The 56,989-nt window shown below is 65.1% G+C and carries 52 protein-coding genes and 1 tRNA gene; 38 read left to right on the top strand and 15 right to left on the bottom strand.

All coding sequences use genetic code 11. The annotated features are described in order from the left end of the window. Positions 1-169: 169 nt before the first annotated feature. The 3 genes from V6M50_RS16190 to V6M50_RS16180 all read right to left on the bottom strand — a co-directional run bounded on the left by V6M50_RS16190 (position 170) and on the right by V6M50_RS16180 (position 1,651). Positions 170-589, bottom strand: coding sequence for an addiction module antidote protein (locus tag V6M50_RS16190; RefSeq protein ID WP_332819608.1), 420 nt, complete (start codon positions 587-589; stop codon positions 170-172). Between the two features lie 304 nt (positions 590-893). Further along, positions 894-1,376: a bacterioferritin gene (bfr, locus tag V6M50_RS16185; protein WP_039576579.1), complete on the bottom strand. Its 483-nt coding sequence runs from the start codon at positions 1,374-1,376 to the stop codon at positions 894-896. A 101-nt stretch (positions 1,377-1,477) separates the two neighbouring features. Beyond that, positions 1,478-1,651: a (2Fe-2S)-binding protein gene (locus V6M50_RS16180; protein WP_332819607.1), complete on the bottom strand. Its 174-nt coding sequence runs from the start codon at positions 1,649-1,651 to the stop codon at positions 1,478-1,480. 184 nt (positions 1,652-1,835) lie between these two features. On the opposite strand from V6M50_RS16180, the gene V6M50_RS16175 reads away from it, so the two are divergent. The 3 genes from V6M50_RS16175 (at position 1,836) to purQ (ending at position 3,483) form a co-directional block, all read left to right on the top strand. Continuing rightward, on the top strand, positions 1,836-2,462 hold the full coding sequence (locus V6M50_RS16175) for a class I SAM-dependent methyltransferase (protein WP_332819606.1): 627 nt from the start codon (positions 1,836-1,838) through the stop codon (positions 2,460-2,462). A gap of 104 nt (positions 2,463-2,566) precedes the next feature. Beyond that, positions 2,567-2,797, top strand: a complete 231-nt coding sequence (purS, locus tag V6M50_RS16170; RefSeq protein ID WP_332819605.1) for a phosphoribosylformylglycinamidine synthase subunit PurS — start codon at positions 2,567-2,569, stop codon at positions 2,795-2,797. 20 nt (positions 2,798-2,817) lie between these two features. Next, the gene (gene purQ, locus V6M50_RS16165) at positions 2,818-3,483 is read left to right on the top strand and encodes a phosphoribosylformylglycinamidine synthase subunit PurQ (protein WP_332819604.1); all 666 of its coding nucleotides are present in this window, start codon (positions 2,818-2,820) and stop codon (positions 3,481-3,483) included. Here purQ and V6M50_RS16160 read toward each other — a convergent pair. Further along, entirely contained in the window at positions 3,445-3,840 is a 396-nt protein-coding gene (locus tag V6M50_RS16160) for a hypothetical protein (RefSeq protein WP_332819603.1), read from the bottom strand. The two genes, purQ and V6M50_RS16160, sit on opposite strands and share 39 nt — an antisense overlap. Positions 3,841-3,845: 5 nt before the next feature. Continuing rightward, complete coding sequence (locus V6M50_RS16155; protein ID WP_332819602.1) at positions 3,846-4,640, bottom strand: queuosine precursor transporter; 795 nt, start codon at positions 4,638-4,640, stop codon at positions 3,846-3,848. A gap of 71 nt (positions 4,641-4,711) precedes the next feature. Between V6M50_RS16155 and V6M50_RS16150 the strand changes: the two genes are divergently transcribed. The 3 genes from V6M50_RS16150 (at position 4,712) to V6M50_RS16140 (ending at position 6,106) form a co-directional block, all read left to right on the top strand. Continuing rightward, positions 4,712-4,788: transfer RNA gene (locus V6M50_RS16150), tRNA-Arg, on the top strand. Between the two features lie 428 nt (positions 4,789-5,216). After that, complete coding sequence (locus V6M50_RS16145) at positions 5,217-5,717, top strand: hypothetical protein (RefSeq protein WP_332819601.1); 501 nt, start codon at positions 5,217-5,219, stop codon at positions 5,715-5,717. 32 nt (positions 5,718-5,749) lie between these two features. Continuing rightward, a complete protein-coding gene (locus V6M50_RS16140; RefSeq protein ID WP_332819600.1) occupies positions 5,750-6,106 on the top strand; it encodes a hypothetical protein in 357 nt (118 codons plus the stop codon). Between the two features lie 66 nt (positions 6,107-6,172). Here the strand turns inward: V6M50_RS16140 and V6M50_RS16135 are convergent, their stop codons facing one another. Continuing rightward, the gene (locus tag V6M50_RS16135) at positions 6,173-6,922 is read right to left on the bottom strand and encodes a LytR/AlgR family response regulator transcription factor (RefSeq protein WP_332819599.1); all 750 of its coding nucleotides are present in this window, start codon (positions 6,920-6,922) and stop codon (positions 6,173-6,175) included. Beyond that, positions 6,919-8,022 carry a sensor histidine kinase gene (locus V6M50_RS16130; RefSeq protein WP_332819598.1) on the bottom strand — a complete coding sequence of 368 codons (1,104 nt, stop codon included), beginning with the start codon at positions 8,020-8,022 and terminating at the stop codon, positions 6,919-6,921. Before V6M50_RS16130 ends, V6M50_RS16135 begins: the two co-directional genes overlap by 4 nt. 132 nt (positions 8,023-8,154) lie before the next feature. On the opposite strand from V6M50_RS16130, the gene V6M50_RS16125 reads away from it, so the two are divergent. Further along, positions 8,155-10,077 carry a TonB-dependent siderophore receptor gene (locus V6M50_RS16125; protein WP_332819597.1) on the top strand — a complete coding sequence of 641 codons (1,923 nt, stop codon included), beginning with the start codon at positions 8,155-8,157 and terminating at the stop codon, positions 10,075-10,077. Between the two features lie 379 nt (positions 10,078-10,456). Beyond that, a complete protein-coding gene (locus tag V6M50_RS16120; protein WP_332819596.1) occupies positions 10,457-11,461 on the top strand; it encodes a glycoside hydrolase family 43 protein in 1,005 nt (334 codons plus the stop codon). A gap of 16 nt (positions 11,462-11,477) precedes the next feature. On the opposite strand, the gene V6M50_RS16115 is transcribed toward V6M50_RS16120, so the two are convergent. After that, positions 11,478-12,443: a Gfo/Idh/MocA family protein gene (locus V6M50_RS16115; protein ID WP_332819595.1), complete on the bottom strand. Its 966-nt coding sequence runs from the start codon at positions 12,441-12,443 to the stop codon at positions 11,478-11,480. Positions 12,444-12,579: 136 nt separating this feature from the next. Here V6M50_RS16115 and V6M50_RS16110 point away from each other — a divergent pair, with 136 nt between their 5' ends. The 6 genes from V6M50_RS16110 to V6M50_RS16085 all read left to right on the top strand — a co-directional run bounded on the left by V6M50_RS16110 (position 12,580) and on the right by V6M50_RS16085 (position 21,428). Next, positions 12,580-13,557 carry a glycosyl hydrolase family 43 gene (locus V6M50_RS16110; protein WP_332819594.1) on the top strand — a complete coding sequence of 326 codons (978 nt, stop codon included), beginning with the start codon at positions 12,580-12,582 and terminating at the stop codon, positions 13,555-13,557. A 110-nt stretch (positions 13,558-13,667) separates the two neighbouring features. Continuing rightward, complete coding sequence (locus tag V6M50_RS16105; protein WP_443030533.1) at positions 13,668-15,398, top strand: IlvD/Edd family dehydratase; 1,731 nt, start codon at positions 13,668-13,670, stop codon at positions 15,396-15,398. After that, positions 15,395-16,255, top strand: a complete 861-nt coding sequence (locus V6M50_RS16100) for an SMP-30/gluconolactonase/LRE family protein (protein WP_332819592.1) — start codon at positions 15,395-15,397, stop codon at positions 16,253-16,255. The genes V6M50_RS16105 and V6M50_RS16100 overlap by 4 nt, the downstream gene beginning before the upstream one ends. 66 nt (positions 16,256-16,321) lie before the next feature. After that, positions 16,322-17,467, top strand: coding sequence for an aldose epimerase family protein (locus tag V6M50_RS16095; RefSeq protein ID WP_332819591.1), 1,146 nt, complete (start codon positions 16,322-16,324; stop codon positions 17,465-17,467). A 1-nt stretch (position 17,468) separates the two neighbouring features. Further along, positions 17,469-18,599: an endo-1,4-beta-xylanase gene (locus tag V6M50_RS16090; RefSeq protein ID WP_332819590.1), complete on the top strand. Its 1,131-nt coding sequence runs from the start codon at positions 17,469-17,471 to the stop codon at positions 18,597-18,599. Positions 18,600-18,713: 114 nt separating this feature from the next. Beyond that, positions 18,714-21,428: a TonB-dependent receptor gene (locus V6M50_RS16085; protein ID WP_332819589.1), complete on the top strand. Its 2,715-nt coding sequence runs from the start codon at positions 18,714-18,716 to the stop codon at positions 21,426-21,428. A gap of 45 nt (positions 21,429-21,473) precedes the next feature. Here the strand turns inward: V6M50_RS16085 and V6M50_RS16080 are convergent, their stop codons facing one another. Then, positions 21,474-22,205: a FadR/GntR family transcriptional regulator gene (locus tag V6M50_RS16080; protein ID WP_332819588.1), complete on the bottom strand. Its 732-nt coding sequence runs from the start codon at positions 22,203-22,205 to the stop codon at positions 21,474-21,476. 211 nt (positions 22,206-22,416) lie between these two features. On the opposite strand from V6M50_RS16080, the gene V6M50_RS16075 reads away from it, so the two are divergent. The 5 genes from V6M50_RS16075 to V6M50_RS16055 are packed head-to-tail and all read left to right on the top strand — an operon-like array spanning position 22,417 to position 28,472. Beyond that, positions 22,417-24,000, top strand: a complete 1,584-nt coding sequence (locus V6M50_RS16075; protein WP_332819587.1) for a sodium/sugar symporter — start codon at positions 22,417-22,419, stop codon at positions 23,998-24,000. Positions 24,001-24,013: 13 nt separating this feature from the next. Further along, entirely contained in the window at positions 24,014-24,886 is an 873-nt protein-coding gene (locus V6M50_RS16070; RefSeq protein ID WP_332819586.1) for a 2-dehydro-3-deoxygalactonokinase, read from the top strand. After that, complete coding sequence (locus tag V6M50_RS16065) at positions 24,886-25,539, top strand: 2-dehydro-3-deoxy-6-phosphogalactonate aldolase (RefSeq protein WP_332819585.1); 654 nt, start codon at positions 24,886-24,888, stop codon at positions 25,537-25,539. Before V6M50_RS16070 ends, V6M50_RS16065 begins: the two co-directional genes overlap by 1 nt. A gap of 10 nt (positions 25,540-25,549) precedes the next feature. After that, positions 25,550-27,829, top strand: coding sequence for an FdhF/YdeP family oxidoreductase (locus tag V6M50_RS16060; protein ID WP_332819584.1), 2,280 nt, complete (start codon positions 25,550-25,552; stop codon positions 27,827-27,829). Continuing rightward, positions 27,822-28,472, top strand: coding sequence for a DUF1345 domain-containing protein (locus V6M50_RS16055; protein WP_332819583.1), 651 nt, complete (start codon positions 27,822-27,824; stop codon positions 28,470-28,472). Before V6M50_RS16060 ends, V6M50_RS16055 begins: the two co-directional genes overlap by 8 nt. On the opposite strand, the gene mobA is transcribed toward V6M50_RS16055, so the two are convergent. The 3 genes from mobA to V6M50_RS16040 all read right to left on the bottom strand — a co-directional run bounded on the left by mobA (position 28,467) and on the right by V6M50_RS16040 (position 30,889). Then, positions 28,467-28,979 (bottom strand): molybdenum cofactor guanylyltransferase, encoded by a 513-nt coding sequence (mobA, locus tag V6M50_RS16050; RefSeq protein WP_332819582.1) that lies wholly within the window; start codon positions 28,977-28,979, stop codon positions 28,467-28,469. The two genes, V6M50_RS16055 and mobA, sit on opposite strands and share 6 nt — an antisense overlap. Next, on the bottom strand, positions 28,976-29,779 hold the full coding sequence (fdhD, locus tag V6M50_RS16045; protein WP_332819581.1) for a formate dehydrogenase accessory sulfurtransferase FdhD: 804 nt from the start codon (positions 29,777-29,779) through the stop codon (positions 28,976-28,978). The genes mobA and fdhD overlap by 4 nt, the downstream gene beginning before the upstream one ends. Positions 29,780-29,974: 195 nt before the next feature. After that, positions 29,975-30,889, bottom strand: a complete 915-nt coding sequence (locus V6M50_RS16040) for a LysR family transcriptional regulator (protein ID WP_332819580.1) — start codon at positions 30,887-30,889, stop codon at positions 29,975-29,977. 86 nt (positions 30,890-30,975) lie between these two features. Here V6M50_RS16040 and V6M50_RS16035 point away from each other — a divergent pair, with 86 nt between their 5' ends. From V6M50_RS16035 to V6M50_RS16025, 3 genes are all read left to right on the top strand, one after another. After that, positions 30,976-32,010, top strand: coding sequence for an aldo/keto reductase (locus tag V6M50_RS16035; protein WP_332819579.1), 1,035 nt, complete (start codon positions 30,976-30,978; stop codon positions 32,008-32,010). A gap of 193 nt (positions 32,011-32,203) precedes the next feature. Then, positions 32,204-33,373: an MFS transporter gene (locus V6M50_RS16030; protein WP_332819611.1), complete on the top strand. Its 1,170-nt coding sequence runs from the start codon at positions 32,204-32,206 to the stop codon at positions 33,371-33,373. A gap of 40 nt (positions 33,374-33,413) precedes the next feature. Continuing rightward, on the top strand, positions 33,414-34,076 hold the full coding sequence (locus tag V6M50_RS16025; RefSeq protein WP_332819578.1) for an MOSC domain-containing protein: 663 nt from the start codon (positions 33,414-33,416) through the stop codon (positions 34,074-34,076). On the opposite strand, the gene V6M50_RS16020 is transcribed toward V6M50_RS16025, so the two are convergent. Continuing rightward, positions 34,073-34,978, bottom strand: a complete 906-nt coding sequence (locus tag V6M50_RS16020; RefSeq protein WP_332819577.1) for an AraC family transcriptional regulator — start codon at positions 34,976-34,978, stop codon at positions 34,073-34,075. The two genes, V6M50_RS16025 and V6M50_RS16020, sit on opposite strands and share 4 nt — an antisense overlap. Before the next feature lie 98 nt (positions 34,979-35,076). Between V6M50_RS16020 and V6M50_RS16015 the strand changes: the two genes are divergently transcribed. Continuing rightward, complete coding sequence (locus V6M50_RS16015; protein ID WP_332819576.1) at positions 35,077-35,817, top strand: SDR family oxidoreductase; 741 nt, start codon at positions 35,077-35,079, stop codon at positions 35,815-35,817. A gap of 85 nt (positions 35,818-35,902) precedes the next feature. Here V6M50_RS16015 and glpD read toward each other — a convergent pair whose 3' ends face one another. Then, positions 35,903-37,405 carry a glycerol-3-phosphate dehydrogenase gene (gene glpD, locus V6M50_RS16010; protein ID WP_332819575.1) on the bottom strand — a complete coding sequence of 501 codons (1,503 nt, stop codon included), beginning with the start codon at positions 37,403-37,405 and terminating at the stop codon, positions 35,903-35,905. Positions 37,406-37,589: 184 nt separating this feature from the next. Here glpD and zwf point away from each other — a divergent pair, with 184 nt between their 5' ends. The 11 genes from zwf to V6M50_RS15955 all read left to right on the top strand — a co-directional run bounded on the left by zwf (position 37,590) and on the right by V6M50_RS15955 (position 52,568). After that, positions 37,590-38,993, top strand: coding sequence for a glucose-6-phosphate dehydrogenase (gene zwf / locus V6M50_RS16005; protein WP_332819610.1), 1,404 nt, complete (start codon positions 37,590-37,592; stop codon positions 38,991-38,993). A gap of 195 nt (positions 38,994-39,188) precedes the next feature. Then, positions 39,189-41,030: a phosphogluconate dehydratase gene (gene edd / locus V6M50_RS16000; RefSeq protein WP_332819574.1), complete on the top strand. Its 1,842-nt coding sequence runs from the start codon at positions 39,189-39,191 to the stop codon at positions 41,028-41,030. Between the two features lie 172 nt (positions 41,031-41,202). Next, on the top strand, positions 41,203-41,826 hold the full coding sequence (eda, locus tag V6M50_RS15995) for a bifunctional 4-hydroxy-2-oxoglutarate aldolase/2-dehydro-3-deoxy-phosphogluconate aldolase (RefSeq protein ID WP_332819573.1): 624 nt from the start codon (positions 41,203-41,205) through the stop codon (positions 41,824-41,826). 89 nt (positions 41,827-41,915) lie between these two features. Continuing rightward, a complete protein-coding gene (locus V6M50_RS15990; RefSeq protein WP_332819572.1) occupies positions 41,916-43,472 on the top strand; it encodes an HAD-IB family hydrolase in 1,557 nt (518 codons plus the stop codon). Positions 43,473-43,578: 106 nt separating this feature from the next. Then, entirely contained in the window at positions 43,579-45,924 is a 2,346-nt protein-coding gene (locus V6M50_RS15985) for a glycerol-3-phosphate 1-O-acyltransferase (protein WP_332819571.1), read from the top strand. A gap of 178 nt (positions 45,925-46,102) precedes the next feature. Further along, a complete protein-coding gene (locus V6M50_RS15980) occupies positions 46,103-47,668 on the top strand; it encodes a WS/DGAT/MGAT family O-acyltransferase (RefSeq protein WP_332819570.1) in 1,566 nt (521 codons plus the stop codon). Positions 47,669-47,692: 24 nt separating this feature from the next. Beyond that, entirely contained in the window at positions 47,693-49,141 is a 1,449-nt protein-coding gene (locus V6M50_RS15975; protein ID WP_332819569.1) for a DUF3336 domain-containing protein, read from the top strand. Positions 49,142-49,143: 2 nt separating this feature from the next. Further along, positions 49,144-49,998: an alpha/beta hydrolase gene (locus V6M50_RS15970; RefSeq protein WP_332819568.1), complete on the top strand. Its 855-nt coding sequence runs from the start codon at positions 49,144-49,146 to the stop codon at positions 49,996-49,998. Positions 49,999-50,001: 3 nt separating this feature from the next. Further along, positions 50,002-50,934, top strand: a complete 933-nt coding sequence (locus tag V6M50_RS15965) for an alpha/beta fold hydrolase (protein WP_332819567.1) — start codon at positions 50,002-50,004, stop codon at positions 50,932-50,934. A 41-nt stretch (positions 50,935-50,975) separates the two neighbouring features. Beyond that, the gene (locus V6M50_RS15960; RefSeq protein WP_332819566.1) at positions 50,976-51,977 is read left to right on the top strand and encodes an NAD(P)H-dependent glycerol-3-phosphate dehydrogenase; all 1,002 of its coding nucleotides are present in this window, start codon (positions 50,976-50,978) and stop codon (positions 51,975-51,977) included. A 255-nt stretch (positions 51,978-52,232) separates the two neighbouring features. Then, positions 52,233-52,568, top strand: coding sequence for a hypothetical protein (locus V6M50_RS15955; protein ID WP_332819565.1), 336 nt, complete (start codon positions 52,233-52,235; stop codon positions 52,566-52,568). Between the two features lie 294 nt (positions 52,569-52,862). On the opposite strand, the gene V6M50_RS15950 is transcribed toward V6M50_RS15955, so the two are convergent. Beyond that, positions 52,863-53,420 (bottom strand): TlpA family protein disulfide reductase, encoded by a 558-nt coding sequence (locus tag V6M50_RS15950; protein ID WP_332819564.1) that lies wholly within the window; start codon positions 53,418-53,420, stop codon positions 52,863-52,865. 70 nt (positions 53,421-53,490) lie between these two features. Here V6M50_RS15950 and argH point away from each other — a divergent pair, with 70 nt between their 5' ends. The 4 genes from argH to V6M50_RS15930 form a co-directional block, all read left to right on the top strand. Then, a complete protein-coding gene (argH, locus tag V6M50_RS15945) occupies positions 53,491-54,867 on the top strand; it encodes an argininosuccinate lyase (RefSeq protein ID WP_332819609.1) in 1,377 nt (458 codons plus the stop codon). After that, complete coding sequence (locus V6M50_RS15940) at positions 54,867-55,118, top strand: hypothetical protein (RefSeq protein WP_332819563.1); 252 nt, start codon at positions 54,867-54,869, stop codon at positions 55,116-55,118. Before argH ends, V6M50_RS15940 begins: the two co-directional genes overlap by 1 nt. A gap of 135 nt (positions 55,119-55,253) precedes the next feature. After that, positions 55,254-56,513 carry a diaminopimelate decarboxylase gene (gene lysA / locus V6M50_RS15935; RefSeq protein WP_332819562.1) on the top strand — a complete coding sequence of 420 codons (1,260 nt, stop codon included), beginning with the start codon at positions 55,254-55,256 and terminating at the stop codon, positions 56,511-56,513. Continuing rightward, positions 56,513-56,989: precorrin-2 dehydrogenase/sirohydrochlorin ferrochelatase family protein (locus V6M50_RS15930; protein WP_332819561.1), on the top strand; the 477-nt coding region annotated here is incomplete at its 3' end. The genes lysA and V6M50_RS15930, both read left to right, overlap by 1 nt.

Below are 56,989 nucleotides of genomic sequence, written 5' to 3'. Positions count from 1 at the left end.
CCAACTTCTCGTCACCCCGGGCTTGACCCGGGGCCTGCCTTGTCTTTTCTCGGTTGGGAAGAAGGAAGGCGGGTCCCGGGTCAAGCCCGGGATGACGAATAAGGACCGTCCGCTTCCCACCCCGAAGTCGACCAATGCCAGCCTGTGTCTGCGTGAATTACGCGGGAATCTAAACCCGTCCCGGCGCCCGCGCGCGAATGAAATTGTCGAGCGCGACGAACAGCATCTCGCGCGCGTCGCTGCCCAGCATCTCGGCGGTCAGCCAGTCGAATTGCGCGCGGTGGCCGCGCGAAGCCGCGCCGATCATCGCGGCGAGCAGCGCCTCGTCGAAACTGACGCGCGGGCAGCAGGGCGGGGCGACGGCAAAAGGCTCGGGCCAGGTGTGGCCGATCGCCTCGACCACCAGACGATAGCGCCGCGCGGCGAGGATATTGCCCCAGCGCCGCTCAAGCTCGGGCATCGGGTCGCGTTCGCCGCGGCGGCAGAGGATGCAGTAACGCAGCGCAAGAACCGCCTGCGCGGCTTCGACAGAGAGATCGCGCACGAGCGGCTGCTGCGTCAATTGGCGGATCAGCTCGCTGCTTTGCATGATTGTCGTGTCTCCCGGCCCATGCAGTCGGTTCCGTCCGCTTCCTCATTCTGGAAAAAGATGCCGGCCGCTTTAAAGCGCAGCTTTAAGTTGCAGCGGCCGGCAGGAGGGGACTGCCCCACCTTGCTATTGAGAATTATTCGCAAATACAAGCAAAAAAAGAGGCGCCCGAAAGCGCCCCTGAAAACTGCTGGAAATCTGAGGATTACGTCGCCCCCGCGAAGGCGGGGGCCGCTGTCGTGTTATGCTGCGATGCGAATCGAGGCCGACAACGGCCCCCGCCTTCGCGGGGGCGACGTGTCACTCAGTCGTCCCCGGCCGGCTTCGACTGCAGCTGGATGTAGTTTTCGATTCCCATGCGCTCGATCATCTCGAACTGCTTCTCCAGCTCGTCGACATGATGTTCCTCGCTTTCGAGGATCGACCCGAACAGGTCGCGGCTGACATAGTCGCGCACGCTTTCGCTATGCGCCATCGCATCTTTCAGCAGCGGGATCGCCTCTTCCTCGAGCGCGAGGTCGGCTTTCAGGATTTCCTCGACGGTCTCGCCCACGCGCAGGCGGCCGAGCATCTGGAAATTGGGGAGACCGCCAAGGAAGAGGATGCGGTCGGCCAGCTGGTCGGCGTGCTTCATCTCGTCGATCGACTCTTCGCGTTCGAACTTGGCAAGCCGCGCAACGCCCCAATTGTCGAGCATGCGATAGTGCAGCCAATATTGGTTGATCGCGGTCAGCTCGTTCTTGAGCGCCTCGTTGAGGAAATCGATGACTTTTTCGTCGCCCTTCATGGTGTCTATCCTGTCATTTTTTCTTGGAATGGGATGGACGGCATTATACCGCCCCGGACCCCCTCAGGCCAAGGTCAAAAATGGCGGAAAACCAAGAAAAATCAGGCGGTCGCGGCGACGTCGCTGATGATATTGCGAGCGAAAGGCAGGCACTGCCCGCACTTGGGTTTGCGACCCAGTTGCGCATAGGCGGCCTTGGCGCACCGCAATTGGCCACTCCGCGCAACGTCGCGCAGCTGGCTTTCCCTTATTGCGTTGCAGACACAGACAACCATGTGCGAATCCTTCTCAACAAGACCTATCTAGGGATAGTGCGACGGATTCGCAACAGGAAAGATGCGACTGGTTCGCAATCCGAATAGATCGCGCCGCGCGCTTCCGGCGCGCGGCGGCGCGGGTGATTCGCATATGGTATCCCGGGTCGGGTTTTCGCTATGGTCGGCTGGAAGGAGCGAAAGGATGAGCACCGACCGGGACACCGTGCGATCCTATGACAGGGCCGCGGCGGGCTATGCCGCCGAGGCCGCGGCGATGCCCGAATGGGTCGCGACCGAGATCGATGCGTTCGTGGCCGCGCTCGGCGGCCGGGGCAGGGTGCTGGAGATCGGAAGCGGCGGCGGTCGCGATGCTCTTGCGCTTGAAACGCGGGGGATCAGCATCCGGCGCACCGACATTTCGAAGGGTTTCGTCGCACTGCTTCGCGACAGCGGCTTCGAAGCCGCGCTGTTGGACCCGCTCACCGACGACCTGTCCGACCCGCAGCGTCCCGGCATGCCGTACGATGGGGTCTGGGCTTGCGCCTGCCTGATCCATGTAGCGCGTGAGGACATGGGTATTGTGCTGGGACGGCTTGCCGCCGCGACCCGGACCGGGGGCCGGCTGCACGCATCGGTCAGGGACGGCGATGGCGAGGATGTGACGATAGAGGGCAGCGCGGCCGCGCCCTGGCGCTACGTCGAGACCTATTGGCGCGAGCCCGCCTTGCGCGCCGCACTCGCCGACGCCGGGTGGATCGTCGACGAGGTCCGAAAGTGCGTCGGCAGGCCCGGCGATCGGTGGCTGAGCGTTCGGGCAAGTCGGGGATGACGCACACTCCGGACCCTGCTCCCGGAGCTTTCGCTTGCCCCCCGCGGCGTTCGCGGGCATAGGCGCGCGCATCTTTCCCGCACCCTCGACGCAAAGGCTCCCCCATGAAAGTGAATGTCTATGTGACGCTCAAGCCGGGGGTCCTCGACCCGCAGGGCAAGGCGATCCATCATGCGCTGGAAGGACTGGGTTTTGCGGGGGTCGCCGACGTGCGCGCGGGCCGCTTCATCGAACTCGACGTCGCCGACGATGTCGCCGATGCCGATCTCGACGCGATGTGCGCCAAGCTGCTCGCCAATACGGTGATCGAAAACTACCGCATCGAACGTACCTGAGCGGCAAGGGAGCAAGCGCCATGAAGACCGCCGTCATCGTCTTTCCCGGCTCCAACTGCGACCGCGACATGGCGGTCGCGCTCGAACAGGTTACCGGCCGCGCCCCGGCGATGGTGTGGCACCGCGAGACCGAGCTTCCCGAGGGCACCGACTTCATCGCGCTGCCCGGCGGCTTTTCCTATGGCGACTATCTGCGCTCGGGCGCGATGGCGGCGCGCTCGCCGATCCTGCGCAGCGTTGCCGAGGCCGCGGCGCGCGGCGTTCCGGTGCTCGGCGTCTGCAACGGCTTCCAGGTGCTGACCGAGGCGCAGCTGCTCCCCGGCGCGCTGATGCGCAACGCGGGATTGAATTTCGTCTGCCGCACCGTGCCGCTCAAGGTCGAGAACAGCCAATCGCTGTTCACCGCCGCCTATGACGCCGGCGAGACGATCAACGTCCCCGTCGCGCATCACGACGGCAATTATTTCGCCGACGCGGCGACGCTCGACCGGATCGAGGGCGAGGGGCGCGTCGCGTTCCGTTACGCCGATGAAGTCAACGGGTCGGCGCGCGCCATTGCGGGCGTGCTCAACGATGCGGGCAATGTGCTCGGCATGATGCCGCACCCCGAACGCGCGATCGACCGCGCGCATGGCGGCACCGACGGGCTACGCCTGTTCGAGGCGGCGCTCGGCGTTCTCGCCTGATATTTCGACCGCGGCATCGCCCGCGGACCTTGCCTCGGGATGCAGCCAGCGCCCGATCAGCAGCAGGATCGTCGGCCAGAACATCGTGTTCCAGATGTCGTGCCAATGCGCGGCGTCGGGCTGGATCGCCGCTTGCTGGGCCTCGAGCGCCATGTCGAGCCATTCGCCGCCCGATGCCATAGCCAGCACCGCGAGCCAGGCCGCCAGCCATCCCCCGCGCCAGCGCCACACGAGCCGCACCGCCACGAACAGCGCGAGCCCGAAATAGATATGCAGCGCGTCCTTGCTGAGCCCCGCTGAGGTGACGAGCCATGTCTTCTGTTCGGTGAACAGCGCGGCAAGCTCGATCAATGTCATGGAAGTCACACCTTGGCGCCGAACGGGTTGAAGTCGGTGCCTTCGTCGAACACGTCGACACCTTCGCGCCGCTTCAACGCGCCCACCACAAGATAAGTTGCCGGGGTCAGCGCGGCTTCCCACGCGACCTTCATCGCCCAGTTCGTCGTCAGGACGAGCAGCACCTGTTCGGTTTCCCAGATGCCGAGAAAGGCGATGGGATAGAAGATCAGGCTGTCGATTCCCTGCCCGACGATCGTCGATCCGATCGTGCGCATCCACAGGAAACGCCCACCGGTCGCGAGCTTCATCCGCGCCAGGACATAGGAGTTCACAAACTCGCCGGCCCAGAAGGCGGCCATCGACGCGACGACGATGCGCCACGCGCTGCCGAACACGCTTTCATAGGCCGCCTGGCACACCGCGCCGGTGCCGCCGCCAGTCGTCTCTCCCGGCTTCAGCGTCAGCGCCTCGGTCCCGCTGCACCACCAATCCTGCGCAGGGGGCATGGCGAGCACGATCCAGCTCATCACCGCCATGAACAGCAGCGCGCCGAACCCGGCCCAGATCACGCGGCGCGCGCGGGCATAGCCATAGACTTCGGTGAGGACGTCGCCGATCACATAGCTGATCGGAAAAAACAGGATGCCCGCGCCAAAGGTGAGCCCGCCGACCATCGACAATTTCGACGCGCCGATGATGTTGCTGAGCAACAGGACCGCGACGAACGCCGCCATGACGAGGTCATAATAGCGAAAATGCCGGATGCTTGCGGCGCTGACGTGGGCGGGTTTGGCGAGCGGGGCGTCGGAATCGATCATCGGCCGCTGCTTAACCCGCTTTGCGGCCGGCGCAAACCGCGCTATTCGCCGCGCGACGCAAGCAGCGCTGCGCGCCCGTAGCTCAGCTGGATAGAGCACCCGCCTTCTAAGCGGGTGGTCGCAGGTTCGAATCCTGCCGGGCGCGCCATTTTCAAAGACTTGCTGTTGGGACCACCTGACCTTGCCCCTGCAACAACCTTGGTCTGCCTCTATAAGAGTTTTCCGTCAGTTTTCAGGAAAGCCGCCGGTCGGCATTGCGCCCGATGTCGGACATTATGAAATTTCTGACAGGCTCTTGAAAGCGACCGTTTGACAATGAAACGAAACGGCTGCTTCCGGCCAGTGTGGGACAGAAGGCACCAGTTTTGTAATAGCTGCCCGTAATCGGCCTACGTCACGGCGTACGATGTTTTCGATGGCGAGGTATGTCGGCTCGCCGCGTCCGTTGCACGACCGATCAACATCGCATTTGGCGTGCTGCCGTGCATTGCGGCACGGGCAAGCATTCTGGTTCGCTAGGAGTGTTTCATGCCCAAACCATTCGCCTCGATTGCCGCGCTGTGCCTTGCGGGCGCGATGCCGCTCGCCGGCCCCGCCGCGCAGGCGCAGGAGGCAGCGCCTGCTGCTTCGCTTGTGGTCGGTGCCAAGGTCTATGATCAAAACGGCGAAGAAGTCGGCAAGATCGCTAAAGTGTCCGGAGACAGGGTTGCGGTATCGATCGACGGCAATGGGCTTGTGGTCCCGAGGAATGCCTTTGTGAAGAGCGCCAAGGGCCCGGCGCTGAAGGCCCCGAAGGCGAAGATTGTCGCCGTCCTGAGGCAGGCGGAGGCCGATGCGGCAGCAGTCGACGGAGCATTGAAGCCGGGAGCCGAGGTGCGGAGCGCCGACGGCGCTACGGTGCTTGGCAAGATCACGGCGATGGCACCTCAGGGCGCGGTGCTGACGACCGGCGAAGGCAATATCACCATGCCGCGCGCCGCATTTTTCCTATCGGAGAAAGGACTCGCGGTGAAGGTCAATGAAAAACAGTTCCTCGCGGGCGTCAGGGCGGCGCGGGCGCAGAAGAAGGGCGGTTGATGGCGCCGCGCCTCGCTGAAAGGAGAAGATGAATGGCGCTCGAAAAGGAGCTTTACGACATCGAGCAAGGATTCTGGCTCGACGGAAAAGAGTATTTCCTGAACCATGTCGAAGACCAGTGCCTGCTCGCCTTTCCACAGGCGGGAGAGATGCACGGCGTGCATTCGCGCGAGGAGGTCGCGGCGACGGCCACCAACGCTAACCGTTGGCGTGACTTGACGATGAGCGGTCGTCAACTCCTGGAGAGCGGCGAAGATTTTGCGATCATCAGCTACCGGACGGATGTGACGCGTGCCGATGGCCAACCCTATGCCGCGCTTGTCAGCTCGGCCTATGTGCGACGCCCGGACGGCTGGAAGCTGCTATTCCACCAGCATTCGCCGATCTGAGCGATGTCCGATCGTCGGCTTTGCCTTCTTGGCGCCCAAAAGCCGGCGGTCCGCAAGCAGCCATTTCTAGACAGGAGACTGTGTCGCAATCAAACGCGATTGCAGCGCCTTCTTGTAGCGCCGGCTCAAACGTAATCGCGTGCCGGAGCGCAGGATGACGGCATAGTCTCCCGAGCTTTGCAGCTCGAGCCCGCCGACGTGATCGAGGTTCACAATGGTCGAGCGGTGAATGCGGATGAAGGTGTCGCCGAGATCGCGTTCGAGCTCGGCCATGGTGCGGCGGATCACATGCGTTTCTCGCCCGACATGCAGGCAAGCATAATAGCTCGCGGCTTCCACCCAATCGATGTCCGGCACGTCGATGAAGTGCAACTGGCGCGGCGATTTCACGACAAGGCGTCGCGGCGTCACTCGATGCGGCGCATAGTGCGCGATCTTTTCCTTGGCGCGGGCCAGCGCCCTCATGAAACGTGCGTCATCGAACGGCTTCAGCAGATAGTCGAGCGCACCAGCCTCGAAGGCGCGCAGGGCATATTCATCGTGCGCGGTGACGAAGATGATCGTCTGCGGCAAATCGGTGCCCAGCAGCTCCAGGACGTCGAAGCCCCCGCACTCGGGCATTTGCACGTCGAGAAACAGCAGATCCGGTCTCCGGCGCCGAATGGCTTCGACGGCCTCCGCTCCCGACGCGCACTCCTCGATCGATCCGATGTCGGGGTCGCGGCGCAGCAAGACCGTGAGATTACGCCGGGCGAGGGACTCGTCGTCGACGACGAGGGTGCTGATGGGCGCAGGGCGCCTGTCCGACAGCATCATGCCGCTTCCTCCAGCGGCAGTGTCACAACCACCTCGACGCCGGCGCCCTCGACGCTCCTTGTGAGGAGATCGGCCGCATCGCCGTACATGATGTGCAGTCGCGTGCGCAGGTTCGCGAGGCCGACGCCGGCGCTCTTCGACTCCCAACCGGCCGCGAAGTCAGGGCCGTCATTATAGACGCTGAGGGACAGGACCGCGCCCTTTCTTGCCGCTGCGACGCGGATATTTCCGCCCGCCACCCGCTCCGCGAGCCCATGTTTGATGGCATTTTCGACGAGCGGTTGCAGCAGGAGGCTCGGAACCCGCGCGTCCATCAGCGCCTCCGGAATGTCGACGCTGTATCCGAGGCGCTCGCCGAAGCGGACCTTCTGGATGTCGATGTAGCGCTGAAGATATTCGACCTCCTCCGCGAGCGTCACCTCCGGCTTGTTAAAGTCCTGCGAAGCACGGCGAAGGATTTCACTGAGGCCGACGATCATATTCACGGCCGCCGCGTTGCGATTGTCGCGCACGAGGCCGGCGATCGAATTGAGCGTGTTGAACAGGAAGTGCGGCTCCATCTGGCGACGCAGTGCCGCGAGCTGGGCTTTCGAAAGCTCCTCGCCCAGCTGCGCGGTCTCGGTCATCTTGCGCGCAACCTTGTCCCGCGAGTCTACCAGATAGGTGATGGCCAGGATCAGCGCATAGGCGAATACGCAGATCAAGCCGTGAAAGATGAGCGTCGCGCTCAACGTGTCCCAGAAGGTTGGCGCCTGCCGATGGGCCCAGGGATTGAAGAGCATGTGGAGGGCCGCGGACCACGCCTCCGCTGCCATGGTGATGGCGACTACCAGCGTCAGATGAGCCGCGATGCCGCGCGCCGTCGGGGCGGGAATGATCGGACGGCGCCGCGCGAGGTCGATGACGAAGGGCGTGGCCAGCGCCCAGGGCAGCCAGCCCGCCACTTCGATCACGAAGAGCAACACTTCGCCGCCACGGCGTCCCATGGCGTGCTGGATGAAGATCGATTGCGTGGCCTCGAACACCGCGCTGGCGGACCAAAAGACAGCGATCCATCGCCAGCTGATCATCGGCGCGGAAGGGGCGGCGGAGCGGGTCATGTCGGCACTCTTAGCCCAAGTCGTGAAAAACGCCTCATCGATGCAGCGAATCGCCGGATGGCTGCAGCGAGCTGTCTTCGTCCCTGTGACCGGTGTCCTTAGGCTGGACCGGCATGGCGAGAGGAAGCACTTATGAATAGCGTCGCGCCCCTGGCACGCATCAGCGGGATCGTTCTGGCTTTCACCGCGGTTGCGCCGGCGGCCGCGCAGGACAACGCCGTGACCAGCGCTGTCGACGCGTTCGGCGAGCGCGCCGGGATCGAGCAATCGGGTCTCTATACCGAAAGCCAGGTTCGCGGTTTCGACCTCAACGACAGCGGCGCCTATCGCATCGACGACGCCTATTTCAGCCGCGGCGGCGCGCTCGACGACACGGTGCTGTCGGGCGTGAGCGTTCGCGTCGGCGTCAATGCCGCGCGCCTTCCTTATCCAGCGCCCTCGGGCGTCGTGAACTATCGGTTGCGCGAGGCCGGACCGGCGAACGAGCTGCGGCTGGGCGCGGGCTTTCGCGACTTCGGCACGCGCGTGGTCCAGGGCGACGTCTCGCTCCGCGACGGGGCGCTGAGCCTCGCCGGCGGCTTCGTATGGAGCCCCGTGCGGCAATATGCGCAAGGCTACAACGGCTCGAGCCTCACCGCGGGCGCCGTCGTCGGCTGGAGCCTCGCGCCCGGTCACCGGCTGCGGGCGTTCGCGTCGGTCAACGACCGCCAATATGACGGCGACTATTATGTGATCGCCAGCGCGGGGGCGATGCCGCCGAACCCCAGGAAGCTGCACCAATATTCGCCGGACTGGGCGCGAACCGCGGCCACGACCACCAACCTCGGCCTTCTCTACCGCGGCGAGCTCCATGGTTTCGCCGTCGACGCCTCGGCCTTTCGCTCGGTCTGGGTCCTCGATAACGCGGACAACACGCTGATCTCGTCGGACGCACAGGGGAACGCGACCGCCACCACGCTGCGGACCCCGCAGCGCAGATGGAAAGTTTCGAACACCGGTGAAATCCGGCTGGGGCGTGCGTTCAGAACCGGCGACTTCGAGAACCACGTCGCATTGTCGCTGCGCGGCCGGCGCACCACCACCGAACTCGCCTCCGCCCTCGCCATCCCGCTGGGCGCCTTCGACCTCGCCACGGGCGACCCGCCGGATGTGCCGGAGCGACCCTGGTCCGGTACGCGCGGCGAGGATGTCGTCAGGCAACATATCGTCTCGGTGGGTTATGGGCTGACCTGGCGCGATCGCGTGCAGCTGCGCTTCGGGGCGCACCGGACCCGCTACGACAAGACGGGGCGCTCGACGTCCGGCGTGACGAGCGAGCGCATCAGCAACACGACCAACTACAATGTTTCCGCCGTCGTCAACCTGACCGACCGCGCCGCGCTGTTCGGGAGCTGGGTGACGGGGCTGGAAGAAAGCGGGTCGGCGCCTGCGTCCGCGATCAACCGCGAAGAAGTCCTGCCGCCGGTGGAGACCGAGCAATTCGAGCTGGGCGCGCGCTACACCCTTGCCCCGAAGCTGACCTTGATCGCCGCGCTTTTCGACGTTTCGAAGCCTAGCCAGGGATTTCGCCTCGACCGGTCGTTCGGCATCGTCGGGGAGGTTAGCCACCGCGGCTTCGAGGCCTCGATCGCGGGCGAGTTGACCCCCAACACCAACATTCTCGCGGGCTTCGTCGCCTTCGAGTCCGAGCTCACCGGCACGCTTGTGGATGCCGGCCTGGTCGGTTCGCATGACGCGGGCGTCTCCCAGATTGTCGCGAACGCGACGATCGTGCGCCGGTTCGGAAGAAATTGGTCGCTGGATGCGACGCTCAGCTACATGGGCGAACGCTGGGTCGACACGGCCAACAGCTTCAAGGCGCCGGCCGTGACCACGCTCAGCCTCGGGCTGCGCCATCGCTTCATGCTGGGCAGCCGCCCGGCCGACGTGCGTATCCTGGGCTCGAACCTCCTCGGCGACGAGGGCTATCTTGTCGCGTCATCCGGGCTTCTGTCGCCGATCCCTCCGCGAACGGTGCGCGCCGTGCTCACGGTCGCCTTTGGCGCAAAAGAATAGGATGATCCGCGCGAGAGCTGGCGGCTTTAGGGGGCAGGTCAGGCCTTGCGGCTTCTATCACAACGCGCGACCGCGACGAAGGTCGCTGCGGTTGCGCTCGCGCTCGCGGACAAGGCCGCACATGATATGGACGCTGATGACCCGCGGTGAAACCCATAACCCATGCGTGCAGTGATCGTGACCTCGGTGAAGAGTGCAACGACAACCAGACCGCATCCACTCATATGCGCCGAGCCATCAGGTTGCCATTTTGATCATACTTATATTATAAATGTTGATCAGGGCATGGGAGGAGAAGCGTATGTATTTTTCGGGTTCGGCCAACCGTCTTGCGCGCTGTTTCGCCCGATGGGTCGCGTGGGGCGTTGCAATGGGGGCAATGGGCGGATTCGCATTGCCTGCGGCAGCCTATGCGCCCGGTGCCGCCACATTCGCCAACCCGTTGCTTCCCTCTGGCCCCGATCCGTGGATCCTGCAGGTCGGCGGATATTATTATTACACCCATACGCTCGGCGACCGGATCGCCTTGTGGCGGACCGACAATGTCGCCAGGCTGGGCGATGTCGAGCCCCTGGTCGTCTGGACGCCGCCGAAGGAGGGAGCGAACGCCCATTCGATATGGGCGCCCGAGCTGCATCGCATCGACGGAAAATGGTTCCTCTATTATTCCGCGACCGCGAGCGGTTTCACCGACGACGATCATCGCGCGATATTCGTGCTGGAAAATGCGGGCCCCGATCCGATGCGCGGCGCGTGGATCGACCGCGGCCGCGTCAATACGGCGCATGCCGGGATCGACGGCACCATGTTCGATCACGGCGGCAAACGCTATTTCGTCTATTCGCCCTACATCGGACCCGACAGCGCCATCGCGATCGCCCAGATGGAAAATCCGTGGACCCTGAAAGGGCACGAGACCGTGATCGCGCGGCCCGATCATGTGTGGGAAAGATTCGGAGGGCGGCAGATCGTCGAGGGGCCCGAATTCCTGCCGGGGCCAAAGGGAGACCTGTTCCTGACCTATTCGGCCAGTGCTTGCTGGTCGGACGACTATTCGCTGGGGCTGCTCCGCGCCCCGCCTGGTGCCGATCCGTTAGACGCGGCGGTGTGGAGCAAGTCGCCGCAGCCCGTCTTCAAAAGCGCCAACGGCGTTTATGCGACCGGGCACAACGGCTTTTTCCGGTCGCCCGATGGTCGGGAAAACTGGATCATCTACCATGCCAATCCGGCCCCGGACATGGGATGTACGGCGAAACGCGCACCGCATATCCAGCGCTTTGGATGGACGGCCGCAGGTTGGCCGGATTTCGGCGCGCCCGTCGCCGCCGGAACGCCATCGCCTGTCCCGACCGGGTCGCGCGTTCGCCGGTCCGTCCGCCCTTGAAGAAGCCGCACTTGGGTCAGAAGGCGAAGGGCGGCGAAGGGCGCTGCACCCCAATGCGATAAGCCTGTTCGACGAGTTCGAGCGGAGCAGTGTCGGCGTCGATTTCCGCGGCTTCGACAAGCGCGTGGAAGCGTCCGTAAAGACGAGGATATTCACAATTCGGTCCGGCATGCGGCGCGGCGCCGGGCAGCTCGATCGTCGCTCCGCCGTTGCGCAGCGCCAATGGCCCGGCGTCGGTCGCAAGTTCGATGTCCCAGCTTGGCGAACCGCCGAACAGGAAATCGAGGTCGGCTTCGATCGCATAGCCTTCGGCGCTGCGCAGCGTGCAGGCAGCGGCGATCGCCGCCGACCGGTTGCTCGGAATATCGAGGGTGGCCGCCTCGACCTCGAAGCGGGCCGGCAAGATGCGGGTCAGGATCGAGAGGGCGTTGATCGCAGGGTCGAACACGCCCATTCCGGCGCGTTCGAGAATCCACTCCTGTCCGGGATGCCATTGGCGAATGTCCTCCTTCCAGAGGATTCGCCCGCCGGTGACGATATGCTCCGCCAGCCAGTCGCGCGCGGCATCGACCGCCGCGGCCTCGCGTGAATGCCAGGAAGCGAAGAGGGTGACGCCCCTTGCCGCGGCATGGCGGACAAGTTCGCGCACTTCGTCCGTCGTCACCCCCGGCGGCTTTTCGAGCATGACGTGCAGTCCGGCGTCGATCGCGCGGCGAGCGATGTCGGCGCGCCCCTCCGGCGGCGTGCACAGCGATACGGCGTCGAACTGGTGTCCCGCGGCAAGCAGCGCGTCGATGTCGCGATAGCCCGGCACGCCTTCGACCATATCGTTCCGGCTCGCCGTCGCAACCAGCCGGTATCGCGCATCGGCCGCGATCGCCGGCAGGTGCTGGTCGCGTGCGATCTTGCCGATGCCGACCAGTCCCAGGCGGATTTCCGGGCCTTCCGTGCTGCCTCGTGAAAAATCTTTCCCGTCTTTCATCGCGTCCTCTTTATTTATAATATATATCTGCTTATACGAGATCGAACGCTATTCAAGGGTCGATGGAGGCCCGAACAGGGGAGAGGCTATGTCGGTTCGCGGTTTGTCGATGGCTTGCTTTGCGTTCGCTGGGCTCATGGTGCCCGCAATGGCGCAGGATAACACCCAGCCGGCGGCGGCGCCCGATACCTATGTCCACCCGGACAAGGCCTATCTGTTCGCGCATATGAAGACCGGCCATTATGGTATCCTCTATTATTCGGTCAGCCGCGACGGCCTCTATTGGACCGAACTGAACGGCGGCAAGCCGGTGTCGAAGGATTATCACGGCCACGCTTCGATCGCAGAGGGCCCCGATGGGCGCTATTATCTCGTCGGCAACAAGAGCGACGAGGACCCGCTGATCCGGTTCTGGGTCTCGGACGACCTGGTGACCTGGACGCCCTATGGAACCTATCAACCCGATCTGCAGTCCGCGGTCGGCCTTGCCAATCCCCTGCAACGCATCGGCGCGCCCAAGCTCTATTTCGACAAACCATCGAAACGCTTCATGCTCAGCTGGCATACGCCGACCGTGCCAGGATCGGCGAGCGATCCCGAACGCTATTGGGAAAGCCAGCGCACACTCTATGTGCTCTCGCCGGACCTCAAGAGCTTTCCCGAGCCACCGCGCCGCCTGTTCGAATGGGAGATGGCGACGATCGACACGATCGTCCAGCCGAACCCCGAGGGCGGCTATTGCGCGATCCTGAAGGACGAGCGCTACCCTTCCTATGCCTGGACGACGGGCAAGACCGTCCGCATCACCTGCGCCAAGGAAATGACCGGCCCCTATCCGACCCCCGGCCCGTCGCTCAGCCCCAATTTCCGCGAGGCGCCGACGATCATCCGCGCGCCCAACGGCGCCGACTGGCTGCTCTATTACGAGCAATATGCGGGCACGAGCTATGGCGTCTCCAAGGCGCCGCGGCTCGAAGGCCCGTGGTTCCAGATGTCGGGCAACAGCGGCGTGACCGAATGGAATCGCTACGCGGTGCCCGCGGGCGCCCGCCACGGGTCGATGATCGAGATCAGCAAGGCCGAATATGACCGGCTGGCAGCGGCCTTCAAATGACCTCGGGCCCAAATCAGGGAAATAATGTGGTAGACGACAAGCAAGACGGCGGATCGAAGCGGCCGGTGCTGCGGTCGCGATCGTGGTTCGACAATCCCGATAATCCCGACATGACCGCGCTCTATATCGAGCGTTATCTGAATTATGGCCTGTCACTGGAGGAGTTGCAGTCGAACCGCCCGATCATCGGGATCGCGCAGACCGGCAGCGATCTCGTGCCGTGCAACCGCCATCACATCATCCTCGCCGACCGCGTGAAGCAGGGGGTCCGCGACGCGGGCGGCATCCCGATCGAGTTTCCGGTGCATCCGATTCAGGAAACGGGCAAGCGGCCCACCGCGGGGCTCGATCGCAACCTCGCCTATCTCGGCCTCGTCGAGACGCTCTATGGCTACCCGCTCGACGGCGTCGTCCTTACCATCGGCTGCGACAAGACGACCCCGGCGTGCCTGATGGCGGCCGCCACCGTGAATATCCCGGCGGTCGCGCTTTCGGTCGGGCCGATGATCAACGGGTGGTACAAGGGGCAGCGTACCGGATCGGGGACGATCGTGTGGAAAGCGCGCGAGATGCTCGCGGCGGGCGAAATCGATTACAAGGGCTTTATCGAGCTTGTCGCGTCTTCGGCGCCGTCGACCGGCTATTGCAATACGATGGGCACCGCGACGACGATGAACAGCCTGGCCGAGGCGCTGGGCATGGCGTTGCCGGGATCGGCGGCGATCCCCGCGCCCTACCGTGACCGCCAGGAATGCGCGTGGCAGACGGGCCGCACCATCGTCGAGATGGTCCATGCCGACCGCAAGCCTTCCGACATCCTGACCCGCGCTGCCTTCCTGAATGCGATCAAGGTCAACGCAGCGCTCGGCGGGTCGACCAACGCGCCGATCCATCTCAACGCGATCGCGCGGCACATCGGGGTCGAGTTGACGATGGACGACTGGCAGCGCGAGGGGGAGAATGTCCCCCTGCTCGTCAACCTGCAGCCGGCGGGCGAATATCTTGGCGAGGATTTCTACCGCGCCGGCGGCGTTCCGGCGGTGGTCGGCGAACTGCTGCGTCAGGGGCTGCTCGACGGGGAGGCGCTGACCGCCAATGGCCGCACGCTCGCCGAGAATTGCGGCGAAGCCGTGACGCAGGACGCCGCGGTGATCAGGCCGTTCGCTTCGCCGCTCCGCTATGATGCGGGCCTGATGGTCCTGCGCGGCAATCTGTTCGACTCGGCGGTGATGAAGGCGAGCGTGATCTCCGACGCCTTCCGCGCCCGCTACCTCTCGAATCCCGAGCAGCCGAACGTCTTCGAGGGCCGCGCGATCGTCTTCGACGGGCCCGAAGATTATCACGCGCGCATCGACGATCCGGCGCTCGGCATCGACGAGGACTGCATTCTCGTCATCCGCGGCACCGGCCCGATCGGCTATCCGGGCGGCGCGGAAGTGGTGAACATGCGGCCGCCCACCGCGCTGATCAAGCAGGGTATCCATACGCTGCCCTGCATCGGCGACGGGCGGCAATCGGGAACATCGGGCAGTCCGTCGATCCTCAATGCCTCGCCCGAAGCCGCGGCCGGCGGCGGTCTCGCGCTGCTTGCGACCGGCGACATCATCCGTGTCGATCTCGTCGGTCGCACGGCAGACATGCTGGTCGACGACGCCGAGCTTGCGGCGCGGCGCACCCGGCTCGAGGCGGCGGGCGGTTATGCCTATCCGGCGTCGCAGACGCCGTGGCAGGAGATTCAGCGCGATCTGGTCGGTCAGTTCGATGGTGGCGCTGCCCTCGAATCCGCGACCAAATATCAGCGCCTCGCCCAAAATTCGGGGCTGCCGAGGGACAGTCATTGAGCGCCTTTACGGTCGTCGAGCGGACCGGGCGCGACCGGCTTGGCGAGGGGCCGCTATGGTCGCCGCGCGACAATGCACTCTATTGGGTCGACATCCTCGGTTGCCGCCTCAATCGCCTGGGCCTTGTCGACGGAAACGTGGCGGGCTGGACGCTGTCGGAGCCCATCGGCTGGGTTATCGAGCGCGCGTCGGGCGACGGTTTCATCGCCGGTCTGGAGAGCGGTTTCGCCGAGTTGCGGCTCGATCCTTTTGCCGTGGCGCCTTTCCACGACCCCGAACCCGATAGGCCCGCAAACCGGATGAACGATGCCAAGGCCGATGATGCAGGGCGTATATGGGCAGGGACGATGCCGTCCGACTGCGAGGGCGCGAGCGGCAGCCTCTACCGGCTCGATCCCGACCACAGCGTTACGCGGGTGGACACCGGCTATACGATCGCCAACGGCCCGGCGTTGATGCCCGGAGGCGAGCATCTGTTCCACACCGACAGCAAGCTCGGCCATGTCTATCGCTATCGCATTGCCGACGACGGGAGCCTTTGCGATCGTACCACCTTCCTCGATTTCGCGGGTCGCGACGGAACACCTGACGGCATGACCTTCGATGCCGATGGGGGGCTCTGGATCGCGCTCTGGGGTGCCGGACGCATCGACCGCTACACACCCGATGCCAGGCTCGATCGCAGCATTGCGCTGCCGGCGCTGCAACTCACCAGCTGTGCGTTCGCGGGGGCCGCGTTCGAGCGTCTGTTCGTCACCTCGGCCGCCGAGGGCGATCCCGTATCGCCCCATGCCGGAGCCTTGTTTGAGGTCGACGCCGGGGTCAGAGGATTCGCCGCGCGTCAGTTCGCGGCTTAATTATCATATTAAACGGCTTTACTCATTTCAGGGTGCGTGATAGACCGTCGACAGGGAGAGATAATCATGAAGGCGAAGCTTGCGGCATCGCTCGCAATGGGGGTGGCCGGCTTGGCGCTGGCCCTTGGTCCTGCGGGTGCGGCGGAGACCCAGCGCAAGCCCTTTGGCGCGCTGCCCGACGGCCGGCCGGTCGAGGCGGTGACGCTGACCAATGCCAAGGGCGTTTCGGCGACGATCATCAATTGGGGCGCCGCGATCCAGGCGCTGATGATGCCCGACAAGCAGGGGAAGGTTGCCGACGTCCAGCTCGGCTATCCCTCGATCGACGGCTATCTTGCCAAGTCTGAATATTTTGGCGCGACTGTCGGACGCTTCGCCAATCGGATCGCCAAGGGGCAGTTCAGCCTCGACGGCAAGCAGTATCAGACGCCGGTCAACAACATCGGCAACTCGCTCCATGGCGGCACCGCCGGTTTCGACAAGGTGTTGTGGGAGGTTGTCGAGGTAAAGCAGGGCGACACGGCGTCGGTCACGCTGCGCTATATCAGCCCCGACGGCGACCAGGGCTATCCGGGCAAGCTCACCGTGCTTGCGACCTATTCGCTCAACGAGAAGAACGAGCTCGGCATCGAATATCGCGCGACGACCGACAAGCCGACGATCGTCAACATCACCAACCACGGCTATTGGAATCTCGCCGGCGAGGGATCGGGGCAGGGGGCGATGGGGCATGTCCTGACCATCCCCGCCCAGGCCTATACCCCGGTCGACGCGACGCTGATCCCGACCGGCGTGTTCCAGCCCGTCGCGGGCACGGTGTTCGATTTCAACACGCCGCACGCGGTCGGTGAGCGGGTGCGCGACGCGAGCGATCCGCAAATCGTGACCGGCAAGGGCTATGACCATAATTTCGTGGTCGCGAAAACCGTGTCGAAGACGCTGCGCCAGCTCGCGCGGGTCGAGGAACCCGTTTCGGGCCGCGGCTTCGAACTGTGGTCGAACCAGCCCGGTGTCCAGTTCTATTCGGGCAACTTCCTCGACGGCAGCGTCGTTGGCAAGGCGGGCAAGCTCTATCGCCAGGGCGATGCGATCGTGCTCGAGCCCCAGATTTTTCCGGACACGCCGAACCAGCCGGCGCTCGGTTCGGCTCGATTGGCCCCGGGCGAAACCTACATAAACAAGATGGTTTACCGTCTCTTTTTCGGAGAGTGAGATGCTTCGCACGCTGATGGCGCTGGTCTGCGCCGCGCTGTTCCTGATAACGCCCGCGCATGCGGCCGAACGCTGGACGAAAGCGCAGGCGCACAGCTGGTACGACGCGCAGCCGTGGCTCGTCGGCGCCAACTACAATCCCGCAACCGCGATCAACCAGCTCGAAATGTGGCAGGCGGAAACCTTCGATCCCGCAACGATCGACAAGGAACTCGGCTGGGCGTCCGCGATGGGGATGAACACCATGCGCGTCTACCTGCACAATCTGCTCTGGGAAAATGATCCCGAGGGGCTGAAGCAGCGGATGGACCAGTTCCTCGCCATCGCGGCGAAGCACAAGATCAAGCCGATGTTCGTGCTGTTCGACAGCTGCTGGGATCCAAACCCGGTCGCGGGACCGCAGCATCCGCCGATCCCCGGTGTTCACAACAGCGGCTGGATGCAGGCGCCGGGCGCCGCGCGGCTTGCCGACACGTCGCAGCATGGCAAGCTGGAAGCCTATGTGAAGGACGTCGTCGGCCGTTTCGCGAACGACGATCGCGTCCTCGCCTGGGACGTCTGGAACGAGCCGAACAATGACGGCGGCGGCAATTACAAGCCGACACCGAACAAGAAGGCGATGGTTGCCGGCCTGCTCGGCCAGGTCTTCGACTGGGCGCGGAGCGCGAAGCCGAAACAGCCGCTGACCAGCGGGCTGTGGATCGGCGACGATTGGTCGGACATGAAAAAGCTCGATGCGGTCGAGAAGATTCAGGTCGCGCAGTCGGACGTCATTTCCTTCCACGACTATAATTGGCCGGAGACTTTCGAAGGCCGCGTCAAACAGTTGCAAGTCTATGGGCGGCCGCTGCTGTGCACCGAATATATGGCGCGCGGCAATGGATCGACCTTCGACGGCTCGCTGCCGCTGGGCAAGAAATACGGTGTCGCGATGATCAACTGGGGCTTCGTCGACGGCAAGTCGCAGACGCGGTTGCCGTGGGACAGCTGGAAGAAGCCCTACACCGGCGATGAGCCGCCGATCTGGTTCCACGAGGTTCTGCGCGGCGACGGCACGCCTTACCGAAAGGCGGAGGTCGACCTGATCAAGCGCCTGACCGCGGCGCCGAAGGGCGTCGTGCCGGCGAAGTAGCGCCCTTTCCGAACATCCAATTTTTGTGTCTCGATAAATTATATTACAAATAAGATATTTTAATCAACAAGATCGGGTGAAGCATCACCTGGTAGCTCTATGGGGAGACGACCGATGAAAGCCAGATTGTTCATGTTTACGAGTGCGTCGATGGCGGCCTTGCTCGCATCGGCGTCCGCCGCGGCGCAGACGTCGGACGAGCAAGTGGAAACCGGAAGCGTCGCAAGCGATCCCACCGCCGTTTCCGATCGCGAGATCGTCGTGACCGGCCAGCGCGCCAGCCTGCAGGCCGCCCGCAACATCAAGCGCAATTCGGACCAGGTGGTCGAGGTCATCGTCGCCGACGACATTGGCAAGTTTCCCGACTCCACCGTGGCGGCCGCGCTGCAACGCGTTCCCGGCATCCAGACCGTCAACGGCTTCAACAACGAAGTCGTCAGTCCGTTGGTGCGTGGTATCGGCGACATATTGACGACCCTCGACGGGCGCGAGATCTTCACCGGTGTCGGCCGCGGCTTTGCCTTCCAGGACCTGCCCGCCGAAGCCCTGGCGGGGGCGGAAATCTATAAATCCAACTCGGCGAACCTGCTCGAAGGCGGCGTCGCGGGGGTCATCAACCTCAAGCTGCAAAAACCGTTCAACTTCAAAGAAGGCGTCAGCGTCGCGCTCAACGCGCGCGGCACCTATGGCAAGGAAGTCGACAAGTTCAGCTATACGCTGGGCGGACTGATCAGCGGCCGGTGGAACGTCGGCGACGGCGAGTTCGGTGCGCTCCTGAACATCTCCTACTCGGACCAGAATTTCAACCGGCCGATCTCGTTCAACTGCGATCCACGCTCGGGCAGCAACGGACCTCCGGGTGCGGCGGGGATCGTGCTGCCGACCTGCGTCGGCGGCCTGACCGACACCGGCAGCTACAGCCGGCCGCAGGCCAATCTCGCGCTCCAGTGGAAACCGACCCCCGAACTCGAATTCTATGTCGACGGTCTCTACAGCGGCTATCGCTCGCGCTTCGCCACCAATTTCATCTTCTCTGACATCTTCGCGGCGCAAAGCATCACCAATGCCGTGGCGGGCGACGAATGTTTCACGGCGCAGGTCGACGGCGGAGGTTTCCCGACGCGCAGCGGCGGGACCACGCAGAATCTGTGCCTCGGCGAAAGCGCGACCTTCAACAATGTCCCCGGCCTCACCAGCACGCAGGCCAAGCGCGACAAGACCGACCAATGGCTGATCGCGGGCGGCATGCGGTACGATAACGACCGCATCCATTTCGAAACCGATCTTTCCTATTTCGACACGACCTTCAAGGCACGCAACATCATCGTCGATATCGGCAAGACGATCCCGCAGGTAAACGTCGTGATCGACGACAACGGGCATGGGACGACCGTGATGACGGGCGATCCGCTGAGCGATGCCAATGATTTCCGGTTCGCCAACAGCCTGTTCCAGGACATCAACACATCGAAAAGCTCGCTGAAGGCATGGCGGACCGACTTCAGTTACGACGTCGAAAGCTTCATCGACCAGATCCAGCTCGGCTTCCGCTATGCGGACCGCAAGGCGTCGTTCGAAGGCTTTGCCGGCGGCCCCGCCGCGCCCGGCGGCAACCGCGTCACGCTGGTCAATTCGGTCGGGCTGCCTTCCGATTTCCTGATCCTGTCGCCGGCGTCGATCCCGTTCATCAACAACGGCGCGAACTGGTACACCCCCGATCCCGATTTCCTGCGCGAAAACACCGACCTCTTGCGCCAGCTCTATGGCGCGCCCACGGGCGACCCCGCGCCCGACCCGTCGCGCAGCTACCGCGCGAACGAAAAGACGATGTCGGGCTATGCGCAGATCAAATATGCCGCCGACCTTGGCGGCGACATGCTGGTCGACGGCCTTGTCGGCGTGCGCTGGGTAACGAACGACCGGGACCTGCAAGGAACGGGCCGGGTGAGCGGCGTGCTGACGCCCGTCCGGCGGTCGAGCACCGAAACCGACTTTTTGCCGAACGCCAGCGTCCGGCTGAAGCTGACGCCCGAGCTCCAGCTCCGTGCGAGCTATGCCAAGACGCTGTCGCGCCCGGCGTTCGGCGATCTTAATCCCGGCCTTTTCTATCAAGTGCCGAACAACGCCAATATCCGGCCTAACGGCAATGGCGGCAATCCGGATTTGCGGTCGCAGAAATCGGAAGCATGGGATGCGACGGCGGAATATTATTTCGGCCCGTCGAGCTATGTTTCGGCCGCCGTATATTATCGCGAGATCAAGGATCGCGTCGCGATCGGCGTCGAGCCCGAGGTCATCGACGGCATCACCTATAATATCTCGCGTCCGCGCAACCTGGGCGGTGCCCAGTTGAAGGGCGTCGAAGTCAGCGGACAGATGTTCTTCGATTTCCTGCCCGAAGGGCTCGACGGCCTCGGCATGTTCGGAAACTTCACCTTCGCCGACAGCAAGATCAAGACCCCGACCGATCCGCTGGTCGGCGAACCGCTGCTGGGCGTGTCGAAATATAGCTACAACATCGGCGGACTATACGAAAAATACGGCTTTACCGCGCGTGTCGTCTATACGTGGCGCGGCAAGTTCAACGAGGGCCTGTTCGGCGGCGGCCTGCTCGTGCCGGGTGACGGCGCGAAGTTCAACCGCGTCAAGGCGAACGGCCGGCTCGATTTCTCGGTCAGCTATGACATCAACGAGAATCTGGCACTCAGCGTCGACGGGGTGAACGTGCTGCGCAGCAAATATCACAGCTATTTCCATACGCCGGGCTTCCCGCACGATATTCGTGTCGACGACAGCTTCTATGGAGCGAGCCTGCGCGCGCGCTTCTGAGCCGGTGGGCCGGGCGTCGCGACCATCGCGGCGCCTTGCCTCGCCTCAGCCTTCGACCGGATTTTCGCTCACTTCGATCAGGTCGAGGACGTCGCCGATGATCTTCTTCATCGCCTTGCGCGCGCGGTCGGGATTGCGGCGAACGATGGCCTCGCTGACCGCCGCATGATCGGGGACGCTCGCCGAACGGCCCTTGATGCGGTTGGTGAACCGGATCGAGCTGCGCAACGCGGTCGTCACCACGTCGCGAAACTGAACGAAGAAGGGGTTGCCCGATGCCCGGAGGATCGCGACATGAAAGGCGATGTCGGCATCGAGCGCATCGTCGAGTCCGCGCTCGGCCGCCTCCATGCGCTTCAGGCCCGCGAGGATCGGCTCGAGATCGGCATCGCTTGCATTGGCGGCCGCGAGCGCCGCGGCTTCGGGCTCGATCGCGACGCGTAGCTGGTTGAACTGGCGCAGCAGGTCGACCGAGAATTTGCGCTCGAGGAGCCAGCGCAGCACGTCGGTGTCGAACAGATTCCAGGTCGTGGCGGGCTGGACGATCGTGCCTTGGCGCGGGCGCGCGCTAAGCAGGCCCTTGGCGGTCAGCATCTTCACCGCTTCGCGCGTCACCTGCCGGCTGACGCCATGCTGTTTCGCCAGTTCCGCCTCGGTCGGAAAGGGCTCGTCCTCATAAGCGCCGATGACGATCGCGCGACCCAGCGAATCGAGCAGGCCATAGGTCAGGTTGCGTCCCAATCGGGTTCGCAGTTCCGCCGGATCACCTGGTTGCACGCTCTTCCCTCTCTTGCCCGCGGCGCCGAATTAGGCACTTTGCGGCATCCTGCCACGCGCGGTTCGCTCGCGCTTCGTATCGCCCGCAGCTAGGCTCTAGACAAGTGCCATAGATCATATAAATATAAAGTCCTATAAATCGTATAAATAGACGCTGCCCATTTTTTGGCGCGGCGGCTGCGGGACACCGCGAGGGAAGGGGAAGCCTAATATGACGCTGACGACGCTCGATGTGATGGTGATCGTCGCTTATGCGATCGGGATTTTTGGGCTCGCGCAGTGGGTCAGCCGCGAAAAGGGCGGCAAAGCCAAGGACAGCGCCGACTATTTCCTCGCGTCGAAGAATCTGCCCTGGTGGGCGATCGGCGCATCGCTGATCGCCGCCAATATTTCGGCCGAGCAGATCGTCGGCATGTCGGGATCGGGCTATGCAATCGGTCTCGCGATCGCCTCCTATGAATGGATGGCGGCGCTCACGCTGCTGATCGTCGGCAAATATTTCCTGCCGATTTTCATCCGCAACGAGATCTTCACGATGCCGCAGTTCCTCGAACAGCGCTACGGCACCAACATCCGCACGCTGATGGCGATCTTCTGGCTCGCGCTCTACATCTTCGTGAACCTCACATCGATCGTCTGGCTCGGGTCGATCGCGGTCAACAAGGTGGCGGGCGTCGATCAGGATGTCGCGCTGTTCGCGCTCGGCGGCTTCGCGCTTCTCTATCAGCTTTACGGCGGGCTGAAGGCGGTCGCGCTCACCGACATCGTCCAGGTCACTTTGCTCGTTCTCGGCGGCTTGCTCATCTCGGGTATCACGCTCAGCGAAATCGGCGGCGACGCGGGCATCATCGGCGGATTCAGCCGCCTGACCAGCGAACTGCCCGGGCATTTCGACATGATCCTGACGTCCGACAACCCCTTCTACAAGGATCTGCCCGGCATCTCGGTGCTGATCGGCGGCATGTGGATCGCGAACCTCTCCTATTGGGGGTTCAACCAATATATCATCCAGCGTGCGCTCGCGGCGAAGAGCTTGGCAGAGGCGCAAAAGGGCATCGTGTTCGCGGCTTTTCTCAAGCTGTTGATGCCGGTGATCGTCGTGCTGCCGGGGATCGCCGCGGTGATGCTTGCGCCCGACCTCGCGAAACCCGATGAGGCTTATCCGACGATGATGCGGCTGCTGCCCGCCGGCATATTGGGTCTCGTCTTCGCAGCGTTGATGGCCGCGGTGGTGGCGTCGACCGCCTCGAAGATCAATTCGATCGCGACGATCTTCACGCTCGACCTCTATGCCAAATTCTCGCCCGCGCATGCCGGCGCGCGGACCGCGGCGAGCGAGAAGAAGCTGGTGCTCGTCGGTCGCGTCGTCGCGGTGATCGCGACGCTGCTTGCGCTGGTTACGGCGCGGCCCTTGCTGGGCGGCTCCGATCAGGCTTTCCAGTTCATCCAGGAATTTTCGGGCTTCTTCACCCCCGGCATCACGGTGATCTTCCTGCTCGGCCTGTTCTGGAAGCGTGCTAGCGAAGCGGGCGCGATCGCCGCGGCGGTCGCCTCGGTCGGTTTCTCTTATCTGTTCAAGGTGCTCGCACCTTCGATCCCGTTCATGGATCGCATGGGGCTGGTCTTCCTGATCGCGCTCGCGCTGGCGGTCGGCCTGTCGCTGCTGATGCCCGCCACCGCCGATAAGGACCGCATCACCGCCGAAGGCGTCAGTTTCCGCACCACGACCGGTTTCAACGTGGCGAGCGGCGCCGTGATCGCGATCCTCATCGCGCTCTACGCGACCTGGTGGTAGGGCGGAGCGAAACATGGACGGACATTTTCTCGCCATAGACTGGGGCACCACCAACCGCCGCGTGTACAGCATCGACGCGGGCGGCGCGGTGACCGAAACCGAGCGTGACGACCGCGGCGTTCTGGCGATTGCGCCCGGCAGTTTCGATGCCGAGGCGGCGGACATCCGCGCGCGCTTTGGCGATGCCCCGATGCTGTGCGCCGGCATGGTCGGATCGAAGCGCGGCTGGCACGAAATTCCTTATGTGCCGGCGCCTGCCGACTTTGCGGCCATCGCGCGCGGGACCCGGTGGATCGAAGGGCAGCGCACCGCGATCGTCCCCGGCGTGTGCCGCCTCGACGACAGCCGCGCCGACGTGATGCGCGGCGAGGAAGTGCAGTTTCTCGGCGCGCTCGAGGCGAGGCTGGTGCCCGATGGGGCGATGCTCTGCCAGCCCGGCACCCATTGCAAATGGGCGCGGGTCGCGGGCGGGCGTCTCGTCGATTTTACCACGACGATGACGGGCGAACTCTTCGCGCTGCTCAAGCAGCACAGCCTGCTCGCCGATCTTCTCGACGGCGATGTCGGACCGAACGACGGGTTCCTCGCGGGCGTCCGCCAGGCGCAGGGGCAGGATTTGCTGTCGCTGCTCTTCTCCGTCCGCGCGGCACGCCTGCTCGGATCGCTGCCGCTCGAGCAAAGCGCGTCCTTTACCAGCGGATTGCTCATTGGCAGCGACGTGCGCGCGCGCCTCACCGATCCGTCGGAGCCGGTGCATGTGCTTGCCGACGCCCATCTCGGCGGGCTTTACCGCTGCGCGATCGAGGAACTCGGCGGCTCGGCGATCCTGGTCGACAGCCACGCGGCCTTCGTCGCCGGCATCACCCGAATCTGGAGAGAATTGTGATGGATTTCGCCTCGGCGCTGGAACAATGCCCGCTTGTCGCCATTCTTCGGGGAATCCGGCCGGAAGAGGCGGCGGCGGCCGGCGAGGTGCTTGTCGATTCGGGTTTTACCCTGATCGAGGTCCCGCTGAATTCGCCCGACCCGCTTCGCAGCATCGCGATTCTGGCCGGCACGGTCGGCGATCGGGCGGTCGTCGGCGCGGGCACGGTATTGTCGTGCGAGCAGGTGGCCGACGTAACCGCGGCGGGCGGGCGGCTCATCGTGTCACCGAACACCGATGCCGCCGTCATTGCCCGAACCGTGGCCGCGGGCCTGGCGTCGGTTCCTGGCTTCCTGACACCGACGGAGGCGCTCGCGGCGCATGCGGCCGGGGCGACGGCGCTGAAGTATTTCCCGGCCGAAGCGTCATCACCCCACATATTGAAAGCTTTGAAAACCATATTGCCCGCTGGCGTCCCGGTGATCGTCACGGGTGGCGTCACCCCCGATAAACTGGCGCCGTGGAGAGCATCGGGAGCGTCCGGCTTCGGGCTGGGCGGCGCGCTCTATCGTCCCGGCATGGCTCTTGGCGAGCTGAAACGGCGGGCCGACGATTTCGTCTCGGCGAGCCATTCGCCAAAGACCGATGGATATGATCCACCCGCTATGCTTTAATCGGTCAGCGATGGCTGACGATAAACCCCGGTACAAGACCTATAGCAGCCCCGCCGGCGGCTGGGGCGCCGCGGCGGCAACCGCGAAGGTCCTGCTCGAACAAAGCGTCGTGACCAAAGGCTCGCGCGCGCTGTTCGCGATGAACCAGCCGGGCGGTTTCAAATGCCCGAGCTGCGCCTTTCCCGACGCGACCTGCACCAAGAAGCTCGAATTCTGTGAGAATGGCGCAAAAGCGCTCGCGCACGAGGCGACGAAATTCCGCGTCACGCGCGAATTTTTCGCGCAGCACAGCGTGACCAACCTGATGGAACAGTCGGACTATTGGCTCGAAATGCAGGGGCGGCTGACCGAGCCGATGCGCTACGACGCCGCGACCGATCATTATGTGCCGGTGAGCTGGGACGAGGCCTTTGCGCTGATCGGCCGGCATCTTCGCGCGCTCGCCAGCCCGCACGAGGCCGAATTTTACACTTCGGGCCGCACCGCGAACGAGACGGCGTTCCTCTATTCGATTTTCGTGCGCGAATTCGGGACGAACAATTTCCCCGATTGTTCGAACATGTGCCACGAACCGACGAGCCGCGGGCTGCCGCGCTCGATCGGGGTCGGCAAGGGCACGGTGATCCTCGACGATTTCGAGCATGCCGAGGCGATTTTCCTGATCGGGCACAACACCGGGACCAACGCGCCGCGGATGATGACCAATTTGGTCGAGGCGCGGAAGCGCGGCGTTCCGATCGTCGCGGTCAACCCGATGCCCGAACGCGCGCTGATCCGCTTCACCGAGCCGCAGGACATCGTCCAGATGGCGACCTTCGGATCGACCGAAATCACCAGCGAATTCGTCCATATAAAGGTCGGCGGCGACCTTGCCCTGCTCAAGGGGATGATGAAGGTGATGTTCGAGCGCGAGGCGGCGGGCGAGACCGTCTTCGACCATGATTTCATCGCCGAGCATACCGAGGGTTTCGCGGCGCTGCAGGCCGACATCGCGGCACACGACTGGCCGGCGATCGCCCTGGCATCGGGGCTCGACGAGGCGCAGATCCGCCGCTGCGCCGAAATCTATATCCGCTCGAACGCGACGGTCATCTGTTACGGGATGGGGGTGACCCAGCATCAGCAGGGATCGCAGCTGGTCCAGCAGATCGCGAACCTGCTGCTGCTGGGGGGCAATTATGGCAAGCCGGGCGCGGGCATTTCGCCGATCCGCGGCCATTCGAACGTCCAGGGCGACCGCACCGTCGGGATCGATGAAAAGCCGAGCCAGGCCTATCTCGACCGCGTGCGCGACGTCTTCGGTTTCGAACCGCCGCGCGAGGATGGCCACCATAGTGTCGAAACGGTCGAGGCGATGCTCGATGGGACCGCGAAGGTGTTCATCGGCCTCGGCGGCAATTTTGTGCGCGCGGTGCCCGATACGACACGCTCCTATGACGCGATGCGCAAACTGGAGCTGACCGTCGGGATCGCGACCAAGCTCAACCGCGGGCATCTGGTCCACGGGCGCGATGCCCTCATCCTGCCCGTCGTCGCGCGCTCCGAGCGGATCGAAACCGCCGCGGGCGAACAGTTCGTCACGATCGAGGATTCGATGTCGAATGTCACGGCATCGCGCGGCGTGCTCGAACCCGCGAGCGCGCATCTGATGCCCGAGACCGAGATCGTCTGCCGCATGGCGATGGCGACGCTGCCGAACAGCAAGGTCGATTGGGCCAGCTATATCGACGACTACGACCTGATCCGCGACAAAATCGCCCAAGTATATCCCGAAATCTACAGCGATTTTTCGGAACGCATCAAGGCGCCGATGGGCTTTCACCTCGACACCCCGCCGCGCCGCCGCGTGTGGGCGACGCCGAACGGCAAGGCCAATTTCCTGATCCTTCCTGGGCTGGCGGTCAATGCGCCGGTCGACGATCCGGCGATGCTGCGGCTCGCGACCGTGCGCTCGCACGACCAGTTCAACACGACGATCTACAGCTACAACGACCGCTATCGCGGCGTGTATAACGACCGGATGATATTGTTCATGAACGCCAAGGACCGCGCCGATCGCGGGCTGGGTGCGGGCGCACGCGTCGCGCTCGAAACGATCAGCGGCGACGGCATCGCGCGGCGTGTCGAGGGGCTCACGCTGATCGACTATCCGATGTCGCGTGGTTCGGTCGCGGGCTATTATCCCGAACTCAATCCGCTGCTGCCGCTCGTCCATTACGACCGGATCAGCGGCTGTCCGGCGGCCAAGTCGATCCCGGTGCGTGTCGCCGCCGCGTCATCCGTTGGCTGAGCGCCTCATGCTCGCCCTCGGCCGGCAGATCGCGCCGCCGCGCTTCCTGATTTTTGTTGGCGTACTCCTCCTTGTCGGCGGCGGCGCCGCAGCGCTCGGCGCCGATCCGCGCGGCGCGCTGCTGATCGGCTTCGACGTCGCGGCTTTCGTCTTCCTCTGCGCGATCGCGCCGCTCCTGAAAGCCGACGCCGACCGGATGCGGCGCACCGCCGAAAGCAACGACGCCAATCGCGCCGGGCTGCTCGCGATCACCGTGCTGCTGTCGCTCGTCATCCTGTTCGCGGTCGGGACGCTGATCGCGAGTCCGGGCAAGCTGGGGCGCTGCGATGTCGTGCTGATCGTCGCGACGCTCGCGCTTGCATGGCTGTTCGCGAACATGGTGTTCACGCTCCACTATGCGCATCTCTATTATCTGCAGAAGGACGGCCGCGACCAGCGCGGGATCGAGGTTCCGGGGGTGCATGAACCCGGATACTGGGACTTCCTCTATTTCAGCTTCACGCTCGGCATGACCTTCCAGACCTCTGACGTGACCATCTCGGGCGCGCATATGCGCCGCGTCGTGCTCGGCCACTGCATGGCGGCCTTCATCTTCAACATGGGCATATTGGCGTTCACCGTGAACGCGATCGGCGGATCATGACCCCGCCAGCCGGTCGAGGTCGGCGAGGCTGTTGATATTGGGCGGCACGAAGTCGCTTTGCACCGCGCGCGCGCCGATCTGCCGCGCATAGGCGCGGACCGCAAGGTCGCGCCCGTCGGCAAGGATGGCCTGCAACACGTCCAGCGTTGCGACCGGCCACAGGCCGATCACCGGCTGTGTGTCGAGGAAGGCGGGCGCCGGTTCGAGCAACGCGCGCAGGTCGGCGGGCAGGCGCACGCAATCGACCGGCGCAGTCAGAAGCTGGTCGAAGCCCGCGCCTGCGGCATGGCGCAGCGCGCCGGCGAAGCCGCCGAGCGGGCCCATATCGGGGCGCGGCCAATCGGCTATGCCCTCGTCCCGGCCAACGAGGACGAGCGCATCGCAATGCGGGCGCAGCGCCGCCAGCGCATGGTCGAGCAATGTCTGCCCGTCCAGCGTCGCGAGCGCCTTGTCCGACCCGAAACGGCTCGACCGCCCGCCCGCGAGCACCGCGCCGAGCGTCTTCACGCGATCATCCCGTGCGGATCGCTGACGACCAGCGCTGAATCCGCCCGCGCCAGCGTAACCAGCGTCAGCCCCACCTGCACCGCGCGCTCGGCCGCGAGGCTGGTCGGCGCCGAGATGGTGACGAGCATCGGACAGCCCGCGCGAACCGTCTTTTCGACCAGTTCGTAACTGCAGCGCGCCGACAGCAGGATGAAGCCGGTCGCGGGGTCGATCCCCGCGCGCGCCAACGCCCCGATCAGCTTGTCGAGCGCATTGTGGCGCCCGACATCCTCGCGCGCGAGCAGGATGTCGCCGGCCGGCGAGCAGAAGGCGGCGGCGTGGACGGCGCCCGTTGCGCGGCCCAGCGGCTGATGGTCGCGCAGCGAAGCCAGCGCCGCCGCGATGGCGGCGCGGTCGGTCGCGATACGCGCGGTGACGGCGGGAAGCGGCCGCAGCACCTGTTCGATATTCTCGATCCCGCACAGCCCGCAGCTGCTCTCGCTCACGCGTTTGCGCGCGCGTTCGAGCGCTATGTTGTTACGTTCGGGCGGCAGCCAGATGCGCAGTGCCCAGCCGCCTTCTATTGGGTGGGCATCGACGCGTCGCACCTGATCGGGCGCTTCGATCAGACCTTCGCTCAGCGCGAAGCCCAGCGCATAATCTTCGAGATCGGCGGGGGTTGCCATCATCACCGCATAACCGATGCCACCGACCTCGATCGACACCGGCGCCTCGATCGGCACGCTGCGGGTCAGTGCCGCGTCGCCGGGCTCGGCAAGCCCCAGCCGCCGGACGGGAAACTCGATCATTTCGTTATTCATGCTCGCACGATAGCCCATCGGCGCGGACTTGTCTCAACTCAGCGGCTTCGGGCGTGGCAGCTTTGGGGTGGGAATTGGCCATCCAATACTCGTCATGCTGAAACAAGTTCAGGGTGACGAAGAAGAATAGGTCCACTTCCGGTCGTTCCCGTCATACCCGTTTTCCACCTTTCGCCGGCGATCGATCCGCCCGTCTCAACCGCCACGCCCCAATCGTTCGGCAAGGAAATCGACGAACACGCGCACCCGCGCCGGGGTGCCCGCACCGCCCGCGAACACCGCGTGGATCGCCTCGACATCGCCCGGATTATACGCCTCCAATATCGGGATCAGCTGTCCGCTCGCGATCTCGTCGGCGATGCTGAACGCGCCGACGCGGGCGATGCCGACCCCGGCGGCCGCCAGCTGTCCCAGCGTCTCGCCATTGTTCGCCTCGATATTGCCCCGCACCGACAACGTATATTCGCGCTCCCCGTCGCGGAACGGCCAGGTCGGCTCGGCGCGGCGAAAGTTGAAATTCAGGCAATTATGCGCGTGCAGATCTTCGGGCACCTTTGGCGTGCCATGCTTCGCCAGATAGGCGGGCGAGGCGACGATCACGCGGCGGCTTTCGCCGAGCTTGCGCGCGGTGAGCGGGCTGTCGGCGAGCGGGCCGAAACGGATCGCGACATCGGCCTGTCCCGCCGCAAGGTCGACGAGGCGGTCGGCGAGGCTGATGTCGACGAGGATATGCGGATGGAGGCGGACAAAGTCGCCGAGCAGCGGCACGATGCTGAGCCGCCCGTGCGCCTGCGCCGCGCTGACGCGGAGCCGCCCGCGCGGGGCGCCCTGGTCGGCGATCGCCTGCTCGGCATCGCCCAGGTCGGCGAGGATGCGGCGCGCGGCACGCAGATAGGCCTCGCCCTCGGCGGTGAGCGCGAGCGCGCGCGTCGAACGCAGCAGCAGCCGGACACCAAGCCGCGCCTCGATCCGGTCGATCGTCCGGCTGACCGCCGACGGGGTCAGCCCGAGGCAGCGGCCCGCGGCGGAAAAACTGCCCTCGGCGACCGCGACGGCGAAAACCTCCATCGCGCGCGCCCGGTCGGTGGTTTCGGCGATCTTTGCGTTCAATTCAAAAATCCTTCGCTTCGCGGCACGCTACTCTGGCCCGATGTGCGAGTCCATCTATGCGTTCAACGCAACTGAAAGGGTGGATCATGGAATATCGTCAACTGGGATCGTCGGGCCTTCGCGTACCGGCATTGAGCTTCGGAACCGGAACCTTTGGCGGCCAAGGCCCGCTGTTCAGCGCCTGGGGGCAAAGCGATGCGAAGGACGCGCGGCGGTTGATCGACATCAGCCTCGACGCCGGCGTCACCCTGTTCGACACCGCGGATGTCTATTCGAACGGCGCCTCCGAGGAGATTTTGGGCGAGGCGATCAAGGGTCGCCGCGACGCAGTGCTGATCTCGACCAAGACCGGGCTGCCGATGGGCGACGGGCCGCAGGACTGGGGCGCCTCGCGCAGCCGGCTGATCCGCGCGGTCGAGGATTCGCTCGGCCGGCTCGGTACCGACCATATCGACCTCCTCCAACTCCACGCCTTCGACGCCTCGACCCCGGCCGACGAATTGATGGATACGCTCGCTACGCTGATCGCGGCGGGCAAGCTGCGCTACGCCGGCGTCTCCAATTATCCGGGCTGGCAGTTGATGAAGGCGCAGGCCGTGGCCGACCGCCTCGGCAAGCCGCGCTTCGTCGCGCACCAGGTCTATTATTCGCTGATCGGGCGCGCCTATGAGGCCGATTTGATGCCGCTCGCCGCCGACCAGGGTGTCGGTGCGCTGGTGTGGAGCCCGCTCGGCTGGGGCCGCCTGACCGGCAAGATCGGACGCGGCCGCCCGGTCCCGGAGGGCAGCCGTCTGCACGAGACCGAACAATTCGCGCCGCCGGTCGCCGAAGAGTTGCTCTACCGCGTCATCGATGCGCTCGAGCTGGTCGCGGCCGAAACCGGCAAGACCGTGCCGCAGGTCGCGATCAACTGGCTGCTCCAGCGTCCGACTGTGTCGTCGGTGATCATCGGCGCGCGCAACGAAGAACAGCTGCGGCAGAATCTAGGCGCGGTCGGCTGGGCGCTGACCGCCGACCAGATCGCGGCGCTCGACGCCGCGAGCGACGTGCTGCCGCCCTATCCGCACACACCCTATCGGCAGCAGGCGGGTTTTGCCCGACTGAACCCGCCGCTCGTCTGAGAGAGCGTTTGGAGATTCACAAAACACAGTTTTTCGGCGCCCCTCCGTATCCCCGAGCGAAGACGAGGGGCTCGTTCGAGCGAAGCGAGAACCCGCACCGAGCCTCGACTTCGCTCGGCTTGGCCCCTCGTCTTCGCTCGGGGATGCGGTGATGGACCGCATTTCCAAGCAGCTTCTGACAGGAACCGGACTCATGAAGATCAACTTCCCCTTGCTGGCGCTCGCCACCGGTGCTTTCGGCATCGGCATCACCGAATTCGCGCCGATGGGTCTTCTCCCCGATATGGCGGAGGGGCTGGGGGTGTCGATCCCCGCCGCGGGCCTGCTCGTGTCGGCCTATGCGCTCGGCGTCATGCTCGGCGCGCCATTGATGACGCTCACCACCGCGCGGATGAACCGGCGCACCTTGCTGATCGGCCTGATGGCGATCTTCACCATCGGCAATTTCCTCTCTGCCATCGCGGGCGATTACACGACGCTGATGGTCGCGCGCGTCATCACCTCATTGAACCACGGCGCCTTCTTCGGTGTCGGTTCGGTCGTCGCGGCGAGCCTCGTCGCGCCTGAGAAGCGCGCGAGTGCGGTCGCGGCGATGTTCATGGGGCTGACGCTCGCCAATGTCATCGGCGTGCCGCTCGCGCCGTGGGTCGGCGAGACGTTCGGCTGGCGCACCGCGTTCGGTGCGATCACGATCTGGGGCCTCATCACCATGGCCGCGCTCCGCTTCGCGCTCCCCGACATTCCGCGCGCCGAGGGCGGCAATATGCTCGCCGAGCTTGGCGTGCTGAAACGCCGCGAGGTGCTCGTCGCGCTCGCGCTCACCGCGATCGGCTCGGCGGCGATGTTCACCGTCTTCACCTATATCGCACCGATCCTGACCGAAGCGACCGGGGCGGGGACGCTGTATGTGACCGCGATGCTGGTGATCTATGGTCTCGGTCTCACGCTCGGCAACTGGCTCGGCGGCATCTTTGCCGACCGCTCGATCGACCGCACGCTGATCGTCTCGCTCGCCGGGCTGGCCGCCTTGCTCCTGCTCTTCGCGGTGACGATGGTTTCGCCCATTGCTGCGGCGGTCACGATCTTCGCGTGGGGCGTCGCGACCTTCGCCATCGTCCCGCCGCTCCAAATGCGGGTGATGGAGGCGGCGTCGGATGCCCCCAACCTGGCCTCGGCGGTCAATATCGGTGCTTTCAACCTCGGCAATGCCGTCGGCGCTGCGGTCGGCGGCGGGGTGATCGGCCTTGGGCTCGGCTTTCCGGCAGTGTCGGTCGCGGGCGCGGTGATGGCGGTGGCTGGCCTTGCGATCGTGCTGGCATCGCGGACGCGATCCGCCCCGTTGCCGGTCGCCGCCAAAGCCTGACGATTGCCATTTCCACCGCGGAGCCTATGCAATCGCAGGCATGAAAGCCGAGATTCTCGCCGTCCTCCTTGGCAAGGTCCGCCCCTTCCGCGGCGACGATGAACCGAGCGCCATCGGCAAGCTGCCGGTGGCGCACCCGGTCGCCGTCGGTCCGATGGGCCTTGCCGGCGACGAACAGGCCGACCGTACCGTTCATGGCGGCATCGACAAGGCGATCCACCATTATCCGGCCGACCATTATCCCTGGTGGCGCGAGTATCTGGGCGACGTGCCGCTGCTCGATGCGCCGGGTGCGTTCGGGGAAAATATCTCGACCGCAGGCCTCGACGAGCAGAATGTCTTCCTCGGCGACCGCTTCCGGCTCGGCACCGCGCTCGTTGAAGTAACCCAAGCACGCCAGCCGTGCTGGAAGCTCGATCACCGTTTCGAGACCAAAGGCGTGATGGCGCAGGTCGTAAAGACGCGCCGGACGGGATGGTATTATCGCGTGCTCGAACCCGGGCAGGTGCAGGCGGGCGATGCGTTGGAGCTTGTCGAGCGGCCCTGGCCCGACTGGCCGCTGGCATCGCTGTTCGCCCTGCTGATCGGCGGCGAGGCGAAGGATCGCCCGGCCGACCTCCGCGCGCTGCGCGACGTCCCCGTCCTCGCCGAAACATGGAAAATACGCCGGGCCAAGCTCGCCGGGCAGTTCGGCGCCGATTAAGCGCCGCCGCTCGCCAGCGCGTAACGTTTCGGCGGCACCCCGACATGACGCGCAAAGGCGGTGCTGAACGCGCTCGCCGAACCATAGCCGACGCGTGTCGCGATCTCGGCCAGCCCGCCCGCCTTGCGGCGCAGCAGATCCTTGGCCAGGCTCATGCGCCACCCCTGCAGATACTCCATCGGTGGCACGCCGACCGTTCGCGCGAAGCGGTCGAAGAAGGCCGAGCGCGACAGCGCTGCCTCCTTCGCCAGTTCGGCGACGGTCCACGGATGCGCGGGTTCGCCATGGATATGCCGGATCGCCGCCGCCAGCCGCGGATCGCCGAGCCCGCGCAGCAGACCCGGCGGCGCATCATCGCCCTCGACCGAGCGCAAAGCTTCGACGATCAGCACTTCGACGAGGCGCGACAGGATCAGGTCACAGCCCGGCCGCGCGTCGCCCGCTTCCTCGCGCACCAGCCGCACGAGCGTTGCGAGCCGTTCGGCCCCGCGCAAATGGATCAGCGCGGGAAGCTGCGACACGAGCAGGCTCGCATCGGGCGAATCGAAGATGAAATAGCCGCCGAGCATCCGCACATCGGCATCGCCATCCTGCCGCCCATGGCGCACCTCTTGGGCAACTCCGGCGGCGGGGTGCGGATCGACAAGGATGGGCTCGGCGGGCTCGAACCCCGACATGGTGAACCCCGGCGTCGCGGGAAGGAAGACGAAATCCCCCGCTTCGATCGTCACCGCCTCGGCGCCATCGACCGCAAGCCGGCACCGTCCCTCTATGACCGTGCAGAATCCCGGATACCCGAAATCGCCATAGCGCACCGCCCAAGGTCCGGCGCCGCTGATCCCCTTGGCAAAGACGGTGCGCGGGCGGAGCAGCGCGATGAGATCGGAGAGGGGATCGGGCATATATGGACTATCGATAATGAATTACGGATTTCGGATTATAGATAGTCCGAATGGCATTGGCTAGATGCTTTCCACCAACTTAAAAAAGGAAAGTGTCCATGAAAACCATCCTCATTACCGGCTGCTCGTCGGGCTACGGCCTTGAAACTGCTCGCCATTTCCACGCCCGGGGCTGGAACGTCATCGCCACGATGCGCAACCCCTCCGCGGCACCTTTTGCAACTTCCGAAAGGCTGCGCGTCCTCGCGCTCGACGTCACCGACGCCGACAGCATCGCGCTCGCGCTCGAACTGGCGGGTCCGATCGACGTGCTCGTCAACAATGCCGGCATCGGCCTGTTCGGCGCGCTCGAACATTCGCCGATGCGGAAGATCCGCGACGTCTATGAAACCAACACGCTGGGGACGATCGCGATGACGCAGGCGGTGATCCCGCAGTTCCGCGAACGCGGCGCGGGGGTCATCGTCAACGTGACTTCGTCGGCGACGCTCGCCTCCTTTCCTCTCGCCGCTGCTTACACGGGCAGCAAGACCGCGATTCAGGGTTTCACCCAGTCACTCGTCCATGAACTCGAACCGCTCGGCATTTCGGTGAAGCTCGTCGAGCCGGGCTATGGCCCGACCACCGCCTTTGCGCAGAACACCGAAATCCGTCTCGAGGATGTGCTGCCCGCACCCTATTGGTCCTACGCCGAACCGATCCTCGCCGTGATGGCCGAACCCGCGCTGGTCACGACCGAGGCCGATGTCGCGGAGGCGGTGTGGCAGGCCGTGCATGATGAAAGCGGGCAGGCGCATTTCCCCGCCGGCGCCGATGCCCTGGCGCTGGCTGCTGCATAAACACCACCTCGTCATTCCCGCGAAAGCGGGAACCCAGCGAGCCAGCGTTGCAACTGGGTTCCCGCTTTCGCGGGAATGACGAAGTTTAATTCCGCTTCGCTTCAAGCCAGGCAGCAAGCTTCGCCACCTCTTCAGGCGTAAAATGCAGCCCCAGTTTGGTTCGCCGCCACAAGATGTCGTCGGTGGTTCGCGCCCATTCGTGCGTCACCAGCCACTCGGCCTCGGCGGCGCTGAGGCCATGGCCGATCTCGCCGCCGAGCGCATCCCAACCGTCCGCATCGCCCAGCCATTCGCGCGCATCGAGGCCGTAAGCCCGCACGATACGGTCGGCGGTGGCGATGGTGAGGAAAGGATAGGCCAGGCGGATCTCGGCAATCAGCGCCGCGGCGCCGCTCGTCGGGAAGCCCCCGCCCGGCAGCGGCGCCTTCGCCGTCCAGCGCTTGCCCGACAGCGCGGGCACATGTCCGGCAAGCGCGTCGACCGCGGCCTCGGCAACGTGGCGATAGCTGGTGATCTTGCCGCCATAGATAGTGAGCAAGGGTGCGCCTTCCTCCATATCGAGATCGATGCGGTACCCGCGCGTCGCCGCTTCGGGCCGTCCCGACCCGTCCTCGACCAGCGGCCGGACACCCGAATAGGTCCAGACGACATCGGCGGGGGTGACGGGGGTACGGAAATAAAGGCTCGCGCCCTCGCACAGATAGGCGATTTCCGCGTCGCTCGCGCGGGGCACGATGGCGGGGTCCGGGTGATCCTCGTCGGTCGTCCCGATCAGCGTGAAATCGCGCTCATAGGGAATGGCAAAGAAGATGCGCCCGTCGGGTAGCTGGAAGAAATAGGCATAGTCGTGCTCGAACAATTTGCGCACGACGATGTGCGAGCCGCGCACCAGCCGCATCGCGTGATCGGGTTCGGCATCGGCGCGCTTCAGCAGGTCGAGCACCGCGGGCCCCGCGGCGTTGACGACGCTATGGCCGGTGAAGCGATAGTGATGGCCGCGGTCGTCGCTTGCTTCGACGACCCATAGGCCATCCTCGCAGCGCAGCATCTCGGCGCGGGTGCGTGTGCGGACCCGCGCGCCGCGATCCGCCGCATCGCGCGCGTTCAGCACGACCAGCCGCGCGTCGTCGGTCCAGCCGTCCGAATATTCGAAGCCGTGGACATATTGCGGTTGGAGCGGGCCGCCCGCGACATGGCGGCGCAAATCGATCGACCGCGTTGCGGGCAGCTTTTTCCGCCCGCCGATATGATCGTAGAGGAACAGTCCGAGCCGCAGCAGCCAGCGCGGCCGCAAACCGTCGCGATAGGGCAGCACGAAGCGCAGCGGATGGATGATGTGCGGCGCGATGCCCCAGAGGATTTCGCGCTCCTTAAGCGCCTCGCGGACGAGGCCGAATTCATAATGTTCGAGGTAGCGCAGGCCGCCGTGGATCAGCTTGGTCGACGATGAGGAGGTGCCTTGTGCGAGGTCGCCTGCCTCGAGCAGCAGCACCCGCGCCCCGCGCCCGGCGGCATCGCGCGCAACCCCCGCGCCGTTGATGCCGCCGCCGACGACGATGACATCATAGGGAAGGGCGCTGTCGGGCATGCCGCTCCCTATGGCAATCCTGCGGATTTTGCCAAGAAAAGACATCGTATGCGGCCTACGTATGCGCGTTGCAATCGGGCGGCGGCTCCTCCATTTCTGAAGATGGATGTCCAAGGGGATTTTTGTGAGCGTGAAAGTCGAAACATTGGTACTGTTCGGCGCGACGGGCGATCTCGCGCAGCGCATGCTCTTTCCCTCGCTCTACAACCTCCACCTCGACGGGCTGCTCGCCGATGCGTTGACGATCATCGGGTCGGGGCGCTCGAAGATGGATCGCGCCGCCTTTCACGGTCAGGTCCGCGACGCGCTGACCGAACATCTGCCCGCCGACCGTATCGAGGCGAGCGCGGTCGATGCGTTTATCGAACGGATCGACTATTGCGCGATCGATGCCGGCGCGGGCACCGGATACGACGACCTTGCCGCGCTGCTCGGGGACCGGATGCAGCGCCCGATCGGCGTTTATCTGTCGACCCCGCCATCGATGTTCGGACCGATCGCGCAGGGGCTCAACGCCGCGGGGATCGCTTGCACCGAATGCCGCATCGCGATGGAAAAACCGATCGGCCACGACCTCGCCTCGTCGCGCGAAGTGAACGCGCAGGTCGGCGATGCCTTTGCCGAGGACCGAGTCTTCCGCATCGACCATTATCTCGGCAAGGAAACGGTGCAGAATCTGCTCGCGCTGCGCTTTGCCAACATGCTCTTCGAACCGCTGTGGAACGCACAGGCGATCGACCATGTCCAGATCACCGTCGCGGAGACCGTCGGGCTCGAGGGCCGCGTCTCCTATTATGATGGTGTCGGTGCGCTGAAGGACATGGTCCAGAACCATATGCTCCAGCTGCTCGCGATCATCGCGATGGAGCCGCCGTCGAGCGTCTCGTCGACCGCGGTGCGCGACGAGAAGGTCAAGCTGCTCCGGAGCCTCCGCAAGCTGACCGCCGCTGATGTCAAGGCGCACAGCGTCAAGGGCCAGTACACCAGCGGCGCGGTCAATGGCGGCGCGGTCGCGGGCTACGCCGACGAACTCGGCAACCCGTCGAACACCGAGACGTTCGTCGCGATCAAGGCCTATATCGACAATTGGCGCTGGAAGGGCGTGCCCTTTTACCTGCGCACTGGCAAACGCATGCCGCAGCGCAAGTCCGAAGTGCTCATCCAGTTCAAGCCGGTGCCGCACAATATCTTTGCGCGCGTCGGCGCGGGCAAGCTCGATGCGAACAGCATGATCATCAACCTCCAGCCCGAGGAAAATATTCGGGTCAAGGTGATGGCGAAGCAGCCGGGGCTCGACCGCGACGGGGTGAAGCTCAAGGAAGTGACGATGGACGTCTCGCTCTCGCACAGCTTTGCGGGCGAGCGGCGGCGGATCGCCTACGAACGCCTGCTGCTCGATTTCATCGAGGGCGACCAGACTTTGTTCGTCCGCCGCGACGAGGTGGAGGCGCAGTGGCAGTGGATCGACTCGATCCGCGACGCCTGGGCCGAGGTCGACATGGCGCCGCAGAATTACACTGCGGGAAGCTGGGGCCCGTCGAGCGCGATCGCGCTGATCGAACGCGACGGAGCGAGCTGGCATGACTGAAGCCGCCCCAAACCTTCTCCCCTTGGGGGAGAAGGATACGAAGCCTTGTCGCGCAGCGACTAGGCGCAGTTGGATGAGGGTCTCTGTCGCTGCTTTCTCCGCTGCCGTTCACACCCTCACCCAGCTTCGACTAGCGAGCAAGCTCGCAAGTCTGCGCATCCCTCTCCCCCAAGGGGAGAGGGTTTTGGAATTGCCATGACTGATCTCCACCCCACCATCGCAACGGTCACCGACCGCATCATCGCCCGCAGCGCCCCCCGCCGCGCCGCCTATCTCGATCTGATGGACCGTCAGCGCGAAGCCGGTACCAACCGCGGCAACCTCTCGTGCGGCAATCTCGCGCACGGCTTTGCCGCCTCGGGCGAGGACAAGCCCGCGATCCGGTCGGGCGCCGAAATGAACATCGGCATCGTAACCAGCTATAACGACATGCTCTCGGCGCATCAGCCGTACGGCCGCTATCCCGAACAGATCAAACTCTTCGCGCGCGAGGTTGGCGCGACCGCGCAGGTCGCGGGTGGCGTCCCCGCGATGTGCGACGGCGTAACGCAGGGGCAGGCGGGCATGGACCTGTCGCTGTTCAGCCGCGACAATATCGCGCAGGGCACGGCGATCGCGCTCAGCCATGCGATGTTCGAGAGCGCGCTGCTACTTGGCATCTGCGACAAGATCGTCCCCGGGCTGCTGATCGGCGCGCTGCGCTTCGGCCACCTGCCGCAGATCCTGATCCCCGCCGGGCCGATGCCCTCGGGCCTCGCGAACAAGGAAAAACAGCGCGTCCGCCAGCTTTATGCCGAGGGCAAGGCGACCCGCGACGAACTGCTCGAAGCCGAAGCGGCGAGCTATCATGGCGCGGGCACCTGCACCTTCTACGGCACCGCGAACAGCAACCAGATGATGATGGAGCTGATGGGGCTCCACGTCCCCGGCAGCGCCTTCACCAACCCCGGCACCAAGCTGCGCCAGGAACTGACGCGCGCCGCGACGCACCGGGTCGCCGAAATCGGCTGGGACGGCGACGATTATCGTCCGCTGTCGCGCTGCGTCGACGAGAAAGCGATCGTCAATGCCGCGATCGGGCTGCTCGCCACCGGCGGCTCGACCAACCATGCGATCCATCTGCCCGCGATCGCGCGCGCCGCGGGGATTATCATCGACTGGCAGGATTTCGACGAATTGAGCCACGCGGTGCCGCTGCTCGCGCGCGTCTATCCGAACGGCGCGGGCGACGTGAACAACTTCCACGCCGCGGGCGGCATCGGTTATGTCGTGCGCGAATTGCTCGGGGCGGGCTTGCTCCACGGCGATGTGCTCACCGTCGGCGGAACGATGGCCGATTATGCAAGCGAGCCGGTGCTGGTCGACGATGAACTTCACTGGCAGGCCGCGCCCGCCGAAAGCCGCGACGACACCATGCTGCGCCCGGTCGCCGCGCCCTTCTCGCCCGACGGCGGGATGCGCCTGCTCGCGGGCAATCTCGGCCGCGCGATCATCAAGACCAGCGCGGTTGCTGAGGATCGCTGGACGATCGAGGCGCCGTGCCGGATATTCGACGACCAGAATCAGGTGCTGACCGCGTTCAAGGCGGGCGAACTCGAGCGCGACCTCATCGTTGTCGTCCGCTTCCAGGGCCCGCGCGCCAACGGCATGCCCGAACTGCACAAGCTGACGCCGGCGCTCGGTGTGTTGCAGGACAAGGGTTTTCGTGTTGCCCTCCTCACCGACGGCCGCATGTCGGGCGCGAGCGGCAAGGTGCCCGCGGTGATCCATCTTTCGCCCGAGGCGCTGCCCGGTATCGATGGCGTCAGCGGCCCGCTTGCCTTCCTTACCGACGGCGACATTGTCCGCATTTGCGCGCGCAAGGGCGAGGTGCTCGCGCTCGTCGATCCCGATATCTGGGCCGCGCGCAGTCCCGCCGTCGCGCCGCCGCCGGCGCTGGGCGTCGGCCGCGAATTGTTCGCCCTGTTCCGCCATCATGCCGATGAAGCCGAAAAGGGCGGGTCGGCGGTATTGGCGGCGATGGAGGCCGTGATTTGACCCACCCTCCGTTCGCCCTGAGGAGCCGCTGAGCCTGTCGAAGCGGCGTCTCGAAGGGCCGCAAGCGGTGCTTCGAGACGCTACCGAGCCTTCGTCAAGCTCAGTCTCGGCCGCTCCTCAGCACGAACGGAACAATTGGAACGCGCAGCAACGAGCGCGAACGGAGTAAAAAATGACCGACCAATCCATCGACCAGATCATGCGCCTCGCGCCCGTCATCCCGGTGATCGTCATCGACCGGGTCGAGGATGCGGTGCCGATGGCCGAGGCGCTCATCGCCGGCGGGCTGACGGTGCTTGAGGTCACGCTGCGCACCCCCGCCGCGCTCGACGCGATCACCGCGATGAAGCAGGTCAAGGGCGCGATCGTCGGCGCGGGTACGGTGCTCGATCCCGCGATGCTCGGCGCTGCGATCCACGCCGGCGCCGAATTCATCGTCTCGCCGGGCCTCACCGACAACCTTGGCAAGGCGGCGGTCGCGAGCGGCATCCCCTTCCTGCCGGGCACCGCCAACGCCGGCGACATCATGCGCGGCATGGACCTCGGCCTCGACCGCTTCAAATTCTTCCCCGCGGCGACCAGCGGCGGCATCCCGGCGCTGAAGGCGCTCGCCGGCCCCTTCGGTCAGGCGCGCTTCTGCCCCACCGGCGGCATCAGCCTCGCGACCGCACCCGAATGGCTCGCGCTCGAAGCGGTGCTGTGCGTCGGCGGCAGCTGGGTGGTTCCCTCGGGCCCGCTCGACCCCGCGCGGATCGAGGCGTTGGCGCGCGAGGCGGCGGCGCTTTCGCGCCATTGATTAACCCCATTTTACCTGTCACTGTGCAGGGATAAGGCGGCAATATAGCCGTTGGTGGGGAGACAGGCGTGCCGAGGCCGCAACCGCATTTGGACGAAGTTCTGGCATCGGAGCCGGGATCGCATATCGCCGCGTTGTTCGATTTCGACGGCACGATCATCTCGGGCTATTCGGCGACCGCGATGCTGCGCGAAAAATTCCAGCGCCGCGAAATGTCGATGGAAGAGATTGCCGAAACCGCGCAGGTGATCGCGCAGCACAGCCTTGGCACCATCGGCTTTTCGGGGCTGATGTCGGGCGCCGCCAAATTCATGAAGGGCGTCGACGAGGAGAGCTTCATCGAGTTCGGCGAGGAGCTCTACAAGAAGCATATCGCCCGGAAAATCTATCCCGAAACCCGCGCGATTATCGAGGCGCACCAGGCGAAGGGGCACCGCGTTGCGATCATCTCGTCGGCGACGATCTACCAGATCGAACCCACCGCGCGCGACCTCGGCATCGACGACATCAAATGCTCAGCCTATGAGATCGAGGACGGCGTCTTCACCGGCGAGATTATCCGCCCGCTCTGCTTCGGCGAGGGCAAGGTGCTCGCGGCCGAGGAACTGGCGGCCGAATATGGCCTCGATCTCGACCAGAGCTTTTTCTATTCGGACAGCGACGACGACATCGAACTGCTCGAACGCGTCGGCAAGCCGCGCCCGCTCAACCCCAATCTGAAACTCAAGGCGATCGCCGAGGAGAACGGCTGGCCGGTGCAACGCTTCGGCAGCCGCGGCACGCCGAGCTGGGTCGATTACACCCGCACCATTTACGCGACCGGCTCGCTCGTCGGCGCCTTCGCCGCGGGCCTGCCGATCTGGGCGCTGACGCGATCGCAGCGCGAGGCGGCGAATTTCTCGATCGGGCTGTTCGGCGATTTCGCGACCGCGATCACGGGGGTCGAGCTTGAGGTCGAGGACGAGAAGCATCTCTGGTCGTCGCGCCCGTGCGTCTTCATCTTCAACCACCAGAGCAAGGCGGACGTGATGATTCTCGCCAAGCTCATCCGCCGCGACATGGGCGGGGTGGGCAAGAAGGAGATCAGGGACATCCCCATCCTCGGCAAGCTGATGGAATGGGGCGGCACCGTCTTCGTCGACCGCGCCGACGGCAAAAGCGCGATCAAGGCGATGGAGCCGCTGGTCGATGCGATCAAGGTCGAGGGCAAGTCGATCTGCATCTCGCCCGAAGGCACGCGCAGTCTGACGCCGAAGCTCGAGCCGTTCAAGAAGGGTGCCTTCCATCTGGCGATGCAGGCGGGCGTCCCGATCGTCCCGATCGTCATCCATAACGCCACCGACGTTGCGCCGAAAAACGAGTTCGTGATGCGCCCCGCGACGGTGCGCGTCACGGTGCTGCCACCGGTCGATACGTCGAAATGGAGCGTCCGGACGATCAACAACCATGTTCGCGACGTCCGCAACATGTTCCTGCGAACGCTCGGCCAGCCCGAGGAAAGCGTGGCGGAATCGGTAGCGACCGAAGCGCCCTCCGAAGTGAAGGCTGATGCACCGAAGCCGAAGAAGACGGCCGAAAAGAAACCGGCGGCGAAGAGCAATACTGTCGCGAAGAAGGCTCCCCCCCGAAAGGGAAGGAAAGCCTAGAGCATGTATCACCTCGTCATTGCGAGCGAAGCGAAGCAATCCAGAGCGGTCTGCTCAACACTGGATTGCTTCGCTTCGCTCGCAATGACGGAGGGGGCGCAGGGCCGTGGCTGACGGAACGCCCCGCACCGGAATCGTGGCGGAGCATGCGGCCGACCGGCTCTATATCATCGACGCGCGGGGCGGGGTCGAGCGGCGGCTGCTCCTCGACTGGATCCATTCGACGAGCGGCGACGGCGATCCCGCGTGGGCGAGCCTCGCGATCGAGGACGACGATCATGCGCTCCCGCTCGATATGCTGCGCGCGCGGCTCGACGGATCGCCGTCGCGGCAGGTCGTGCCGCTGCGTGTCGCGTGGCGCATCCCGGGGTTCGAGCGCGACCGCGCGCTCAAGTTCCGTCACCTGATTTTCGGCGACCCCCGGCATCCGGGTCCGCTCCGCGCGCGGCTGATCCTGCTCCGCGACCGTCGCCGCGCGCAAATCCTGGTCGGCGAGGCGGCGACCCTCGACGCGCTGCGCGACCGTTTCTGCGCGCAGACCGGCGGCGGCGACGGCGAGGGAACTGACAGCCCGGAGTTTGCGGGCTTCGTCGCGCGGCAGGCGGGGCTCGCGCTCGACGTCGCCGAACGCGGCATCCGCGGCACGCGCTACAAGGTGCCGCGCTTCGTCGCCGATGGGCTGCGCACCAGCCCCAAATTCCGCGCCGCGCTTGCCGAACTGTCCGAGGCGACGGGCCGCCCGGTTGCCGAGCTTTTCCGCGAGGCGCGGCCGCTGATGAAGGAGGTTATCGCGCGGCCTTCGGCGCTCTTCCTCGACCTGCGTGCCCGGCTCGATCGCATGATGTTCGGTGGCTACGCGCCGGAGATGGAGGTCGATGCCGACGAGCTTGCCAAGCTGCGCTCGATCCTGCGCGAACATCCGACCGCGATCCTGTTCACCCACAAGACCTATATCGACGGCGCGACCCCCAGCCGCCTTACCTATGAGAATGACATGCCGATGCTGCACAGCTTCGGCGGCGCCAATCTCGATTTCGCGGTGATGGGCGAATTCTTCCGCCGCTCGGGGATGATCTTCATCCGGCGCAGTTTCCAGGACCAGCCGGTCTACAAGCTTGTATTGCGCCACTATATCGCCTGGCTGCTCGCGAAACGCTTCCCGCTGTCATGGGCGTTCGAGGGAACGCGCTCGCGGCTCGGCAAGCTGATGCCCCCCAAATATGGCCTGATGAAATATGTCCTCGACGCCGCGCACGCGACGGGCACGCGCGATGTGCATTTCGTGCCCTTCGTCACCAGCTTCGACCTGATCCGCGATGTCGAGGAATATGCCGCCGAACAGACGGGGCGGAACAAGAAGCCCGAATCCTTGTCATGGTTCCTCGGCTATATGAAGAGTCTCAAGGAACCCTCGGGCCGCATCCGCCTCGACATCGGCAACCCCGTGGTGATCGACGAAGCCCCCGGTCCCGACGACAAGCGCGCGCTCGAAAAAATCGCCTTCGCGGTCGCGGTCGAGGCGAACCGGGTGACGCCGCTGACGGTCACGTCGGTGATGTGCCTGATCCTGCTCGGCATGGCGCCGAGGGGTGCAACCGCGGCAGAGTTGCTTGGCGCGATCGGCGCGGTGACCGATTGGGCGCGGGCGCGCGACATCCGCCTCAGCAGCGAACTCGAAAGCGGCGACGATGCGGCGCTTTCGGCTACCGTCGATACGCTCGTCGAAAGCGGGCTGCTCGCGCGCTATGAGGCGGGCAGCGAGAATGTCTATTCGATCGACCCCGCCAAGCATCCGATGGCAAGCTATTACCGCAACATCATCGCGCATCATTTCCTCGACCGCGCGATGATCGAACTCGCGCTGTTCGAGCTGCGCGATGCCGACAGCGGCGATGCGACCGCGGCCTTCTGGGCGAAGATCGATCGGCTACGCGACCTGTTCAAATTCGAATTCTTCTATCCGCCGCGCGACGAACATCGCGCTGCGCTCGAAGCCGAACTCACCCGGATCGATCCCGTATGGGATCGCCGCCTCGCCAGCGGCGACCGCGGCATCGCGCAGCTCATCCGCCGCTGCCAGCCCGTCGTCGGCCACGCGATCCTGCTGCCTTTTGCCGAGGCTTATTCGGTCGTCGCTGACCTGCTTGCACGCGCGCGGCCGGGCGATGCCGTCGATGAAAAAACACTGCTCGACGCTGCGCTCACCGAAGGCAAGCAGGCCTATCTCCTCCGCCGGATCAGCAGCGAGGCGGCGATCGGCAAGCTGCTCTTCGCCAATGGCCTCTCCCTGATGCGCCATATGGGACTTGCCGCCGACGCGACCCCGGTGAACCTCGCCGCGCGCCGCGCGCTGCTGACGGAGTTGCGCGGCCTCGCAAACGTCATGGAAACGATGCGCCTCTCGACCGTGGCGCTCGCCGACCGATTGCCGGCGGGGGGAGAACAGCCGTGACCCGCCTCCCTTCGTCATTCCCGCGAAAGCGGGAACCCAGTGAACGAAGTTTCCCGGCGAAAGCCGGGATCCATTGCGACGTTGCTGTGGACCCCGGCTTCCGCCGGGGAACAATATTCGCAACTGGGTTCCCGCTTTCGCGGGAATGACGAAGTTTTTGATTTGGATAGGCCCTAACATGCTCAAGCAGCTCAGCGCGCAGGACGCCCAGTTCCTCTACACCCAGACCGCGAACAATCTGACGCACATCATGGGCGTCTATATCTACGACCCCTCGACCGCGCCCGGCGGCTTCGTGCGCTTCAAGGACATCATCCGCCACGTTGAAAGCCGCGTTCACACCTCGCCGCTGTTCAAGCGCCGCCTCCATCGCCTGCCGTTCGACATGGACCATCCCTATTGGGTCGAGGACGAACATTTCGACATCGAGGCGCATATGAGCCACGCGCGGCTGCCCGAGCCCGGCGACTGGCGGCAATTCTGCATCGCGGTCGCGCGTTATTTCTCGAAGCCGATGGATATGAACCGCCCGCTGTGGGACATTTATGTCATCGAGGGGCTCGACCGTATTCCCGGCATCCCGAAGGGCAGCTTCGCGATGCTCCACCGCGTCCACCACGCCGCGGTCGATGGCGCCTCTGGCGCGCATGCCTTCATCGCGATGAGCGACATCGATGCAAAGGGCACCCCCGCGATTGCCGAGCCGCCGCCCGTCGAGGAACTGGGCCAGGCGCCGTCGAGTAGCGAAACCTTCTCGCGCGCCTGGTCGGCATCGCTACAGTCGCCGGTCAAGTTCATGAACGCGCTGATGAAGATGTCGCCCGCGATCATCTCGTCGGCGCGCAAGGCGATCGCCGAGGGTGGGATGACCGCGGGGGTTCCGGAGACGCGCTTCAACGTCCCCGTCGGTCCGCACAAGATGTTCGACGGGACTTCCGTGGCGCTCGCCGATGTGGCGGACGTGCGCAAGAAGGTTCCCGGCGCCACCGTCAACGACGTCGTGCTCACCACCGTCGGCGGCGCGCTGCGCAAATATCTGGCGAAGCACAAGGAGCTGCCCAAGGACAGCCTCGTCGCGGTCGCGCCGATCAATCTGCGCGGTAAGGAAAAGGGCGCGGGCAAGGCATCGAAACCCGGCAACCAGGTTTCGGCGATGAGCGTCCCGATCCGCACCGACATCGCCGATCCGCTCGCGCGCCTCGCCGCGATCCGCGACTATACGGTCGAGGCGAAGGAAGCGAAGGCCGGGGTCAGCGCGCGGATCATGACCGACCTGTCGCAGCATATTCCCGGCGCGACGATGGCGGCGGTCGCGCGGCTCGTCACCAGCGAGCGCTTTGCGGTGCGCGGCACCAACCTCTTCATCTCGAACGTGCCGGGCGCGCAGGTTCCGCTCTATCTCGCCGGCGCGCAACTCGTCCAGCAGCACGGCATGGCGCCGCTCGCGAACAATATGGGGCTGTTCGTCGCGACCCCCAGCTACAACGGCCGCATCGCCTTCTCGCTCATCTCCGAACGTGCGGTGATGCCCGACATTGCCTTTTTCAGGGAGTGTATCGAGGAAAGTTTCGCCGACCTGATGGCCGCGGTGCCGAAGGTCGAAAAGCCCGAAGCCGCTACGGCAACGCCGAAACCCGCGGCCAAGCCCAAGCCGAAACCGAAAGCCGTCGCAAAACCTGCCGCCAAGCCCAAGGTGAAACCGGTTGCTAAAGCGAACGCGACCGGCAAGACTCGCAAAAAATAAACCATGCTCTCGCAGGATTACCGAATGCTCTTCACCCCGACGCTCAGCGCCGACCGCGATCTTGTGACCGCGCCTGACTATATCGCCTGGGCCAAGGCGGCGCGCGAACATGACAAGAAATCGGGGCTGCAGGCGTGGCGCGACGCCGACGAAAGCAAGCATTTCGACTATAAGGCGATCCGCGCGCGGCTCGAAAGGCTGCGCAAGCTGTCGGCGGCGGGCGACGTCAAGGGGCTGCTCTTTGTCCTCAACGAGGGGATCCACGGCAATATCGACGGCATGGGGCACGAGCGGCTGTATCAAAAAGCGCGCTTCGGGACGAAGAAGCTGATCGAGGATTATGTCGCCGAGGTTGTCGTCTCGCTCGACAAGATCGCCACCGCGCGCAGCATCAGCCGCGAGGAAAAGCGCGACTTCTTCCGCCGCGCCCAGCATTGCTATGGCCGTTCGGCGCTCTTGCTCTCGGGATCGGGCAGCTTCCTGTTCTTCCATATCGGCGTGGTGAAGGCTTTGTGGGAAGAAGGCGTGCTGCCCGCGATCATGTCGGGGGCGAGCGGCGGGTCGATCGTCGCCGCGGTCGTGTGCACGCGCAAGAACGCCGACATCGGCGCCTTCCTCGAAAGCGACCGCCTCGCCAACCCCGACCGCGATTCCGACGGGCGGCGGCTCGCGCCCGACGAGGTGCGCGAGCGGCTCGCCGATCTCATCCCCGACCTGACCTTTCAGGAAGCCTATGAGGTCAGCGGCCGCCACCTCAACGTCTCGGTCGCGCCCGCCGAAAAGCATCAGAACGGCCGGATGCTCAATGCGATTACCGCGCCGAACGTGCTGATCCGCGAAGCCGTGCTTGCATCGTGCGCGGTGCCCGGCGTGTTCCCGCCGGTGATGCTGATGGCGCGCGACGACAAGGGCGAGCGAATCCCGTACCAGCCCGACCGGCGGTGGGTCGACGGGTCGGTGACGCACGACATTCCGACCAAGCGGCTCGAGCGGCTCTACGGTGTGAACCATCATATCGTCAGCCAGGCGAACCCGATCGCGCTGCCCTTCGCGACCGACACGCGCAAGCAGATGGCGCCGATCGAGGCGATCCAGCATGCGTCGATGGCGACCTTCAAGGCGTGGCTCAACGCCAATATGATCATCTTCCAGAAGCCGCTCGAATGGGTGCCGCCGCTCAACAGCTTCGCCAACATGGCGCGATCGGTGATCAATCAGGAATATACCGGCGACATCAACATCATCCGCCCGCCCAAATTCTGGTCGCCGGCGAAGATCCTGTCCGACCTCGCGCAGGAGGACATCGACGAACTGATCGACACCGGCGAACGCACCGCCTGGCCCAAGGTCGAGATGGTCCGCACCCAGACCGCGATCAGCCGCGCGCTCGAAGCGATCCTCGCCAAGATCGACAAGGCGGGCGACGATGGTCCCGGCCATCGCAGCGCGGCGCTGAAGAAGGCGGTTCGCTGAGCATGGCGGCGGGTGCGGTGATCCTGCCTGCCGGTTCCGCCGGCGCGGGCGCAAAACTTCACGTCACCCATTGGCTGCCCGAAGGCCGCCCGCGCGCGATCATATTGCTCGCGCACGGCTATGCCGAACATGCCGGGCGCTACGCCTATGTCGCGAAACGGCTGACCGGCGCGGGCTATGCCGTCTATGCGGTCGACCATTGGGGCCATGGCAATTCGGACGGCGAGGGCGGCTTCGTTCCCCGCTTTTCGGCCTTTCTCGACGGGATGAGCGAATTGCTGACGCTCGTCGAAATCAACCATGCCGATACGCCGCGTTTGCTCCTCGGCCACAGCATGGGCGGGCTGATCGCGACCCTGTTCCTCGTCGAGCGCCAGCAAGCCTTTGTCGCGGCGGCGGTCTCCGGCCCGGCGATCCTGCCCGCCGAACCGCCGTCGCGCTTCACCGTATGGATCAGCCGCTTCCTCTCGCGCTTCTTCCCGCGGCTCGGCGTGCTCTCGCTCGATGCGAACGGCGTCAGCCGCGATGCGCAAGTCGTTGCCGCCTATCAGGCCGATCCGCTCGTCTATGGCGGCAAGATCGGCGCGCGGCTCGGCAAGGAATTCATGGACGCGATGGCGGTCGCGCAGGCCGACGCACCGAAAATCTACCTGCCGATCCTGATCCAGCATGGCGAAGCCGACCGGCTGACCGCGCCGGCCGGGTCGCGTTATCTGTTCGCCAATGTCGCATCGATCGACAAAAGGCTCGAAATCTATCCGGGCCTGTTCCACGAAATCTATAACGAGCCCGAACGCGATGCGGTGCTGGACGATCTGATCGGCTGGTTCGATGCGCATATCCCCGGCGGAAACTGAGCCATGAATTTCTTCATTCTCGTCCTCATCTCGGTGGCCGTCTTTTTGACGCTGCTCTATTTCTTCTTCCCCGAGCAACTCGTGCTGCTGATGCGCTGGCTGATGCGCAAGCGCGCGCGGGTCGAACGCAAGACGATCATCGTCGACGGCCGCGTCTGGCCCTATCTCGAGGGCGGCGATCGCTCGAAGCCGACGCTCGTGATGGTCCACGGCTTCGGCGCCGACAAGGATCACTGGACCTTTTACGCGCCGTGGCTGACGCGCGATTATCATCTGATCGCACCCGACCTGCCGGGGTTCGGCGAGAATGACCGCGACGGCGAATTGCCGTTCGACGTCGCAACCCAGGCGGCGCGGCTCAAGGCGTTTCTGGGCGCGCTCGGCATCGAACGCCCGCACCTCGGCGGCAACTCCATGGGCGGGTGGATCGCGCTGCGCTTTGCGATCGACTATCCTGATCGCCTGCGCACGCTGACGCTGATGAACAATGCCGGGATCGTCGGCGCGAACGAAAGCGAGTTGCAGAAACTGGCGGCCGACCGCGATTATAATCCGCTGGTGCTCGCCAGTCTGGAGGACGCCGACCGGCTGATCGCCTTCGTCGTCCGCAAGCCGACGCATGTCCCGGCGCGGCTGAAACCCGTGATCTACGCCGACGCGCTCAAGCACCGCGACCTGCTCGACAAAATCTTCTGGGTCATCGCCGACGAGATGGAAGAAAAGCCGCTCAACGACCAGCTCGGCAAGGTGAAGGTGCCGACGCTGATCATCTGGGGTCGCCACGACAAGCTGATCGACGTCAGCTGCGTCGCGGTGCTCGAGGCGGGGATCGCGGGCAGCACGTCACACATCTTCGAAGATGTCGCGCATGTGCCGATGATCGAGGCCCCGAAGGCGACCGCGATGGTCCAGCGCGAGTTTCTTGCCAAGCATTGAAATGATCGTCAGTCTCTCCCGAAAATAAGGGGGAGAGACGCATGCGGTTGAAGGTCGGCCTGCTCGGAGGAGGCAGCTGGGGCACGACGGTTGCGTCCTTGGTGTCGCGCAACGCGCCGATCACCTTGTGGGCGCGCGATGCCGAGACCGTCGGCGACATCAACCAGCATAACGAGAACCGCAAATATCTGCCCGGCATCGCGCTGCCGCCGACGCTGCGCGCCACCGCCGACATGGCCGAGGTGGTCGCCGGGGCCGACGTCCTCGTCATGGGTGTCCCCTCGCACAGCTTTCGCGCCGTGCTCGAGGAAGCAAAGAACCATCTTCGTCCATGGGTGCCGGTGATCAGCCTGACCAAGGGACTCGAACTCGCCTCGGGCAAGCGGATGACCGAGTTGATCGAGGAAGTGCTGCCCGGCCATCCGGTCGGCGTGCTCACCGGGCCGAACCTGGCGCGCGAGATCATGACCGGGCAGGCCGCGGCGAGTGTCTTGTCGATGGAGGACGAGATTGTCGTCCGCGCGCTCCAGCCGGTGTTCCACTCGGGGCTGTTCCGCGTCTACACCAACACCGACCTGCTCGGCTGCGAGCTGGGCGGCGTGCTCAAGAATATCATCGCGATCGCGGTCGGGATGGGCGACGGCCTCGGCGCGGGCGACAACACCCGCTCGGCGCTGATGACGCGCGGGCTTGCCGAGATCACCCGGCTCGGCGTCGCGATGGGCGGGCGCCCCGAAACCTTCGCCGGGCTCACCGGCATGGGCGATTTGATCGCGACCTGCACCAGCCCCTTGTCGCGCAACCGCCACGTCGGCGTCGAACTGGGCAAGGGCGGGCGTATCGACGACATCATCGCCGGCATGAACATGGTGGCGGAGGGGGTGAAGAGCGCACCGACGGTGATCGCGCTCGCCGAACGCCACGGCCTCGACATGCCGATCGCGCGCGACGTGTATGATGTGACGCAAGGAAAACGCAGCGCGCAGGATGTATTTCGCGGCCTGCTGCGTTCGGCCGTCGGCGACGAAGCACACCCGGGCTGAACGATCGCTATCCACCGTTCATCCTGAGGAGCCATTGAGCTTGTCAAAATGGCGTCTCGAAGGACCGCGATGTCGGGTCCTTCGAGACGGGGCTTCGACAAGCTCAGCCCCTCCTCAGGACGAACGGTGGATGGCCCGCCTCCTCGAATCCGCCGTCAGCCGTGCCGAATCTCCGTCCAGCCGGGAAGAAATCGGCCGCGCGCTTCGTTGACTCCCCTGACCGCCCTTCAACCGGGCGTAATCAGGAGATGGACGATGAAAAAGTGGACCACCCTTGCTATATGTCTGGCACTCCCCGCCAGCGTGACCGCCGCGGTTCCTTATGGCTCGATGCCGCCGGGATTCGAGGCGCCGCATATCCGCACGTCGCCGATCGCGGGCATCGTCAACCAGCAATGGTATAATTATAGAGCTGACATTCTGGAGGCGGAGAAGGAGCTGACCAGCGACCTTCGCCACTCGACCGACCGCGAGGACCGCTGGGACGCGTGGGACGAATGGCAGACCGAGGTCGTCGACGCCGACAAGGATTATGTGAAGGAAATGCGCAAGAAGGGCTATCGCAGCGGCCGCGTGACGGTCGGCGGTTAAAGCCTGCGTTGTTTGAACGCGTTTTCCGGGTCGTCTCTGACTTGAAAACGCTTGAGCTCCCCGGACCTTGCTCCGGGTCGCAGGGAAGGGCGGGCGTCATGGGGCGCCCGCCCTTTTCGCCTTTTGCTAATATAAAATCGTCATTCCCGCGAAAGCGGGAACCCAGCTACGAATATCGTTCCCCGGCGAAAGCCGGGGCCCATGCGGCGCACTCTGGATCCCGGCTTCCGCCGGGAAACAACTCATTCGCTGGGTTCCCGCTTTCGCGGGAATGACGAAGATATTTTCTCTCGCTTAACCGCCTGCTTCCGCCAGCAACGCTCTGGCCTCCGAGCCCTGCCAGTCGATCGCGCCCACAACGCGCCAGATTTCTCGCCCCTCGGCGTCATAATAGATGCTCGTCGGCAGCGCGCTGTTCGCGGCGTCGAGCAGGCCGTTTTGGGGGTCGATATAGGGTTGCAGCGCCTTCAGCCCCGCCTTCTGGAACCACGGATCGACCACCTCGGCGCCTTGCAGGTCCTGCGCGACCGCGATCACCGCCATGCGCTCGCCGCTTTTCGCCGCGAGCGCGTCGAGTGTCGGCATTTCGGCAACGCAGGGCGCACACCATGTCGCCCACAGATTGACGAGCAGCGGTTTGCCCCGGAACGACGCCAGCGTCACCTCCGCATCATCGGGACCGCGAAAGGCAACGGTTGGCGCGGTCTTGCCTTTTTGACTGCGATCGACCTGGTGCTGGAAATGGCCGAGGCCGCCATCCTTCGCTTGGCCGGGCGAAATATTTGCTTCGCCCGCTCCCGCTTGCCCGCCTGACTGCTTTTCCCTATCGCAACCCGCGACCGATCCGGCCATCAGGAGGGCAAGGATCGCAAGATACGGGTTTGGAAAGCGGCGAATGGCGGATACTCCGGACAGCAATAGCATGTGGGGCGGCCGCTTCGGTGGCGGACCCGCCGCAATCATGCAAGAGATTAACGCCTCGATCCCGGTCGACAAGCGATTGTGGGAAGAGGACATCGCGGCGAGCCGCGCGCACGCCGCGATGCTCGGCGCGGCGGGCATCATCGGCGCCGACGATGCGATCGTGATCGATCGCGGCCTCGCCCAGATCGCCGATGAATTCGCTGTGGGCGGTGTCCCCGTCGACCTCGCGCTCGAAGACATCCACATGACGGTCGAATCGCGGCTGAAAGAACTGGTCGGTGAGGCCGCCGGGCGCCTCCACACGGCGCGCTCGCGCAACGACCAGGTCGCCACCGACTTCCGCCTGTGGACGCGCACGGCGATGACGCGCATCGACGCGGGGCTCGCCGCGATGCAGACGGCGCTGCTGGCGCGCGCCGGCGAGCATGCGGACAGCATCATGCCCGGCTTCACGCACCTCCAGGTCGCGCAGCCGGTGACGCTCGGCCATCACCTGCTCGCCTATGTCGAGATGTTCGGCCGCGACCGCTCGCGCTTCGCCGATGCGCGCCGCCGCCTCAACGAATCGCCGCTTGGCGCCGCAGCGCTGGCCGGGACCAGCTTCCCGGTCGATCGCCATGCGACCGCGGCCGCGCTCGGCTTCGACCGGCCGATGGCGAACAGCATCGACGCCGTTTCGGACCGCGACTTCGCGCTCGAATTCTGCGCTGCCGCCTCGATCGCCGCGATCCACCTCTCGCGCCTCGCCGAGGAAATCGTGATCTGGGCGAGCCAGCCCTTCGGCTTCATCAGCTTGCCCGATGCCTGGTCGACCGGCAGCTCGATCATGCCGCAAAAGCGCAACCCTGACGCCGCCGAACTGGTGCGCGGCCGCGCGGGCTTGCTGCTCGGCGCGTTCCAGCGTTTGGCGGTGATCGTGAAGGGCCTGCCGCTCACTTACTCGAAGGATCTGCAGGACGACAAGGAAACCGTCTTCGGCGCCTTCGACGCGCTCGCGCTGTCGCTCGCCGCAATGACCGGCATGATCGAAACCTTGACCTTCCGCACCGACCGCATGCGCGCGCTCGCCGCCTCGGGCTATTCGACCGCGACCGACCTCGCCGACTGGCTGGTGCGCGAGGCGGGGCTGCCGTTCCGCGAGGCGCATCATGTCGTCGGTTCGTGCGTGAAGCGCGCCGAGGAGCTGGGCGTCGAGCTGTCGGCGCTGCCCGCAACCGACGCCGCGGCGATCCACGCCGCGGTCACACCCGGCGTGCTGGCGGCGCTGACCGTCGAGGCGTCGGTCGCCAGCCGCGTGAGCTATGGCGGTACGGCGCCCGAACGGGTAAGACAGGCGATAGCCGCGGCCCGCGCCGCGCTCGAAGGAACGATTTGATGGCGACGAAGCGCCTCATCATGGCAACGCTTGCCGCGACCGCCCTGCTCGGCGCATGCGGCAGCAAGGAAGATCTGAAGCCCGTTGCAGGCCAACCTGCACCGGTCGTTCCCGTCGGCGCGACCCGCGCCCCGACAACGGAGGAGCTTACGACGCCTGACGCGCAGGCCCGGCCCGCGCGCAGCGACGAACTTCTCAAACGGTCCGAACAGCGCGAAACCGACGATTTTGACTTGCCGCCTCGGGGCTGATTGAACTCGAAGCCGCCTTCCTTTTCCGTTCGTGCCGAGCTTGTCGAAGCACCGTTCTTTCCGGGACGTTGGAGAAGAAAAGAACGGCCCTTCGAAAAGCTCAGGGCAAACGGCGCATATTATTAGGATTTACTTGTGAATCATTTTGAACTTCGTGACGGCGTGATGCACGCCGAAGACATTCCCTTGCCGCGTATCGCCGAAGAAATCGGCACCCCCGTTTATATCTATTCGCGCGCGACGCTCGAACGCCATGCCCAGGCGTTCCGCGACGGGCTGAAGGACGTACCGAAGAAGCACATCGCCTTCGCGATCAAGTGCAACCCCAACCTCGGCGTGCTGCGTGTCCTTGCGCGGCAGGGCTATGGCGCCGATGTCGTGTCGGGCGGCGAGCTCGAACGCGCGCTCGCTGCGGGCATGGCGGCGGAGGACATCGTCTTTTCGGGCGTCGGCAAGACGCGCGCCGAACTGGCGCAGGGGCTCGACCGCGGCATCGGCCAGTTCAATATCGAACATGAACCCGAAGGGGTCGCGCTCGCCGAGATCGCGCTCGCAAAGGAGATGACTGCCCCCGCGGTGCTCCGCGTCAATCCCGACGTCGACGCGGGCACGCACGCCAAGATCTCGACGGGCAAGGCCGAGAACAAGTTCGGCGTCGGCATCGACAGCGCCCCCGAAATCTTCGCCCGTCTCGCCGCGCTGCCGGGCCTCCAGATGCGCGGCATCGCGGTCCATATCGGCAGCCAGCTCACCAGCCTCGCGCCGCTCGAGGCCGCGTTCGAGCGCGTCGGCCGCCTCGTTGCCGACCTCCGCGCCGCGGGCCACAGCATCACCCATGTCGATCTCGGCGGCGGCCTCGGCGTGCCGTACAAGGCCGACGATAATCCGCCGTCGCCGGCCGAATATGGCGCGATGGTCGCGCGCGTGACCAGGGACTGGGACGTCACCCTGATGTTCGAACCCGGCCGCGTTATCGCGGGCAACACCGGCGTGCTCCTCACCGAGGTCTTGTGGGTCAAGCCCGGCGCGACGAACCCGTTCGTGATCGTCGACGCGGCGATGAACGACCTCGCGCGACCCGCGCTTTACGACGCCTACCATGACTTCGTCGCGGTCAAGCCGACGGGTGAGACGATGACCGCGTCGATCGTCGGCCCCGTGTGCGAAACCGGCGATACCTTCGCGCGCGACCGCGTGACCGACAAGGTTGAGGCAGGCGACCTGGCGGTCTTCCGCACCGCCGGGGCTTATGGCGCGACCATGGCATCGACCTATAACAGCCGCAGCCTCGTTCCCGAGGTGCTCGTCGATGGCGACCGCTATGCCGTCGTCGCCGATCGCATCACCGCGGGCACGATCATGGCGGCCGAGCGCGTGCCCGACTGGATCGACTGATGGAACAGCTGCCCCTCTTCCTCAACCTTCGCGGCCGCCCGGTCGTGCTGGTGGGGGAAGGGGAGGCCGCCGATGCCAAGGCGCGGCTGATCGTTCGCGCGGGCGGGCGGATCGTGCCGGAGTGGGAGCAGGGCGCGACCATCGCCTTCGTCGCGCTCGATGATGGGGACGAAGCGCGCGCGGCGGCCGAGGCGCTCCGTGCCCGCGGCCTGCTCGTCAACGTCGTCGACCGCCCGGACCTTTGCGATTTCACCACCCCCGCAATCGTCGACCGCGCCCCGGTGACGATAGCGATAGGGACGGGCGGCGCGTCGGCAGGGCTCGCGAAGGCGGTGCGCCAGCGGATCGAGGCCTTGCTCCCCACCCGTCTCGGCGCGCTCGCCGCGGCGCTCCACGCCGCACGCGCCGCAATGAAGACGCGCTGGCCCGCCGCCGCCGAGCGCCGCCGCGCGCTCGACGCCGCGCTCGCGCGGGGC

This window comes from Sphingopyxis sp., assembly GCF_036675685.1.
Classification (GTDB): Bacteria; Pseudomonadota; Alphaproteobacteria; order Sphingomonadales; family Sphingomonadaceae; genus Sphingopyxis.
The sequence above is the reverse complement of the archived record's forward strand: the minus strand, read 5'-3'. Positions and strand labels throughout refer to the sequence as shown.

Bases quoted from the DNA above. Each gene is read 5' to 3' on its own strand.
- V6M50_RS16190 (WP_332819608.1), bottom strand. From the start codon at position 589: ATGCAAAGCAGCGAGCTGATCCGCCAATTGACGCAGCAGCCGCTCGTG.
- bfr (WP_039576579.1), bottom strand. From the start codon at position 1,376: ATGAAGGGCGACGAAAAAGTCATCGATTTCCTCAACGAGGCGCTCAAG.
- V6M50_RS16180 (WP_332819607.1), bottom strand. From the start codon at position 1,651: ATGGTTGTCTGTGTCTGCAACGCAATAAGGGAAAGCCAGCTGCGCGAC.
- V6M50_RS16175 (WP_332819606.1), top strand. From the start codon at position 1,836: ATGAGCACCGACCGGGACACCGTGCGATCCTATGACAGGGCCGCGGCG.
- purS (WP_332819605.1), top strand. From the start codon at position 2,567: ATGAAAGTGAATGTCTATGTGACGCTCAAGCCGGGGGTCCTCGACCCG.
- purQ (WP_332819604.1), top strand. From the start codon at position 2,818: ATGAAGACCGCCGTCATCGTCTTTCCCGGCTCCAACTGCGACCGCGAC.
- V6M50_RS16160 (WP_332819603.1), bottom strand. From the start codon at position 3,840: ATGACATTGATCGAGCTTGCCGCGCTGTTCACCGAACAGAAGACATGG.
- V6M50_RS16155 (WP_332819602.1), bottom strand. From the start codon at position 4,640: ATGATCGATTCCGACGCCCCGCTCGCCAAACCCGCCCACGTCAGCGCC.
- V6M50_RS16145 (WP_332819601.1), top strand. From the start codon at position 5,217: ATGCCGCTCGCCGGCCCCGCCGCGCAGGCGCAGGAGGCAGCGCCTGCT.
- V6M50_RS16140 (WP_332819600.1), top strand. From the start codon at position 5,750: ATGGCGCTCGAAAAGGAGCTTTACGACATCGAGCAAGGATTCTGGCTC.
- V6M50_RS16135 (WP_332819599.1), bottom strand. From the start codon at position 6,922: ATGATGCTGTCGGACAGGCGCCCTGCGCCCATCAGCACCCTCGTCGTC.
- V6M50_RS16130 (WP_332819598.1), bottom strand. From the start codon at position 8,022: ATGACCCGCTCCGCCGCCCCTTCCGCGCCGATGATCAGCTGGCGATGG.
- V6M50_RS16125 (WP_332819597.1), top strand. From the start codon at position 8,155: ATGAATAGCGTCGCGCCCCTGGCACGCATCAGCGGGATCGTTCTGGCT.
- V6M50_RS16120 (WP_332819596.1), top strand. From the start codon at position 10,457: ATGGGCGGATTCGCATTGCCTGCGGCAGCCTATGCGCCCGGTGCCGCC.
- V6M50_RS16115 (WP_332819595.1), bottom strand. From the start codon at position 12,443: ATGAAAGACGGGAAAGATTTTTCACGAGGCAGCACGGAAGGCCCGGAA.
- V6M50_RS16110 (WP_332819594.1), top strand. From the start codon at position 12,580: ATGGTGCCCGCAATGGCGCAGGATAACACCCAGCCGGCGGCGGCGCCC.
- V6M50_RS16105 (WP_443030533.1), top strand. From the start codon at position 13,668: ATGACCGCGCTCTATATCGAGCGTTATCTGAATTATGGCCTGTCACTG.
- V6M50_RS16095 (WP_332819591.1), top strand. From the start codon at position 16,322: ATGAAGGCGAAGCTTGCGGCATCGCTCGCAATGGGGGTGGCCGGCTTG.
- V6M50_RS16090 (WP_332819590.1), top strand. From the start codon at position 17,469: ATGCTTCGCACGCTGATGGCGCTGGTCTGCGCCGCGCTGTTCCTGATA.
- V6M50_RS16085 (WP_332819589.1), top strand. From the start codon at position 18,714: ATGAAAGCCAGATTGTTCATGTTTACGAGTGCGTCGATGGCGGCCTTG.
- V6M50_RS16075 (WP_332819587.1), top strand. From the start codon at position 22,417: ATGACGCTGACGACGCTCGATGTGATGGTGATCGTCGCTTATGCGATC.
- V6M50_RS16070 (WP_332819586.1), top strand. From the start codon at position 24,014: ATGGACGGACATTTTCTCGCCATAGACTGGGGCACCACCAACCGCCGC.
- V6M50_RS16065 (WP_332819585.1), top strand. From the start codon at position 24,886: ATGGATTTCGCCTCGGCGCTGGAACAATGCCCGCTTGTCGCCATTCTT.
- V6M50_RS16060 (WP_332819584.1), top strand. From the start codon at position 25,550: ATGGCTGACGATAAACCCCGGTACAAGACCTATAGCAGCCCCGCCGGC.
- fdhD (WP_332819581.1), bottom strand. From the start codon at position 29,779: ATGAATAACGAAATGATCGAGTTTCCCGTCCGGCGGCTGGGGCTTGCC.
- V6M50_RS16035 (WP_332819579.1), top strand. From the start codon at position 30,976: ATGGAATATCGTCAACTGGGATCGTCGGGCCTTCGCGTACCGGCATTG.
- V6M50_RS16030 (WP_332819611.1), top strand. From the start codon at position 32,204: ATGAAGATCAACTTCCCCTTGCTGGCGCTCGCCACCGGTGCTTTCGGC.
- V6M50_RS16025 (WP_332819578.1), top strand. From the start codon at position 33,414: ATGAAAGCCGAGATTCTCGCCGTCCTCCTTGGCAAGGTCCGCCCCTTC.
- V6M50_RS16020 (WP_332819577.1), bottom strand. From the start codon at position 34,978: ATGCCCGATCCCCTCTCCGATCTCATCGCGCTGCTCCGCCCGCGCACC.
- V6M50_RS16015 (WP_332819576.1), top strand. From the start codon at position 35,077: ATGAAAACCATCCTCATTACCGGCTGCTCGTCGGGCTACGGCCTTGAA.
- glpD (WP_332819575.1), bottom strand. From the start codon at position 37,405: ATGCCCGACAGCGCCCTTCCCTATGATGTCATCGTCGTCGGCGGCGGC.
- zwf (WP_332819610.1), top strand. From the start codon at position 37,590: ATGCTCTTTCCCTCGCTCTACAACCTCCACCTCGACGGGCTGCTCGCC.
- edd (WP_332819574.1), top strand. From the start codon at position 39,189: ATGACTGATCTCCACCCCACCATCGCAACGGTCACCGACCGCATCATC.
- eda (WP_332819573.1), top strand. From the start codon at position 41,203: ATGACCGACCAATCCATCGACCAGATCATGCGCCTCGCGCCCGTCATC.
- V6M50_RS15980 (WP_332819570.1), top strand. From the start codon at position 46,103: ATGCTCAAGCAGCTCAGCGCGCAGGACGCCCAGTTCCTCTACACCCAG.
- V6M50_RS15975 (WP_332819569.1), top strand. From the start codon at position 47,693: ATGCTCTTCACCCCGACGCTCAGCGCCGACCGCGATCTTGTGACCGCG.
- V6M50_RS15970 (WP_332819568.1), top strand. From the start codon at position 49,144: ATGGCGGCGGGTGCGGTGATCCTGCCTGCCGGTTCCGCCGGCGCGGGC.
- V6M50_RS15965 (WP_332819567.1), top strand. From the start codon at position 50,002: ATGAATTTCTTCATTCTCGTCCTCATCTCGGTGGCCGTCTTTTTGACG.
- V6M50_RS15960 (WP_332819566.1), top strand. From the start codon at position 50,976: ATGCGGTTGAAGGTCGGCCTGCTCGGAGGAGGCAGCTGGGGCACGACG.
- V6M50_RS15955 (WP_332819565.1), top strand. From the start codon at position 52,233: ATGAAAAAGTGGACCACCCTTGCTATATGTCTGGCACTCCCCGCCAGC.
- V6M50_RS15950 (WP_332819564.1), bottom strand. From the start codon at position 53,420: ATGGCCGGATCGGTCGCGGGTTGCGATAGGGAAAAGCAGTCAGGCGGG.
- argH (WP_332819609.1), top strand. From the start codon at position 53,491: ATGTGGGGCGGCCGCTTCGGTGGCGGACCCGCCGCAATCATGCAAGAG.
- V6M50_RS15940 (WP_332819563.1), top strand. From the start codon at position 54,867: ATGGCGACGAAGCGCCTCATCATGGCAACGCTTGCCGCGACCGCCCTG.